Genomic DNA, 56,861 nt, shown 5'->3' on the forward strand with positions numbered 1-56,861 from the left:
TGGCCTTGATGGCCTCCGGGGGGAGGTCCGACGGGGCGGGCGACGCCCCGTCGGGAACCTTGTCGAGCTTGTCAGTCACAACGACTGCCCTTCAGTGGTGCGTGGGGTTCAGGAGCCGCCGTTGATCTTGGCCGCGGGAATGGCGCCGTCCCCGGCGTTCCACTTGTCCAGCGCCGCCTTGTAGGTGCCGTCCTTGATGATCGCGTCGAGGGCTTCCTTGATGGCGTCACGCAGCTGCGTGTCCTTCTTGTCGACCGCGATGCCGAAGAAGCCGGCGTCCGTCTTGTTGGCGATGGCCTCGAAGTCGTTGCCGCCGCCCGCGGTCTTCGCGATGTACGCGGCGACCGGCGAGTCGTTCAGGTCGGCGACGGCGCCGCCCGCCTTGACGCGGGTCTGGGCCTCGGCGTCGGTCGGGAAGGACTCGAAGGTGAGGGCCGGCTTGCCGTCCTTCTTGCACTTCTCGGCCTGGTCCTTGGCGGCCTGCTCGTACGTCGTGCCCCGCTGGACGGCGAGCTTCTTGCCGCACAGGTCGTCGAGGGACTTGATGTTCTCCGGGTTGCCCTTCTTCACCAGGATGCCGGTGGAGGCGGTGAAGTAGTCGACGAAGTCGACGCCCGTGCCGACCTTCTGGCCCTTGTCGTCCAGGCCCTCCTGGCGGGCCTTGGTGTCGGTCATCGAGGACATGACGACGTCCGTACGACCGGTCGGCAGCGCGGTGAGCAGGGTGTCGAACGTGCCGCTGGCGAACTCGAACTTCACACCGAGCTGCTTGGACAGGGCGGCGGCGATGTCGGGGTCGACACCGACGATCTTGTCGCCCTCCTTGAACTCCATCGGCGCGTACGTGGCGTCCGTACCCACCTTGATGACGCCGGCCTTCTGGATGTCGGCGGGCAGCTTGGAGAAGAGCGGGGCGGTGCTCACGGCACCGGAGGTCTTGTCGCCCTCGGGGGTCGAGCCGCCCTCGGTCTGGTCGCCACAGGCGGTCAGCAGCATGGAGCCGGCGACCGCGATGGCGGCGACCGCGGCAAGACGGGACGTGCGGGTCTTGGCGGTCGTACGGCGCGTGGAGCGTGCGGTCATGGTCGGGTTCCTCCGGCGTGTGAGGGAGTTGCCATAGGCCGCGCGCACGCACCTTCGGGTGTCGCGACCTCGTGTGATTACGCGCATCTTGCCATTCGGACGGCGTCAATCAGACGGCCACGCATGTCAAAATCGGATAACGGGTGACCCCCGAACCTCAGAGACCCGGTGAACATGGGCCGGACCTCTTCCGGGGAATGCTCCCCGAGACCGGAAAATCTCCGGTTGATCTCGCCATCCGGACGACACGAAGGCCACCATCCGGTCTACAGGACAACGTGTCCGGACATGGGGCGACGCGCCTGCTGTGCGCAAGGTGCCATTGCGTCCGTATGAGCCGCATCACCGCTACCTAATGGACTCGTCTACGGTGATGTACGTCCGGTAAGAAGGATCCTTACACCCCTCATCCGGGGCTCAGGGCGCGTTGTGCGGCGCGCCCGCGCGGTTGCCAGACACGGCGACCGCGGGACCCGCCCACCCCTCCTCAACAAGGAGTGGCCACCCTCAAATGAAGAAGACTTAAGGGGTCAACCCAATGGCAGCGGAGATCGTCAATCCTCGCAGCGAGAGCGGCACGGAAGGGGCTCAGGAGCCCTTCGATCCGGCCTTCGCGCTGCACCGCGGCGGCAAGATGGCCATCTCGGCCACGGTGCCGCTGCGCGACAAGGACGACCTGTCCCTCGCGTACACGCCCGGCGTCGCCAAGGTGTGCACCGCGATTGCCGAGCAGCCGGAGCTGGTCCACGACTACACCTGGAAGTCTCAGGTCGTCGCGGTCGTGACCGACGGTACGGCGGTGCTCGGACTCGGCGACATCGGCCCGGAGGCCTCGCTTCCGGTCATGGAGGGGAAAGCGATCCTCTTCAAGCAGTTCGGCGGCGTGGACGCGGTTCCGATCGCGCTCGCCACCACCGACACCGACGAGATCGTGGAGACCGTCGTCCGGCTCGCGCCGTCCTTCGGTGGGGTGAACCTGGAGGACATCTCGGCGCCCCGGTGTTTCGAGATCGAGCGCAAGCTCCAGGAGCGCCTGGACATCCCCGTCTTCCACGACGACCAGCACGGCACCGCCGTCGTCACCCTCGCCGCGCTCCGTAACGCGGCGAAGCTGACCGGCCGTGGCCTCGGCGACCTGCGCGCGGTCATCTCCGGCGCCGGCGCGGCCGGGGTCGCGATCGCCAAGTTCCTCCTGGAGGCGGGGCTCGGTGACGTCGCCGTCACGGACCGCAAGGGCATCGTCAGCCGCGACCGGGACGACCTGAACCCGGTCAAGCGCGAGCTCGCGGAGATCACCAACAAGGCCGGCCTCGTCGGCTCCCTCGAGACCGCCCTGGCCGGCGCGGACGTCTTCATCGGCGTCTCCGGCGGTACGGTCCCGGAGGCCGCGGTCGCGTCCATGGCGCCGAACGCGTTCGTGTTCGCCATGGCCAACCCGAACCCCGAGGTCCACCCCGACGTCGCGCACAAGTACGCGTCCGTCGTGGCGACCGGCCGCTCGGACTACCCGAACCAGATCAACAACGTGCTCGCCTTCCCCGGCATCTTCGCCGGCGCCCTCCAGGTCCGGGCCTCCCGGATCACCGAGGGCATGAAGATCGCCGCGGCGAACGCGATCGCGGACGTGGTGGGCGACCAGCTCGCCGCCGACTGCGTGATCCCGTCGCCGTTCGACGAGCGTGTCGCCCCGGCCGTCGCGGCCGCGGTCGCCGCCGCCGCCCGCGCCGAGGGCGTGGCGCGCCGCTGACGCGTCGCACACCCCGCGAAGGGCCCCGTCCTGATCTCAGGGCGGGGCCCTTTCGCATGCCTCTCGCGCCGGGGGCGTGGAGGGGCGCGGCGGGGGCGCGGAGGGGCGCGGCGGGGCTTCTGCGTGCCCCGCGCGGGCGGCGCCCCGGGGCCGATCCGTAGCCCCTCGCGGGCGGGGCGGCAGGGACGTGCGTCACAGCGATGGGCGGTTCCGCCGCGGGCCCGGCGACCCTACGCTCATGGCCATGTTCGCTGCCTACGCCGCCCGAATCGACCGTGACCAGCCGCTGAACGGCCTTGAGCTGGGCGAACGGCCCGAGCCAGAGGTGCGTCCCGGGTGGACCACCGTCACCGTCAAGGCCGCCTCGCTCAACCACCACGACCTCTGGTCGCTGCGCGGGGTCGGCCTGCCCGAGGAGAGGCTGCCGATGATTCTCGGCTGCGACGCCGCGGGCATCGACGAGAACGGCGACGAGGTCGTCCTCCACTCGGTCATCGGCCAGACCGGCCACGGGGTCGGCCCCGACGAGCCCCGCTCGATCCTGACCGAGCGGTACCAGGGCACCTTCGCCGAGCGCGTCACCGTGCCCTCCTGGAACGTGCTCCCCAAGCCCAAGGAGCTCTCCTTCGAGGAGGCCGCCTGCCTCCCGACCGCCTGGCTCACCGCGTACCGCATGCTCTTCACCAACGCGGGCGTGCGCCCCGGCGACTCGGTCCTGGTCCAGGGCGCCGGCGGCGGCGTCGCCACCGCCGCCATCGCCCTGGGCGCCGCCGCCGGTCTGCGGGTCTTCGCCACCAGCAGGGACGAGGCCAAGCGGAAGCGGGCCGTCGAGCTGGGTGCCGTCGAGGCGTACGAGCCGGGCGCACGGCTGCCCAAGCGCGTGGACGCCGTCATCGAGACCGTCGGCGCCGCCACCTGGTCGCACTCGGTCAAGTCGCTGCGCCCCGGCGGCACCCTGGTGATCTCGGGCGCCACGAGCGGCGACCGCCCCTCGCATGCCGAGCTCACCCGGATCTTCTTCCTGGAGCTGAAGGTCGTCGGCTCGACGATGGGAACGAAGGACGAGCTGGAGGACCTGCTCGCGTTCTGCGCCACCAAGGGCCTGCGGCCGGTGATCGACGACGTGCTGCCGCTGGACCGGGCGCGCGAGGGCTTCGAGAAGATGGCCTCGGGCGACCTCTTCGGGAAGATCGTCCTGACGACCTCTTGATGGATCGTCAGATCTGCTGATGGGATCTCCGGCACTGCGATCACACCGTCGTGCCGGAGGTTCTCTTGTTACGAACGACCCTTGCCGCGGGCGCCGTCGTCGCCGCGCTCCTCGCCCCGACCGGCGCCGCCCACGCCGAGAGCGCCGCCGGGACACCCGGCGGGATCTCCGGTGGGAAGCCCGGCGGGATCCCTGGGGGGAAGCCCGGTGAGATACCCGTCCTCACCGACGACCATGGCCGCGCCCTGACGCTGCGCGGCTGGAACGTCGAGGACAAGGCGAACCGCGGCGAGCAGGCCCTCTCCGCCATCACCGAACGGCACTTCCGGGACATGCGCGCCCAGGGCTTCAACTTCGCCCGGCTGCTCGTCTTCTGGGACGACCTGGAGCCGCGCCGGGGCCAGTACAGCCAGGGCTATCTGCGGAAGATCGAACGCATCCTGGACTGGGCGGAGAAGCACGACGTCCATGTCCTCATCGACGCCCACCAGGACGTCTTCGGACCGGCCTTCGGCCACCGGGGCGTGCCGGCCTGGGCGACCAGGACGGACGGGCTGCCCTTCACCCCGCACCCCGACGACTGGTTCGCCGAGTACTTCGAGCCGGCCGTGCAGCGCGCCTTCACCCATCTCTACGAGGACGAGGACCTGCGCCGCGCCCAGGCCGCGATGTGGCGCGTCCTCGCCGACCGCTTCGAGGACCACCCGGCGGTCCTCGGCTACGACCTGATCAACGAGCCCATGGGCGAGCTGCGCGAGGGCGAGGAGCTGCCGACGGCGGCCCGGCGGATCGAGCGCGAGCAGCTGACCCCGATGTACAACCGGCTCGCGGACGCGGTCCGTTCGGTGGACCGGGACACCTGGGTCTTCGTCGAGCCGACCCCGATCGTCGGCGAGGGCGTGCCGACGGGCCTCGGCAGGATCGGCGACCCGAAGGTCGTCTACGCCCCGCACTTCTACAACACCGCCATGGAGGCGGGCGCCGACTACGACCCGGCGGCCGGCTGGATCGAGACGTACGAACAGGCCGTGACCCAGTACCCCAAGGAGTACAAGGTCCCGGTCGTCGTGGGGGAGTGGGGGCCGCTCAACAACTCCCTGCCGAACATGAACCGCTTCTACCGCGAGGCGATGGCCTCCCTCGGCCGCTACGGCAGCGGATGGGCCGGCTACGTGTGGTGCTACGGCGGCGGGTACTGCGCGGTGGACGGCGCAGGGACCTTCCGTACGAACAAGGAGCTGACCGCCGAGCCCTACGCGGAGGCGGTCGCGGGCACGGTCACCTCCGCCGCGTACGACTCCGGGGCGGGCGTCTACCGGCTGGAGTACGTCTCGTCCCGGCGGGGCTCCCGGGTCACCGAGCTCTCCCTTCCCCCGGGCGCCTGGCAGGTGACGGCCCGGGGGAAGGCGATCGTGCTCCGCACGCGCAAGGGCGGCGGCTCCGCCTGGGTCCTGGCGGCCCCGGGCACCCGAGTGACGGTCACCGCCACCCGCGCCGCCCCCTAGGCCACCTGGGCCACCTGGGCACCCAGGGTCACCTGGGCACCCTGGGCCACCCGGGCGCGCCAGGCGTCCTCGGCCTCCTAGGCCTCCTTGCGCTCCGGGCGGAGGAGGGACGTGACGCGGTCCGCCGTCGACGACAGATGGCGGCGGGCCTCGGTCAGCTGGGCCGCCGTCACCCCGTGGTCCCGGGCGGCGTCGCGGATGTCGTCGCGGAACCGGTCCAGGAGCCGGTCCAGGTCGCGGGCCGGGTCGCCGGTGGAATCGACCGTCCGGGCCCAGTCCGAGGCGGCCCGCTCGGAGCCGGTCTCCTCCGAGGCGGCCTCCTCCGGGGCCGCGGTGGCCCGGCCCGACGCCTTGGGGTGCGTCGTGCCCGTGACCAGGCTGCCCAGCTGGGCGGTGATGTCCGAGATGCCCTCCCAGACACCCGTCGGCCAGTCGCCGCGCGCGAAGTGGTCCTGGACCTCGTCCTGGACCTGCTTGGCGATCCGCTGGAACTCCTTGGCCTGCCGGCGCGCCGACTGGGCCTCCTCGCGGGCCTGGCGGGTCTGCTCCTTCCACTCCTGCTTGGCGCGGCGCAGCTCGTCCTTGGCGTCGGCGAACGAGGAGCCCTTCTGCCGGGTCTCGCTCGCCGCCGCGCGCATTTCGCTGCGCAGCTTGCCCGCCGCCCCGCGCACGTCGTCGCGGATCTCGGCGGCGAGCTCGGAGACCGACTCGCGGATCTCCTGCTCCAGGTCGTCCAGTTCGCCGACGCGGCCGGCCAGCTCCGCGCGGCCCGCGTCGGTGATCGAGTACACCTTGCGGCCGCCCTCGGTGGCGTGCGTGACCAGCCCCTCGGCCTCCAGCTTGGCGAGCCGGGGGTAGACCGTGCCGGCCGAGGGCGCGTACAGGCCCTGGAACCGCTCCTCCAGGAGCCGGATCACTTCGTAGCCGTGGCGGGGCGCCTCGTCGAGGAGCTTGAGCAGATAGAGACGCAGGCGGCCGTGGGCGAAGACGGGCGGCATGTCACAGCACCTTTCCGGAGGGCGAGGACGAGGGCGTGGCGGAGGACGCGGAGGGGGCGGAGGACGCGGGGGAGGCGTCGAGGTCGTCGGCGCCGGCCGGTTCCGGGCGGCGCAGGAGGGCGATCGCGCCGGAGACCGTCGTGGCCTTGAGCTTGCCGCGGCCGTCGCCGAGCGTGCCGGTGATGCTCTTCGTGCCCCACTGCCCGCTGACCCGCAGGTCCTCGAAGGCGTTGGAGACGGAGCCGCTCGTGGTGCTGGCCTCGACCTCGGCGTCCGACGGGTGCGGGATCCGGAGCGCGATCTCGCCGGAGACGCTGGTCAGGCGGATGTCGGCGGGCGGTCCCGCCGGCTCGCCCGCGCCGAGGTCGATCACCATGTCCCCGCTGACCGTGTCGGCCTTCACGGAGGCCCCCGAGCCGTCGATGACGGTCAGGTCGCCGGTCACGGTGTTGACCCGCAGCGCGCCCGTGACGGTGTGGGCCTCGAAGGAGCCGGAGACGCTCTCCGCCTGGACCGGGCCGGAGAGACCGACGAGGGTGGTGTCACCCGTGACGCACTGGACGTCCGTACGCCCCTTGATGCCGGAGATCACCGCGCCGGCACCGACCACGCCCACCTCGACGTCCGTGCCGGCGGGGACGGCCACCGAGACCACGGCCCTGCGGCGGAAGCCGTGGCGGTCGAACCACTTGAGGAAGCCCTTCCAGTGCAGGTCGCCATAGGTGACGGTCAGGGTCGAGCCCTCCTGCGTGACGGTCAGTGGCGGGCCCTCGATCGAGGAGACCTCCAGGCGGGCGGCGCTCTCGTCGGTGCCCACCACGTTCACCGTGCCGTTGACGACGCGGACCCGGAGGCACGTCACGGGGTCGGACAGCGTGAGTTTCGTCGGCTCGGCCACGGACCACTCTGTCATCTGCTGACCTCCCGTTCGGCGACGCAACATATCGCGTCTCTCGTTAGACACGATATATCGCGGTACGGGGAAGTCAACCCCCGTTCGAGGGGGCGCGGGCGGGCATTCACTCTCGTACCGGGGCAAATTGGCCTAGCGTAAGGCCTCATGAACGCGACATCCGGATCGCGCCCCGCCGGGGCGCTGCTGCTCTGCCGCGCCGAGCCCGCGGCGGTACGCCCGCCGGCCCAGCTGCTGCGCGAACAACTCCTCCTCGCCCCGGCCGGTACCGAATGGAGCGTCGTCGTCCCGGAAGGGAAACCCTGGCTCCACGGCGGCGAGCCCGTCGAGCGGGTCGTCACGGGCTGGGCCACCGCGCTGGCCGTCTCCGCCGCCACCTGGCCCGTCCTCGCGCTCTGGTGGGACGAGGACCGTGCGGGCTTCACCCTCGCCGCCGGATTCCGCCGCACCGTCGGCTACACCTGGCTGGCGGACGGCACCCCGGTCGGCGAGGACGAGGCCATGCGCACCTTCGCGGCCAGGCTCGCCCTCGATCCCGTCCTCGACGTCCAGGCCCTCGAGTCGCTCATCCGGCCCGACGGCGACGCCGACGCGCAGGCCCGGCTCATCGGCCTGACCGCCGTCCTCGCCCGCGTCGGCCTCGCCCTGCCCACCGGCCTCATGCCCGGCGAGAGCGCCGACCGGCTCCGCTCGGTCGCCCTGGCGCAGGGGGCGGAACAGCTCGAATGGTCCGGCTGGCGCGACGCCGTGCGCGCCGAACTCGACGCGGTGGAGGGCGGCCCCTTCGGCCCGTATCTGCGCGGCCCCAGGGCCCGGCTGCTCGGCGCGGCCCAACTCGGGGCCGGGCTGCCCCTGCTCGCCTGGGGCGTCGGCCGCCGCAGCGGAGGCTGGACGGCGGCCGGGGCGCTGCTCGTCGTCCACGGCGCGCTGGGGCTCGTCTACGACCGCCTGCGCGGTCCGTGACCCCCGAAGGGGGTCACCCTCACCCGAGGAAAGACCCTCAGGGAGGCAACCTCAGGGAGGCAACCTCAGGGAGGCAACCTCAGGGAGGCAGCCTCAGGGAGGCAGCCTCAGGGAGGCAGCCTCGGGGAGGCCGCTCCTACTCGTCGTCCTCGTCCTCGTCGTCGAGGCGGGCCAGCCAGGTCGCGAGGCGCTCGACGGGCACCTCGAAGTCGGGGTTGAGGTCGACGAACGTACGCAGCTGCTCGGCGAGCCACTCGAAGGAGACCTCCTCCTCGCCGCGCCGCTTCTCCAGTTCTTCGATGCCACGGTCAGTGAAATACATGCGATCAGGATAGGCCGTGCTCCGCACGTCCTATCGCGCTCGTCAGCTGCAGGGACTAGCCTTCTTCATCATCGTTTCGGGGAGCGGGGGGCCGCTGTGACGCACGGGATCGCTCGGATTCGACTGGACGACGGGACACCCGTCTGGGCCCGCATCAGCGAGCCCGAGGAACTACGCAGGGGTGGCGGCTTCACGGACACCGGCATCGGCGACCGGGTCGGCGATCGGGTGGTCTCCATGGCGGAGGGGCTCACCGACGTCGTGCGCGGAGTCGTCGGTTCGCTGCGGGGCGGGCTCGACCCGCAGGCGCCGGTCGAGGTCTCCGTCAGCTTCGGCATCGAACTGTCCGCGCAGGCGGGCAAGGTGATCAGCGTCCTCGCGGAGGGCGGCGGCACGGCCTCGATCGCGGTCTCCCTCACCTGGACAGAACCGGGCCCCGCGCCCGACACGGCACCGGGCGCGGAGCCCGCCGCCGAACCGGCCGCCCCCGCACCCGGCCGTGAACCGGGCTCTGCACCCGCCCCCGCACCGGTACCCGGGCCCGCGCCGGCGCCCGACGCGGGGGCGCCGCACCGGCCGGCGGCCGATGGCGCCGTATGAGCGCCTTCGAATCCCTCGTGCGCCCCGCACTGGTACGCATCGCGGCTCCCGGTGACGGGTATGACCCGCACGGCGACCGGTACTGGGGCACCGGCTTCTTCATCGCCCCCGGCTGGGTGCTGACCTGCGCCCACGTCGTGGCAAAGGGGGGAAGCGCGGTGTGGAAAGGCGAGCGTGCCGTCGGCATCGTCTGGGACGGCGGAGTGACGACCGGCGAGGTCGTCCTCGCGCGACCGCGCCCCGCCGAGCCCGAACAGCAGCTGGACCGCTGGGACTTCCCCGACCTCGCGCTCGTCCGCGTCCCCGACGCCCGGGACGCGAGCTGCGTACGGCTCAGTGAGCGCCCGCCCGTCATCGCCGAGCCCATCCCCGTCGCGCTGTACGGCTGGTCACGGGTGACCGGCCGGCTCGCGATCCGTGACGCCGTCGGCCAGGTCCACGGCGTCGACGGCGAGGCCCTCCTGCTGAGCGGCACACAGCCCGTGGAGGGGCTCTCCGGCGGACCCGTCGTCGACCTGAACCGGGCGGTCGTCATCGGCCTCAACAAGGGGCGCGGCGCGGACGAGGGCGCCGCCGTCCCCGTCGCCTCCCTGCGCAGGCTCCGCCGCGAGCGGGGCGGCGAGGTGCTCTCCGAGGTCATGCGGGACCACGACCGCCACCACCTCGCCCGGTACCGCTCCCTCTCCGGCGCGGCCGACTGGACCAGGGCGCAGCTCCACCACCGGCCCCCCACCGCCCAGGGCCTCGACCCCGGGCGCCGCATCCATCTGTACGGGAGGCTCGCCGAACTCCCCCCGCCCACCGGCCCCGGGGAGGTGCTGCACCTCGTCGACGAGGCACGGCGACTGACGGTCGGCCACGACATGCGCCCCGTGCTCGAAGTCGCCCCGCAGACCTGGCGCGAGGGCGTCGGGCTCCTCCACGAACTCCACGAGCCGAACCAGGAAGCGGCCGCCGACCTCGGCCCGAACGCCGTGTTCGTGTACGCGGCGAAGGTCGCCCGGCACGTCAGGGAGCGGTACGGGGACGGCGTCGCGAGCCGCAGCCTGGCCGCCTGGGTCACCCATGCGGCGGCCGAGATGCCGCTCGGCACCCGTAAGGCGATCGCCGGCGTCCTCGCGAACGGCCGTGCCATCGGCGGCCGTTCGGGCCCGGACGGCCCGGCGCTCGGGGCGCGGGCCGACGTCCTGGTCGAGATCGACACCCCGCCCTACGGCCGGAAGTTCCCCTGGCGGGTCAAGCTCCTCTTCGACGGGCGCACCATCACCCCGCTGCACGGCGACGACGAGGGCGTCGAGCGCGAGCTGCTCCGGGACACCCTGCGGGAGCCGCTCGCGGACGCGCTGGCCCGGGGCGACCGGGGCGAGCATCTGGCCGCCGTCGAAGCGGTGCTGCCGCGCGAGCTCTTCGACGAACCCCTCGACACCTGGCGCCTCTCGCCCGAGGACGAGCTCTTCGACGAACGCTCGCTGCCCCTCGGCCACCGCCGGATCGTCGTCATCCGGGACGCCGGCCGCAACGCGCGCCCGCCCGCGCCCGAGTGGCACAGGCGGTGGCGGACGGCAGGGCTCGGCCCGCTCCGGGCGGTACCGCTGCGCGCCGAGACGCTCGCGGCCGCGCGGGACGTCCACGCGGCGCACCGGATCCGCAGGGAGTCGCCCCGCCAGGCCTGGGTACGGCTCTCGGAGGCCGAGGACGGCTCGGTGCCCGTCTACTGCGGACCCGTCGGCAGCGGCGACGGGCTGAAGGCCATGGCCGCCGCGCTCGCCGCCGGCCACCCCATCGCCCTGTGGCGCACCGGCGACCACGAACACGACCCCACCTACTGCGCCGAGTTCCACGAGCGCGCCGACCGGCTCCTCGCCGAGGCGGGCCGGGCCGAGGGGCTGCACGGGCCGGTCATCTCCCTGCGCAAGCGGGTCTCCGCCGACGCGGACATGGAGATGGACCTCGACCTGGATCTCGACCTGGATCTCGGTCCGGATCCGGATCCGGAACCTGGTCCTCACCTCGGCCCGGACCCGGATCCGCAGCTTGACCTGGATCCCACCTACGACGAGGACACGGACGACGCTCCGCCCGTCCGTTCCGAACACGCCTGGGCCGCGAACCTCGCCGTTCTCTTCGATCCCCCTGATCGCCCCCCGCACGAAGACCCCCTCCAGGGCCCGCCGATGCTCGCCGAGGAGGAGTGGTGACCGGCCGGACACGCGGACAATCGGTCCGGTTCGTGCATCGGCAGCGGGTGGGGTCGGGCGGTACGTTCGAAGGGCCGGGCCACGACACCACTGCAGCCAGGAGGAGTTCATCGTGAACGATTGGCGGATCTACCGTGGTGCCGGCCACCCGCACGACGAGATACGGCGGTTGCCCGCCCCGCCGCCGTGGCGGGACTTCTCGACCGGCGGAGCGGACGACACCCTGGCCGGCTCCGACCGACGGCTCGGCGTGCGCCGCCGCCTGGTCCAGAACCACCACCCCCGGCCCGCCGAGACCGACGCCGTCAACGCGGCGCTCTATCTGCGCCGGCCGCTCCTCGTCACCGGCAACCCCGGCACCGGGAAGTCCACGCTCGCCCACGCCGTCGCCCACGAACTGGGCCTGGGCCGGGTCCTGCGGTGGCCGATCGTCTCCCGGTCGACCCTCCAGGACGGGCTGTACCGCTACGACGCCATCGGCCGTCTCCAGGACGTCCAGCTGGAGCGCGCCCAGGCCGGGTCGACGGTGCCCGCCGCGACCCCGGCGGGCATCGGCTCGTACATCCGGCTCGGACCGCTCGGCACCGCGCTGCTCCCCTCCGAGCAGCCCCGGGTCCTGCTGATCGACGAGCTCGACAAGAGCGACCTGGACCTGCCGAACGACCTGCTGAACGCCTTGGAGGAGGGCGAGTTCGCCATCCCGGAGCTGGAGCGGCTCGCCGACCGGGAGCCGGTGGTCCAGGTGCTCACGGACGACGGCCGGAAGGTCCCCGTCCAGGGCGGGCGGATCCGCTGCTCCACGTTCCCGTTCATCGTGCTCACCTCCAACGGCGAACGGGACTTCCCCGCCGCCCTGTTGCGCCGCTGCATCCGCCTGGAGCTGGAGCCCCCGGGCGAGGAGCAGCTCGGCGCCATGATCGAGGCGCACCTCGGCCCCGACGCGGCGGCCGGTGAAGAGGGGCTGGTCAACCGCTTCCTCAACCGCGAACCCGGCGAGGTCATCGCCACCGACCAGCTCCTGAACGCGATCTATCTGACCCAGCACGCCCCGCGCACCGAGCGGGTGACCCGGGAACGCATCGCGGACATGCTCATGCAGCCGCTCGATCAGCCGAGGTGATGACCGGATGCACCGGATGCATCTGGAGGAGCTCACCCGCAGACTGCGGGCCGGTGGCCAGGAGCCCACGGCCGAGGAGGTCGCGGACGCCGTCTGGCTCGCCCAGTGGCTCCCGACGGCTGCCCCGGGCCCGGCCGACGGTCCCGAGGACGGCCCGGCGGAGAACCGGGGCGCGGCGCACCAGGAGGACCTGGACGGCCCCGAGTCCTCCGCGGAGGGGCGAGATCCGGCCATCGGCGAGGGCAGCGAGGGGGCGGACGGCGGCGATGCCCGTTCCTCCCGTACGGGTACGGGTACGGGAACCGACGGCGACCGCGCGCCGGGCGACGGCACCGGCTCCGGAAGCGGCACAGGCCCCGACGGTGACGCGGCCCGGCCCGCCCGCGCCACCGACACCGTCGACATCCGGCCGTTCATCGGCGTCACCCCCGGCACCGTCCGGACGGCGGGGGGCGGCAGGGCCCTTCCTGTCCGCGCGCCCGGCGCCAACGCCCTGCCCGGCCTCCTCGGCCTGCAGAAGGCGCTCCGTCCACTGCGCCACTACGCCCACTTCCCGCTCCGGCCCGGCGAAGGGCTCCTGGACGAGGAGGCGACCGCCGAACGCAGCGCGGCGGCGGGCATCCTCACCCCCGTCCTGCGCCCGGCGGCGGGCCGCCGCCCCGACATCCAGCTGCTCATGGACACAGGCCCCGCCATGGTCGTCTGGACCCGCATGGTCGAGGAACTCCGCCAGGCCTGCCAGCAGTCCGGCGCCTTCCGCGACGTCCAGGTGCACCGGCTCTACGACACGGGCGAGGGCGCGCCGCTGGTCACCACCACCTCCGGAGCCGACGGCCGGCCCCGGCTGCGCCCCGGCGACCAGCTCCACGACCCCACCGGCCGCCGCCTCACCCTGATCGTCAGCGACTGCGTCGGCCCGCTGTGGCAGCGCGGCGCGGCCCAGCGGCTGATCCACCAGTGGCCACGGCAGTCCCCGCTCGCCCTCGTCCAGCCGCTGCCGCCACGCCTCTGGCCCCGGACCGCGCTCGCCGTGGAGCCGGGGCTGTTACTGCGCCCCTCGTCCCCCGGCGGCCACACCGGGTTCCAGCCGGACGAGGAGCCCTGGGAGCCCACCGCCCCCGACGCGCGCGCGGTGCCCGTGCTCACGCCCACCCCCGAGGCGTTCGCCTCCTGGGCGCGGCTCCACGCGGGGCACGGCTCGGGCGCGGTGCGCGGCTGGGCGGCCATGATCGCCCCCGAGCCGCTCCGCACGGCCACGGTCGTCCCGACCGCCTCCCCCGCCCGGCCCCGCTCCCCGCGCAGCGACGAGGAGTTGCTGCGGGCCTTCACCGCGGGCGCCTCGCCCGGCGCCCTGCGGCTCGCCGTCCACCTCGCGGCCGCCCCGCTCGCCCTCCCCGTCATGCAGCTCGTCCAACGCGCGATGCTGCCCGACACCGGCCCCATGGAGCTGGCCGAGGTCCTGCTCAGCGGGCTCCTTCGACAACTGCCAGGCCCTTCCCCGTACCCGTGCTTCAGCTACTCCGCGCGCGTGCAGCAGCATCTGCTCGGCTCCCTGGACCGAGGCGCCGCCGCGCTCGTGCTCAAGCACTGCTCCGAGTACGTGGAGCGCAATTTCGGCCAGGGCATGCGCAACTTCCCCGCGCTCGCGGCCGCCCGGCTCGCGGGCCACGGCACCGAGGAGGACCGGACGGCCGCGCCCGGCACGGTCGAGGGCACCGACGAGCCCACCGGCCCGGTCGGCACGGAACCCGAACTCTTCGCCCGTATCCCCGCGCGCGTGCTCCGCTTCTACCACCCCGACCTGATCACCCCCGATCCGCTGGCCGCCGCCCGGCGGCTCTTCGACCAGTGGCTCGGCCAGTCCGACTCCTCGCTGCTCGTCCGGGCCCGCCGACAGGCCGAGGCCGCGCTGCCCGACCACCCCGTCGAGGCCGGGATCCTGCTCGGACGCGTGCTGTACGCGGAGTCCGGCACCGCCGCCGTCCAGGGCACCGACCGCCGCCGGGAGTTGCTCGACCGCGCGCTGAGCGAACTGGAGCGGGCCGGCGCCCTCGCCGAGCAGGGCGGCGCCGAGTGGGCCGAGGCGCGGCTCGAACAGGCCGTCGCGCACCACGGGTTGTGGCGCCACACCGCCGACCCCCGCCACCTGGACGACGCCCTCGACACGCTCTTCGGCGACGTGCCGGACTGGCCGGAGGCCCACCACCACACGCTGCACCTGCGCCGCGGGCGGCTGCTCCTCGCGCGCGGCGACGGCGCCGCCGCCGCGACCGAGCTCACCACCGCGCTCTCCCTCCGGGAGAGCGTCCCGGCCCTCCTCGACCTCGCCGACGCCCTGCACCTCTCGGGCGCCGACCCGGCCGAGGTCATGCCCGTGCTCGACCGGGCGGGGGAGCTGCTCGGCGACGGCGTCGCCCTGCGGCTGCGCTGGGCGTCGGCGCGCGCCCGGCTGTACGACACGGCGGGCGAGGGGCCGGCCGCCGACACCGCGTACGAGGAGGCCAGCCTGCTCGCCCCCGCCGACAGCGGACAGCGCGGCCGGATCCTGATGACCTGGGGCGAGTCCCTGATGCGCCGCGCCGCGACCAGCCCCGGCCAGGCCCCCGTGGACCGCGCCGAGGGCGTGCTGCGCGAGGCCCTCACCAACCTCCCGGCCGGCGCCCCTGAGCGCGCCCGGGCCGGGATCCTCATCGGCAGCGTGCTGGCCCTGCGCTTCCACCGCGCCGGCTTCCTGCCCGACCTCTTCGAGAGCCGCCACCTCCTGGAACAGGCCGCGCGCACGACCCGGGACATCGGGCTGCGCTCCGAGGTGTGGCTGCAACTGGGACGGGTGAGACTGGAGTTGAGCGAATCGGCCCGGGACGGCGTCCTGGGCGACGCGCTCACGGCGTACGAACGGGCCTGGGAGGACGCCCGCTCGGCCAACGGCGACACCCCGGGCACGATCACCGGCGCCCGCGCCCTGCACGCCCAGGGATCCGTCCTGCTCCTGATGGGCAGGAACGGACGCGCCCGCGCGGTCCTGGACGCGGCGGCCGAGCAGTGGCGGCGACTCGTGTCCGCGCTGGTGGAGGTGGACTGGGACGACGTCGGACGGACCAGGGCCCTGCTCGCGGAGGCGGGCGCGGAACAGAACCCGTACCGTCCCGCGCTCTCCGTGCAGGACCGCCGCCGGATCGCACCTCCGTGGTGGGAGTGGAGCGAGACGGCCGGGTAGGCGAGGGCCTGAGGGCCGATACGGAGAACGGCCGAATAACGGGGGCGCACATGGGCGCAGTTGAGTCGAACGGGTTTCCGTCTTCCTGGCGTCGGGAAGAACCGCTCCGCCGCTACGACCGTGGGGGACAGGCGTCGGTGAGGAGGAGCCGAGGGTGTTGGAGCACATGGAGTGGGTCGCCGGCGTCGACCGGGGGGCGGGCCGCCCACCGCACTTGCCCGATCTCACGGCCGTCGACCTGCGGACGCTGCGCTTCATGGACGATCCCGAGCTGGCGGTCGCCGTCGAGCGGGTCCTGTGGCACACGGGGGATCTCGCCGAGTCCTGGGACGAGGGCGCTCTCGTCGACAACTGCTCGTCCGGCGGCGGTCATTGACCGACCAGGTCCTCTCCGCCGCTGGTTTCCGGTCAGAATCGGACGAGCCAGCGCGGCCGGGCCGGGGAGGCGGGGATGACCCGCGCCCTGTTCCCCGCGGAGGCCTTCGCGGAGCTGGCCCGCACCCGCTCCGCCGCTCGTAGCGCCACCCTGCTGCGCTCGGCCCTGCACACGAGGCGCCTGCTGCTGCTCAAGTCCCTGTGGGTGCGGGTCCACCGGGACCGCGAGTCCATGGACCCGGCCGTGTTCCGTCGTTTCGCCGCGTCCTGGCAGCTCCTGGAGCAGGCCGAACGGAGCCACCCCGCCGTCGTACGCGACCTGCTCGACTACCCGACGACCGGCACCTGGCTGGCCGGCGCCCTGATGGAACCGGCCGGGCCGGGCCTCGGCCCGCACCTCTTCCGGCTCGACGTCCTCGCCGTGACGGCCGTCCTGCGCTCCGGCTCGCCCCTCGACGTCACCCTCGACGCCCCGGACGGTCTCCTCTCCCTGCCCGGCGTCGGACAGCTGCGGGCGACGGGGGGCGGCCGGGTACGGTTCCAGGCCCGGTCCCGAACCGTCCGGATCCATACCGAGGGCCACGCGCGCAGAGCCCCCGCCGCCCTGTTCCTCACCGATCGGCGGACCGGCGTGCTGACCGGACGGGGGCCGGGCTGGACCGGACTGCCGGTGCTGAGCGGTTCGGCCGCCCGCCTCGACGACCTGGACCCCTACCGGGTGCCGCCCGGCGGAATCGGCACCCCGCCCCGTGCGGGATCCGAGCACGCGGACACCGACCGGGCGGCCTGGGCCGCCTGCTGGCGCTCCGCCCAGGACCTCCTGACGCGCACCGACCCGGCCCGGGCCGCAGAGGTGCGCCGCGCGGTCCGCGCGCTCGTGCCGCTCGTCCCCCATGGCCCGGGCTCCTCGGGGGCCACGCTGAGCGTCGCCCCCGGAGCCGTGCTGACCTCCCTGCCCTCCGGGGCACAGGACATGGCCGAGACCCTCGTCCACGAGGTCCACCACAGCAAACTGGCCACGCTGCACGAGCTCGTACCGCTGTACCTGCCGGGACGGACGGCCGTGCACCGGGTCGGCTGGCGGTCCGATCCACGGCCCATCGCGGGCGTGCTCCACGGCGCCTACGCGCATCTGGCCCTGACCGACCTGTGGCGGCGCGCGGCCACGGCCGAGCGGGTGTCCGCGCGGTGGCGGACCAGCGCCGGGCAACAGTTCGACCGTATCCACGATGAGGTGGATGAGGCGCTCGCGATCCTGCTTGAATCAGATGAACTGACCAGTGAGGGCCGGGAGTTCGCCCATCAAATGAGGCTGCACCACGCGAGCCTGGGCGCAGCCCGTAGGGCGGCTGGGTAACACTGTGCCGAAGGCACATGACACTGCGTGGCGCGGGAGCGGGACGGGAGACGTACACATGGCGGAACAGCGGTCGGGTGGCGGCGCGGCGGCGGACCACGGGGGAAGAGCGGCGCCGGAGCATGTCCTCGTCGTCTTCCCCGGCTACCACCGCCCGTGGTCGGCCTGGATCAGCCAGCGCCTCGAAGCCCAGGGCGTGCGCACCACGCCGCTGCGCTGGGACCCCCCACGGGAATCGGCCCTCGAGGACTCCCTCGGGGACCTGTTGCTCGCCAGGGGGCAGGTGCTGCTCGTCCTCGACGACTGGTTCTTCCAGCTCGGCCCCCGCGCCGCGGGCGAATGGAACGACGTGCTGCGCGGCTTCGTCGCCGCCAACGCCGACCGGTTCGCCGCCGTCAACCTGACCAACCGCACCCTCCTCCCGGCCACCGCCGTCCTCGAACCGGTCAGCCTCTGGGGCGTCGGCGAGGAGGAGGCGGAGGCGCGGCTGCTCAGCAGGCTCGGCATCGAACCGCGCCGCACACCCGCCCGCCGGGTGCCGCCCGGCTCGATCGTGCGCTACCCGGAGACGCCGCCCGACGTGTGGGGGGACGTTCCGCGCCGCAACCCCCGCTTCACCGGCCGCGACGACCTGCTCACCGAGCTCCAGGAACGGCTCATGGACGCCGAGCGCGGCAGCGCCGCCTGCACCCTGCTCGGCATGTCCGGCATCGGCAAGACCCAGATCGCCGCCGAGTACGCCCACCGCTTCAGCCCCGACTACGACGTCATCTGGTGGGTCAACTCCGACGACCGCAACATCCAGCGCGACCGCTTCGGCGAACTCGCCACCGAACTGCGCCTGCCCACCGGCAACGACCCCGGCGAGCGCATCCGCGCCGTCCGCGAGGCCCTGCGCCGCGGCGACCCGCACACCCGCTGGCTGATCATCTTCGACGGCTGGGACGACACCGACGGCGCCGGCGTGCTGCTGCCCCAAGGCCCCGGCCATGTGCTCATCACCTCCCGCAACCGCGGCTGGGGCGACCACACCGACATCCTCGAAGTCCCCAGCTTCGACCGCGCCGAGTCCACCGCCTACCTCATGCGCCGGGCCCCGCACATCTCGGCGCCCGAGGCCGACGAGGTCGCCGCCGAGTTCGGCGACGTGCCCCTGCCGCTCGTCCAGGCAGCCGCCTGGCTGGGCGAGTCCGGCATGGAGGTTCCCGAGTACCTGCGCATGGTCCGCGACGGGCGGCTCTCCACCGTGGACGAGCCCGCCGGCGACGGCTTCCCCAACGCCTCGCTCACCTCCTGGTCGATACTGATCAACCGGCTCCGACGCGCCCAGCCGCAGGCCATCGACGTCCTCAGCCTGTGCGCCTCCTTCGCCCCCGGCCGCATCCCCCTCGGCATCGTGCGCGCCTATCCACAGGCCGACCTGCCGGAGGACCTCCGCTGGATGGTCACCGACCTCCCGGCCTGGACCAGAGCCCTCGACACCCTCGTCAACTACTCGGTGCTCAGCCGCGAATCACGCGGACCCGTCACCAACGTCGAGGTGGGGCCGCACCAGGAGTCCGTGCACATGCACCGGCTCGTCCACGACATCGTCGCCCGGCTGACCGACGGCGAACACCGCGAGGCCCACCGCAAGGCCGTCCGCACCCTCCTCGCCGAGGCGGACCCCGGCAACCCCATGGACAGCCGGCACTGGCCCCGGTACGCCGAACTCCTTCCGCACCTGGAGCCCTCCGGCGCCCTCTCCAGCCGCAACCCCCGCGTCCAGACCGCCGTGCTCAACTGCCTGCGCTACTGCTTCCGCAGCTCCGAGCACCGAGCCGGGATCCGCCTGGCGGAGAAGATCAGGGAACACTGGTCCACGTTCATGGACCCGGTCAGCCCCGAGATGCTGGAGCTCACCACGCAGGAGAGCTACATCCTGCGCGCCTTCGGCCGGTTCAGGGACGCGTACGAACTCGACATCGCCGTCCGTGACCGGCTGGACGCCGCCGGGACCAGGGACGAGCTCGGCTCCCTCCGCTCCGCCGTCTCCATCGCCAGCGACCTGCGCTTCCTCGGCCAGTACCAGGAATCGGAACGGATCCAGCGCGAGGCGTACCTGGAGGCCCAACGGCTCCTCGGCGAGAACGAGTTCCTCACTCTCGTCGCCGGCCACAACCTCGGCGTCGTGCTGCGCATGCTCGGCCGCTACCGGGAGGCGTACGACCAGGACGTGGCCTCGCTCGCCCGCAGCGAGAGCGTGCTCCGCCCCCGCCACGCACACACCCTCAACACCAGCAACGCCGTCGCCCAGGACCTGCGCCTGCTCGGCAACTACCGCGAGGCGCTCGCCCGCCAGGAGGCCAACGTCCGGGTGCACGTCCAGGTCCTCGGGCCGCAGCACCTGCAGACCCTCTACGCCCGCGCCCAGCTCGCGCTCTGCCGCCGCCGCGAGGGCGGCTTCCAGCAGGACCTCGGCGCCACCATGGCCAGCCTGCTCGAACAGCAGGAGCAGGTGCACGGCCGCTCCCACTACTCCACCCTCTCCTCCATCAACAACTACGCCAACTACCTGCGCGAACACGGCGACCTGGACCACGCCAGGGAGCTCAGCAGCGAGGCCGAGGCCGGCTACCGCGCGCTCCTCGGCCCCGCCCACCCGGTCGCCACCGGCGTCCTCGCCAACACGGCGCTCGTCATGCAGGCCTCCGGCGAACGCGCCGACGCCCTCGCCATGCTGGAGGCCGCGCTCGCCGGCCTGACCGCCTCCCTCGGACCCGACCACCCCTGGGCCCTCGGCTGCGCCCTCAACGCCACCGCGGCCCGCAACTTCAACGGGCGGGTCGCGGACGCCGCCGAACTCAGCCGGGAGACCCTGCGCCGCGCCCGCCACACCCTCGGCAGCGAGCACCCGCTCACCCTGTCCTGCCAGGTCGCCCTCGCCACCGACCTGCGCGGCCTGCGCGAGGTCGAGGAGGCCGGAAAGCTGGAGGAGGACGCCCTGCTCACCCTCACCAGGACCCTCGGCGCCCAACACCCGCACACCCTCTCGGCGCGCCAGCGCAACCGCCCCTACTGGGACTTCGAGGCCAACCTCGGATAGCCCCGGAGAACGCCGGAGGCCCGGCCCCCCTCTCGGGGTGCCGGGCCTCTCGACGTACGCGTACCGGTACGGCAGCGGGTCAGGCGTCGAAGACCTCGTTGACCAGCTGCTGCTGCTCGGCCTGGTGGCGCTTGGCCGAGCCGACCGCCGGGGACGAGGAGTGCGGACGCGAGATCCGGCGCAGGCGCTCGCCGTGCGGGATGTCGGCGCCGACCGCCAGGTCCAGGTGGTCGATCAGGTTCAGTGCGATGAACGGCCACGCACCCTGGTTCGCCGGCTCCTCCTGCGCCCACAGGTACTTCTCGGCGTTCGGGTACTTGGCGATCTCGGCCTGCAGCTCGGCACCCGGCAGCGGGTACAGGCGCTCCAGACGGATGATCGCCGTGTCCGTGACACCGCGCTTCTGCCGCTCGGCCTCCAGGTCGTAGTAGACCTTGCCGGCGCAGAAGACGACCTTGCGGACGTCGGCCGGGTTGACCGTCGCATCGCCGATCACCGGGCGGAAGCCGCCGGTGGTGAACTCCTCCACCTTCGACGCCGCGGCCTTCAGACGCAGCATCGACTTCGGGGTGAAGACGATGAGCGGCTTGTGGTGCGGGTTGTGGACCTGCCAGCGCAGCAGGTGGAAGTAGTTCGACGGCAGGGTCGGCATGGCGATCGTCATGTTGTCCTGCGCGCACATCTGGAGGAAGCGCTCCGGGCGCGCGGACGAGTGGTCCGGGCCCTGGCCCTCGTAGCCGTGCGGCAGGAGCAGCGTGACGCCGGAGGTCTGGCCCCACTTCTGCTCGGCCGAGGAGATGAACTCGTCGACGACGGTCTGCGCGCCGTTGACGAAGTCACCGAACTGGGCCTCCCAGATGACCAGGGAGTCCGGGCGGGCCAGCGAGTAGCCGTACTCGAAGCCCATCGCCGCGTACTCGCTGAGCAGCGAGTCGTAGACGTTGTAGTGGGCCTGGTCCTCGGCCAGGTAGAGCAGCGGGGTGTAGTCCTCGCCGGTCTCCTGGTCCACCAGGACCGCGTGCCGCTGGCCGAAGGTGCCGCGGCGGGAGTCCTGGCCGGACAGCCGGACCGGGGTGCCCTCCATCAGCAGCGAGCCGATGGCGAGGGTCTCGCCGAAGCCCCAGTCGATGGTGCCGTCGTCGATGGAGGCCGCGCGGCGCTGCATCTGCGGCATCAGACGCGGGTGGACCGTGATCCGCTCCGGGATGCTGACCTGAGACTCGGCGATCCGCTTCACGACCTCCTGGGAGACCGCGGTGGTGACGGCGACCGGGAACTCCGGCTGGGGGTCCGGGACGTGCGCAGGGGCCGGCGCCGAGGTGGCCTCGCGGACCTCCGCGAAGACCTTCTCCAGCTGGCCCTGGAAGTCCTGGAGCGCCTGCTCCGCCTCTTCCAGCGTGATGTCGCCGCGACCGATCAGCGACTCGGTGTACAGCTTGCGCACCGAACGCTTCTTGTCGATCAGGTTGTACATCTGCGGGTTGGTGAACTGCGGGTTGTCGCCCTCGTTGTGACCGCGGCGGCGGTAGCAGATGAGGTCGATCACGACGTCCTTGTTGAACGTCTGGCGGAACTCGAAGGCGAGCCGCGCGACGCGGACCACGGCCTCCGGGTCGTCACCGTTCACGTGGAAGATCGGCGCCTCGATCATGCGGGCCACGTCCGTGGCGTACATGGAGGAGCGGGACGACTCGGGAGCCGCCGTGAAGCCGACCTGGTTGTTGATGACGATGTGGACCGTGCCGCCGGTGCGGTAGCCGCGCAGCTGCGACATGTTCAGCGTCTCGGCGACGACACCCTGGCCGGCGAAGGCCGCGTCCCCGTGCAGGGCGACGGGCAGGACGGTGAAGTCCGTGCCGCCCTTGTTGATGACGTCCTGCTTGGCGCGGACGACACCCTCCAGGACCGGGTCGACCGCCTCCAGGTGCGAGGGGTTGGCGGCGAGCGAGACCTTGATCTGCTCGCCGTCCAGGCCGGTGAAGGTGCCCTGGGCGCCCAGGTGGTACTTCACGTCGCCGGAGCCGTGCATCGACTTCGGGTCGAGGTTGCCCTCGAACTCGCGGAAGATCTGCGCGTACGACTTGCCCACGATGTTCGCGAGGACGTTCAGACGGCCGCGGTGGGCCATGCCGATGACGACCTCGTCCAGGCGGGACTCGGCGGCGGAGTCGATGACCGCGTCGAGCAGCGGGATGACGGACTCGCCGCCCTCCAGGGAGAACCGCTTCTGACCGACGTACTTGGTCTGCAGGAAGGTCTCGAACGCCTCGGCCGCGTTCAGGCGGCGCAGGATCCGCAGCTGCTCCTCGCGCTCCGGCTTGGAGTGCGAGCGCTCGACGCGGTCCTGGATCCACTTGCGCTGCTTCGGGTCCTGGATGTGCATGAACTCGACGCCGGTGGTGCGGCAGTACGAGTCGCGCAGCACGCCGAGGATGTCGCGGAGCTTCATCATGGACTTGCCCGCGAAGCCACCGACCGCGAACTCGCGCTCCAGGTCCCAGAGCGTCAGTCCGTGTTCGGTGATGTCCAGGTCGGGGTGCTTGCGCTGGCGGTACTCCAGCGGGTCGGTGTCGGCCATGACGTGGCCGCGGACCCGGTAGGAGTGGATCAGCTCGAAGACGCGCGCGGCCTTGGTGACGTCGTCGTCGTGCGAGGCGTCGATGTCCTTGAGCCAGCGGACCGGCTCGTAGGGGATGCGCAGGGCCTTGAAGATGTCGTCGTAGAAGCCCTCCTCGCCGAGGAGGTAGTTCGCGACGACGCGCAGGAACTCGCCGGAGGCGGCGCCCTGGATGACGCGGTGGTCGTACGTCGAGGTCAGCGTCATGACCTTGGAGATGCCCAGCTTGTTCAGGGTGTCCTGGGAGGTGCCCTGGAACTCGGCCGGGTAGTCCATCGAGCCGACGCCCATGATCACGGACTGTCCGGGCATCAGGCGCGGCACGGAGTGGACGGTGCCGAGGCCGCCGGGGTTGGTCAGCGAGACCGTGACGCCGGTGAAGTCCTCCATCGTCAGCTTGCCGACGCGGGCGCGCTTGACGATGTCCTCGTAGGCCTGCCAGAACTCGAAGAAGTTCAGCGTCTCGGCCTTCTTGATGCCGGCGACGACGAGCTGGCGGTCACCGTTCGGCTTCACCAGGTCGATGGCGAGGCCGAAGTTCACGTGCTCCGGCTTGACCAGCGTCGGCTTGCCGTCCTTCTCCGCGAAGGAGTAGTTCATCGACGGCATGGCCTTGATCGCCTGCACCATCGCGTAGCCGATGAGGTGCGTGAAGGAGATCTTCCCGCCCCGGGCGCGCTTCAGGTGGTTGTTGATCACGATCCGGTTGTCGAAGAGCAGCTTCACCGGGACGGCGCGGACGGACGTGGCCGTCGGCACCTCCAGCGAGGCGTTCATGTTCTTCGCGACGGCGGCGGCGGGGCCGCGCAGCGTGATCAGCTCGGGCCCTGCGGGCGCCTCGGCCGCCGGGGCGGCGGGCGCGGGCTTCGCGGCGGCCGGGGCGGCCTTCGCCGGGGCCGGAGCCGCGGCGGCAGGAGCCGGGGCGGCGGCGGGCTTGGCGGGGGCCGGAGCAGCGGCGGCCGGGGCCGGAGCGGCCGCGGCGGGGGCGGCCTTGACCGGTGCCGGAGCGGCGGGCGCGGCAGGTGCGGCCTGTGCGGGGCTCACCTGCGGCGCGGCGGCCGGGGTCTCCGTGGCGCCGGGCTTGTAGTCGGCGAAGAAGTCCCACCAGGCACGATCGACCGAATTCGGGTCCTGGAGGTACTGCTGGTAGATCTCGTCGACGAGCCACTCATTGGCGCCGAAGGCGGTCGCAGGGTTCTGACCCTGCCCGTCTTGGCCGGTGGAGGTACTCGGGGAACTGGGGGACTGAGACGACACGGCGGTAACCGCCCTCTTCCGCTTCACAAGGTGATGGACAGCGGAAATAAAGGCTACGCCTCCCTGGCCGACAGGTGCAGGCCGGGCACTCCCAACGTCGCGCAAGTCACACTTGACGCGGCGTTTCAGGGCAGGGAATGGCGGGAAACAAGCGTGGTTCTGCCCTCTCGCGGGTACGAGAGAACGGGGTTGCCGCCCCTGAGGCATGCATCCCTGACCACGTCCTGATCGTGTCCTGTTCATGTACACGCAGAACATGTGCTTCCAGTTCGACCCTACGTCAATCGCGCGCCGGAAGACTTCCCGGAAGAGTGACCTGGATTCGGCAGCCACGTGACGATTCGGCCACACCGATCTCGCCGCCGTGCAGATCGACGGCCCAGCGGGCGATCGCGAGGCCCAGACCCGTACCGCCGTCGCTGCCGGGACCGGCCTGGGCCGGCACCTGTCCCCGGTTGAAACGCTCGAAGACCGTGTGCCGCAGCGCCTCAGGGATGCCGGGACCCTCGTCCTCGACCTCCAGGGCCAGCGAGTCCGGCCAGTCCCCGCGCCGCGCCCGTACGGTCACGCGGCCGTGCGGCGGCGAGTGCTTCACCGCGTTGTCGATCAGGTTCGCCATCACCTGGTGCAGCCGCTCCGCGTCCGCGTGGGCGGTCAGCTCGGGCGGTGAGACGTCGAGGTGCAGATGGACGTCCGTGCGGTTGTGCAGGCCGGACGTGGAGGACAGGCCGCGCTGGGACGCGGCCAGATTGGCCTCGCGGAGCACGCCCGAGAGGTACGGCCAGACCTCGAAGCGCCGTGCCTTGAGCGTGACGACACCGTTGTCAAGACGTGACAGGTCGAGCAGGGTCTCCACCAGCCGGCCGAGCCGCTCGGTCTGCTTCAGGGCCGTCCGCATCGTCTCCGGGTCGGCCTCCGAGACCCCGTCGACGACGTTCTCCAGGACCGCGCGGAGCGCCGCGATGGGGGTGCGCAGCTCGTGCGAGACGTTCGCGACCAGCTCCTTGCGGTGCCGGTCGACGGACTCCAGGTCGTCCGCCATGCGGTTGATCGTCGAGGCCAGGTCGCCCAGCTCGTCGCGGCGGTCCGCGCCGCGCACCCGGCGGCTGAAGTCCCCGCGCGAGATCGACCCGGCCACCGTGTTCATCTCGTCGAGCGGCGCCGTGAGGGACTGCGCCACGAACTGGGTGATCAGCAGCGTCGCGATCATCGCGAAGATCGTGATGTACCGGAACTCGGTGGAGGTCCGGATCGCCACCAGCGCGAGCCCCGAGGTCAGCAGGACCGCCCCGACGACCAGCGTGCCCAGCTTGGTCTTGATCGAGATCACGATCCGGCGCCTCCTCCGGGGCTCGGGGCGCTGCCCCCGGCGGCTCATGACGCCGGCGTCTCCAGCGCGTACCCGACACCGTGGACCGTACGGATCCGCTCCGCCCCGATCTTCCGGCGCAGCGCCTTGATGTGGCTGTCCACCGTCCGAGTGCCGGAGGCGTCTGCCCAGTCCCAGACCTCGGCGAGCAGCTGCTCGCGCGAGAGGACCGCGCGGGGGGTGTTCGCCAGGCAGACCAGCAGGTCGAACTCGGTCGGCGTCAGATGGACGTCGTCGTTCCTGACCCGGACCCGGCGCTGCGCGTGGTCGATCTCCAGCTCGCCGAGGCGCAGGATCCCGCTCCGCGGCGTGACGGCCGCCAGCGCGGCCCGCTCCACCCGGCGCAGCAGGACGTGCACGCGCGCGGCCAGCTCACGCATGGAGAACGGCTTGGTCATGTAGTCGTCGGCGCCGACGCCGAGCCCGACCAGCATGTCCGTCTCGTCGTCCCGCGCGGTCAGCATCAGGACCGGCACCGGGCGCTGCGCCTGGACGCGGCGGCAGACCTCCAGGCCGTCGAAACCGGGCAGCATCACGTCGAGGACCATCAGGTCGGGCTGCCAGGCCTCGGCCGCGTCGACGGCCGCGGGGCCGTCGGTCGCCGTCTGGACGAGGAATCCTTCCGCCCGCAGCCTCGCGGAGATCGCATCCACGATCGTCGTGTCGTCCTCGACGACCAGCACCCGCCGCTGCGCACCCGGAGTGGCCGCCGCACCGTGGTGAGTGGTGTGTGTCTGCTCCATTGCCCCGCCTCGCATCGCTGGTGTCGGCCAGCAGCCTAGAGGCACCGGCGGCATCCCGGCTACGCAGGCCGGACGGCGAGGTGCACCACGTCAGGGACGCCCCGGGCAACGGGGACCTCTTCCGTCCGTACCCCGCTGAATCCGGCATTCCGCAAGGACTCTTCGAAATCGGCGGACGGTCGGGCCGACCAGACGGCGAGGATTCCGCCCGGATTCAGGCGCCTGGCGCAGGCCGCCAACCCCCCGGCGGAGTAAAGGTTTTGGTTGTCCTCGGTGACGGTCCAGTCGGGCCCGTTGTCGATGTCCAGGCAGAGCGCGTCGTACGTGTCGGGGGACTCGTGGACGTACGCCACCAGGTCCGTGTGAAGGATCACGTTGCGCGGATCGGCCAGAGCGGTGCCCGAGATCGCGGCGAGGGGGCCTTCGCGGTGCCAGTCGATGATCGCCTGCTCGCGCTCGACCACCGCGATCCGGCCCCAGCGGGGGTCCGCGGAGGCGTGCGCCAGGGAGAAGCCGACGCCGAGGCCGCCGATGAGGACGGAGGCTCCGGGGCGCCCGCCGAGGGCGTCCATCGCGGCGTCGATCAGCAGCCGCTCCGAGCGTCCGTCGGAGGTGTCCATCAGGAAGGTGCCGTTGGCGATGATCTCCAAGTGCTCGTCGCGCCGCCGCAGTACGACTTCTCCGTACGGTCCCTCGCGGCGGTCGATCGTGACGGGGCTGGACATGTTCGCGCACTCCCGGTCTCGGCGGACTGCTGTCCCGGCCATCCTTGCGGCGCGGGGAGGGCCGGGACAAACGCGATACGGATGCGGGGGCGAGATTCGGTCCGGGGCCGGGGCCCCCCACGGGCCGGCCCCGGACCGGGGTGCGGGGCCGGTCAGGAACCCCGCGGTCAGGGAGATCGGATCCGATGGATCGGATGTTGGATCCAAGATCCGATCTGTTGGATCCGATCTGTCGGATCCAATGTGTCGGGCCGATGGGTTGGATCCGATGGCTGGGATCCGGCGCGTTGGATCCCAGCCACCGGATCCCGGCTCAGATGGCCAGGCCGTGGCCGTGGGGGAAGACCGGGTCCTTCGTGTCGTTCGGGACGTCCGGGCGGGCCGCCTCCACCGCCGCCATCGAGCGCGGCAGCTCGAAGGGCAGCCGGCCCTCCGCCTTCGCCCGGCCGAAGGCGACGTCGAGGAGGGCCTCGTCGCTCGCGCCGTAGTCGGCGATCAGGGCCGCCGCCCGCTCGGCGATCTCCGGCAGGACGGCGGGGCGCTCCAGGTTGACGCAGACGACCGTCGGGACGGTCGCGAGCAGCGCGAGGATCCCGGTCAGCTCGGGCTCCGCGAAGGCGAGGGAGCCGGAGTGGAAGAAGGACTCGAAGCGGTTCGGCCGCTCCTCGTACGGGGTGCGCAGCCGCAGCACCGCCAGGTCCGCCTCCGCCGGGGTGGCCACGACGTCCCCGTACACCGCCGCGACCGCCGGGTCGACGTTCTCGACGTACAGCTTCGGGCGCCCGGTGAGCGGCAGCGGTCCGTCGGTGAGGACGGTCAGCGAGCGGCGCTGGGCCGCCGCGCCCGCCGCCGTGAAGTCGGCGCGGCCGACGGTCTCGGCGGCCTCGTCCGGGTCGACGTACCGGCGTTCGTCGAAGAGCCCGAGCACGAACTTCTCGCGCAGCAGTCGCCGTACGGAGGCGTCGACGCGCGCCTCGGAGATCCGGCCGGACTCGACCAGCTCCACGATCACCTCGGGGCACTGCTCGCCGCCGAACTGGTCCGAGCCCGCGTCCAGCGACTTCGCCGCCCGCTCCGCCACGCTCAGGTGCTCCACACCCCAGGCCCGCGCCACGTGCGTCTCGCCGAAGATCGAGGCGTCCGTGAGCAGCCCCCAGTCGGTGCAGACGATGCCGGTGAAGCCGAGCTCCTCCCGCAGCAGCCCGGTGACCACGCCCTTGTTGAAGCCGAAGCCGACCTCTTCCCAGTCGGTGCCGATGGGCTGGCCGTAGTACGGCATCATCTGCGAGCAGCCGGCGGCGATGGCCGCCTTGAAGGGCTCCAGGTGGTGCTCCCGCATCCCGCCCGGGTAGATCTGCTCCTTGCCGTGCGGGAAGTGCGGGTCCTCGCCGTCCTTCTGCGGTCCGCCGCCGGGGAAGTGCTTGACCATGGCCGCCACCGAGTCGCGTCCCAGCTCCTCGCCCTGGAGGCCGCGGACGTACGCCTGGACGAGTTCGCCGGTCAGCTTCGCGTCCGAGCCGAAGGTGCCGGACTGGCGGGCCCAGCGCGGCTCGGTGGCGAGGTCGATCTGCGGGTGGAGGGCTGTACGGAAGCCGACGGAGAGGTACTCGCGACGGACGGTGTCGGCGAAGCGGAACACGAGCTCCGGGTCGGCGATCGCGGCGAGCCCCAGCGCCTCGGGCCAGGCGGAGAACGCGCCGGCGTTGAACGAGGCGCCGATGTTGTCGGTGAAGGCGTGGCGCGGGTCGGTGGAGAGCGAGACCGGGATGCCGAGCCGGGTGTGCGCGGCCATCTCCTGGATCGCGTTGTGCCAGAGGGCCATCTCGCGGGCGCCGTAGGTGCCGAGCAGGTTGAAGTGCGTGAGGTGGCGGCCCTCGATCAGCTCCGGAGTGGTGAACGGCAGCATCGAGCCGTCGGTCTCGGTGACCGGGGTGCCGTCCGCGTTCATCATCAGCATCGAGTGGAAGAGCTGGCCCGCCTTCTCCTCCAGTGTCATCCGGGAGAGCAGGTCCTCGACGCGGTCGGCGACGGGCTGGCTGGCGTCCTGGTAGGGGTGCATGTCGGAGCTCCTGAGGGCTCTCCGTCGTACGGGCCGAGCGCGTCGCCGGCCTTGGCGCCCTCAGGCTAAGCGCGAAAACCGAGTGGGTACTAGGTTTTGTGCTTGTGTCCTGGATCACGGGACGGAAGTCTCATTCCGGGCACCACCTAAGCTGGGCCCCATGCCGGAGAACCAGGGCCCGACGAACCGTAGAAGCGCAGGCAGGGGCAGCTACGCGGTGGGGGACGAGCGCCGTCGGAAGATCCTCGACACCGCCGTCGAGCACTTCGGGCAGTGGGGCTTCCACGCCTCCTCGCTCGCCCGGATCGCCAACGACTGCGGCATCACCCAGGGCGGACTGCTGCACCACTTCCGCAGCAAGGAGGACCTCCTGCTCTCGGTCCTCGCACAGAGCGAGCAGCACGACGTCGAGCGCCTCTTCGCCCGCGAACCGGAGTCGTACGCCGCCTACCTGGAGACCGTCGGCGCCCTCGTCGAGGAGAACACCCGGCGCCCCGGCATCGTGCGCATGTTCAACGTCCTGGCCGGGGAGTCGGGCAACGTCGGCCACCCCGCGCACGGCTACTTCAAGGAGCGGTACGCGCGCGTGCTGCGCCACACCGTCGACCTGATGGAGGCGGCGGTACGGCGCGGGGAGCTGCGCGAGGGCATCGACTGCCGGGCCGCCGGGCAGGAGCAGCTGGCCGTGATGGACGGCCTGCAGCTCCAGTGGGCGCTCGACCCGGGATCGATGGACATGCCCGCGCGCGTACGGGCCTTCCTGGGCCGCCAGTACAGGGAGCTCTCGACGGCCGGCTAGGGCTGCTGCCGGGTCACCCGTTCCGTACGGGAGGGCGGGCGCCGCGCCACGCGTAGAGCGCCGCGCCCCCGGCGAACGCCCCCGCCGCCATCGCCCACGCGCCCGGCTGCGGGCCCGGCTGCATCGGCCAGCCCCACAGCGCCGCGGCGCCGCCCGGCGCGGCGGGCGCCGCGATATAGACCGTTCCGATGTACGCCGTCATCGGCAGCCAGCTCTGCCGGGCGCCGATCAGCGCCGCCGCCGCGGCCGTCACGCCCACCGAGCCCAGGGTGTTGCGGACGATCGCCTGCCCTCCGAACAGCTCCGGGCGGCCCGGCACCGCGAGCGCGAGGGCGGCCACGGCCAGGGCGGTCAGGGCGAGCAGGTGCGCGGTACGGCGCCCGGGCCACGGCCGGGTCGCCGTACGGTCCAGCTCCTCGCTCGCCGCGTACAGGCTCGTGCCGATCACCGAAGCGGCGAGCAGCGGGGCGAGGGCGACGACCGGCACGCGGGCGGCGTGGTCGAGGCCCGGCTGGGACTGCAGCCAGGACGCGGACCAGGCGGCCGCCGCGGCCGTGCCGAGCAGGGCCGCGACCGTGCCGGGGAGCGCCCGCGAACGGACGTACAGGGAGAGACCGGCGCCGCGGCCCGGGAGGAGGGCGCTCACGGGATCGGCACCTCCTCGGGGCGGCAGCCGTCCGCCGCCATGTAGCGGGCGAGGTAGTCCCGTTGGGCGGCGGGCGACTTGGCGTGCAGGGCGTCGAGGTACCGCTGCCCGGCCGGGCCGAGGGGGATGCCGTAGTTCTCCGGCGTCGGCGCCAGCCACTCGGACACGGCGAGATGGACCTCGCCGAGCCGCTCCACGCCCGGTCCGGAGAAGTCCTCGGAGAGACAGGTCTCCGAGAACAGGTGCTGGACCGCCGAGTTGAGGTACAGGTCGGGGCGGGACAGCTCGCCCCTGACCGCGTCCAGGTCCGGGTTCGGGAGCGTCGTGTCACCGGGCCCCAGGGCGCCAGGACCGCCGACCCAGCGGGCCGGCGCGCCCGGCAGCCCGCGCAGCCGCTCGTTGAACGGCGCGAGAGCCCGGGAGATGTCCGGCAGGAGGGCGCGGTCGACGTCGGGCATGCAGACCTGCGGCGTGCCCTCGTCGCAGACCAGCCGCGCGGCCGCCGGATCGGGGCGCCACGGGCCGTCGATCGGTAGACGGACGATCGGCACGGCGGCGGCCACCGCGGCGGCGAGCGGAAGGAGCGCGAGCAGCCGGAGCCGGGCGGTGCCCGCCGCGTACGCGAGCAGAGCGGCGAGGGCGAGACCGGCGGACCAGAGGGTCCAGGCCGGCGCGAACCACCACACCGGCCTGTCCCAGACGTAGAAGTGCTCGACGGCCGGATTGAGCCAGAAACCGATCGTGTAGGTGCGGGAGGCCGCCCCGAACACCACGTAGCCGCAGACCGCGAGCAGCGGCGCCGTCAGACGCCACCGCACCAGACGTCCGACGAGATGGCCGAGCGTGCCGAGCGCGGCCAGGGTGACGGCGTCGGCGGCGACGAGTTCGAGGAACGGACGCGGGCCACCACCGACGTACGGCCAGGTGGCGAGCAGGCACACGGCGGCGGCGGACAGGTACCCGGCGACCGGCCACAGCGCCGTCGGCGCGACGGCGAGGAAGGCACGGCGCAGGGGGCTCCGCGGCACGGAGGACAGGAGTTCCAGCGTGCCGCTCCGCCGGTCCCGCCCGCCCTGCCAGCAGCCGAGGGCGAGCACGAGGGGGCCCACGAGCAGTCCGGTGACGATGTGCAGCATGTCGGTCGTGTCGGTCCAGCGCGACTGCCAGCCGGGTGCCTTGGCGTACATCGTCACGAGGGTCGTGACCGCGACGGCGGCGCCCGACCAGGGCCCGATCCCGCGTCGCAGCTCGGTCCGGAGGACGGACGTACGGGGTGGGGCGGCGGCCTCTCGGCGCGGTGCGGCGGTGGCCCGTGTGTCGGTGGCGGTCATCGGAGGCCCTCCGAGACGGCGTCCGACGGTCGGCGGTGGGCGCGGAGCGCCTGCGTGTAGCCGCGCTCGATCGCGTTGGCCGAGTCCCCGGCGAGTCCCGGGTCGGGCGACTCCCCACCCAGGGCGGTGAGTTCGGCGGTCGTACCCCGGAAGGCGACGCGGCCCGACTCGATCAGCGTGACCTCCGTGCAGGCCGCCGCCACGTCCTCCACCAGGTGGGTGGAGACGATCACCGTGGACGAGGCGCCGATCTCCTTGAGGAGCGTCCGGAACTCGACCCGCTGCTCGGGGTCGAGGCCCGCCGTCGGCTCGTCGAGGAGGAGCAACTCCGGTTCGTTCACGATCGCCTGGGCGATCCCGGCCCGCCGGACCATGCCCCCGGACAGGGTCTTCAGCCGGGCGTCGATGCGGTCGGCCAGCCCCACCCGCTCCACGGCGCGCTCCACGGCGTCGGCGGCGCGGTCCGCGGGCATCTCCTTGAGCCAGGCCACGTACGCCACGAACTCACGGACCGTGAAGCCCGGGTAGAACCCGAACTCCTGCGGCAGGTAGCCCAGTCGGCGACGGATCTCCGACCGCTCGCGGTGCGCCCCGGCGTCCCGGCCCAGGAGCTCCACCCGACCGTCCGACGGGGCGGCCACGGTCGCGAGGACCCGGATCAGGGAGGTCTTCCCGGCACCGTTCGGGCCGAGGAGGCCGTGGACACCGGGGGCGAGGGTCAGGTCGAGGCGGTCGAGCGCGACGGTCCTGCGGTGCCGGACGGTCAGGCCCGTCACCGCGACGGTGGTGGTCGGCGCGCCAGGCGCGCGGTGGGTGGGGTGCGTGGTCCGGGTGGTCACCGGGTCTCCAAGTGGTCGAAGGAACGGCGCCGCAGGGCCAACAGACCCGCACACGCGACGGCGGCGGCGGCCCAACCGCCCTGAGCGGCCGGGCCCGAGAGGAGGCGGGCCAGCTCGGCCGCGGCCCCCGGCTGCCCGAGCACAGGACCGGTCACCGCGAGCAGCCAGCCGCCCATGAGCGTCAGCGCGGCCGCCCGGCACCCCACGAACGAACCGAGGGCCAGGGCCGCAAGGGTCAGCGCGAGCCCGGGCAGCAGCCAGGCGGCGGCGCCCGGCACACCGGTGACCGGCGGCAGCAGGGCCCCGGCCGAGGTCAGTACCGGCACACACACGCCGAGTACCGCCGCGGCCCGGGTGAGCAGCAGACGCAGCCCGCCGGAGGGCGTCGCCACCCCGATCTCGTACATCGGGTCGGCGTGACGTCCGTACGAGACGGCCACCCCGGCGAGCGGCAGCACCGGGGCGAGGGCGAGCAGCATCGGGCGCGCCTCCTGGAATCCCGCGCCGTACGCGAGCCCCACCGCGGCGGCGACCACGACGAGCACCGCCACCAGCCACGCCCCCCGCAGCGCGGGTCCCGCGGCCCAGAGGATCCGCGCCCAGCGGGACGCGGGCGAGAGCGCGGGACGGGGCCGCAGGCCCACCCGTCGGGGCGGGGCTGCCGCCGTCTCCGCGCGCACGGTGTCCAGGAGCGCCGCCCGGACGTCCGCGAGGACCGGGCCCGAGCCCCCCGCGCGGACCGCCGCCGAGACGCGGGCGGCGCAGCCGCCGCACACCTCGACGTGCTTCTCCACGGACCAGGCGTCCGGCTCGGGCGCCGAACCCGACGCATAGCGGGCGGCCAGCGCATCGCTCACGTGCCACGGCGCGGTCATGCGGTGCCTCCCAGGGGGTGCGGGCCGAGGGCGGCGCGCAGCTCGCGCCGGGCCCGTAGCGCTCGGGTCTTCACGGTGCCCTCCGGTATCCCGAGCAGCCGGGCCGTCTCGCGGGTGGTCAGACCGTCGACGACGGTGGCCCGCAGCACCTCGCGCAGCTCGGGCGAGATCCGGTCGAGGGCGGCGCCGACGTCTCCGTATTCCAGACCCGCGAGGACCCGGTCCTCCGCCGAGGGGGCGGGGGTGATCGGTTCCGGTGCGGCGCGCTCGGCACGGGCCCGGACGCGCTGGGCGTCGACCAGGCGGCGCGCGGCCACGACCCAGAGCCAGCCGCCCGCCTCGCCCCGGCCCCGGTGGGACCCGGCGGAGCGCCAGACCGTGACGAAGGTGTCCTGGAGGACCTCCCGTACGGTCTCCTCGTCCGGGCACCGCCGGGCCAGCCGGGCGTGCAGCCACCCCGCGTGCCGGTCGTACAGCACGGCCAGCGCCTCGGCGTCACCCCGGGCGACCGCGCGCAACAGCGCGGAGTCGTCCCGCTCTTCTCCCCGTTCGGGGCGCAACAGTCTCACGCCCCTCTATCGCTCGGCGGACGGCCGACGGTTCACGCGGCGTCAGGGACGTGGCCAAGAGCCCTGGTCAGGAGCTTAGGGGCCCGGGGCGGAGCCCCGAGTCAGGGGGCCGGGTCAGGGGCTGGTCGGCGGGCCGCCGTCGGGCAGGGCCTCGAAGACGCGCTGGAGTGCCGGCGGGCGCTCGCCGTCCCCGGCGACCACGACGCGGTACCGGTGGGTGAAGACGTACTGGAAGCCGTCCGGCACCGGCTGACCGGTCGGACGCGCGGGTACCTTCGCGTACGCCGGGTCCTCCAACGCCGCGCGCAGTTCGGCCACTTCGGCGGGAGTCATCTTGCCGCTGCGCGGGGACTCCGTGCCGGAGCGGGTGGTGTAGCTGCCGTCGTAGTGGACGATCAGCTGGTTGCGGACGCCGGCCAGGCCGCCGTTGACGTTCACCTCGACGAGGACCTCGTGGGGGCCGGGCTCGTGGTCGTTCTTCACGGTTCCGTCCGACCCGGTGGGGACCGGCGGCGCGGGGACGGTACCGGGGGCGGTCGGTGCCGTTCCGGTCGGGGCCGGCTTCGAGCTCCCGTCCTGGGTCACGACGGGCGCCGACGGGGTGTCCTGGTCGCCGCATCCGGCCACGGTCAGCAAGGTGACCAGTGCGGCCGACGCGGCCCATGTCGTTCTCCTGCGCACCATGGTCCCGAGCATGCCCTCACCCGATCCGATTGACCAGGGCGGCGTGCAGGGCGTCGAGGCGGGGGCCGTGCGGCCCGCCGCGTACGGCCAGGTCGACGGCGTCGACGCAGGCCCGGCACCGTTCGAGATGGGCCTCGGCGTGGCCGAGGAGCTCGGGGGAGAGCTCCCCACGGGCGTACGCCTCCACCCAGTGCGCCGGGAGGTGCCGGGTGGGGACGGGCGTCATGGGGGGAGAGAGCTCGGCCATGCGGGGGCTGCTTTCGCTGCTGGGGGTGGGGGTGGGGGTGGGGGTGGGTGTGGGTGTGGCGCCGGCTGTGGTGGGGGAGTGGGGGTTACGGGCGGGGGCGGGGGACCCGGTCGCGGTCATGGGCACCTCCTTCGCCGGGGGCGCGCGGTACGCCGTCCGGGCGCCGCGCCTCGTCCTGGGCCACGATCCATTCGCGCAGCCGGGCGCAGCCCCGGGCGGCGCGGGCCTTGACCGTGCCCTCGGGGACGGCGAGGCGCTCGGCGGTCTCGCGGACGCTGTAGTGCTGGAGGTAGCGCAGCTCGATGACCTCGCGCTGCGGGGCGGGGAGCCCGGCGAGCGCGAAGGCTATGGCCGCGTAGCGGGGCGAGGAGGCGAGCAGGCAGTCTTCGGCGGAGGGTGCCGTTCCCGCGGAGGCGGGGGTGTGCTCGCGGGCCCGGTCGGCGAGGGCGCGCTGACGTCCCGCGGCCCGTTCGAGGTCGACGGCCCTGCAGTGCGCTATCCGCCGCAGCCAGGCGGTGACGCTGCCCTCGTGGAATCCGGACGCGCTCTTCCACACCGTCAGGAACGTCTCCTGGACGGCGTCCTCGACGGTCTGGGCGGGGAAGCCGCGGTTGAGGAGATGGGCGAAGAGGGGGCCCGCGTGCCGGGCGAACAGCCGGGACAGCGCGTCCTTGTCGCCGTCGGCGACGGCGTGGACGAGGTGCCCGTCGCACGCGTCGCCCTCGCCGACCGGCCGCGCGGGCCTGCCACCGGCCGGCCTGGCACCGGCAGGCCTGGCACCGGCAGGTCCGCCGTCGGCCGGTCCGGCGCCTGACGGTCCGTCCTCGGCCCCGCCCCCGGCGGCCCCGTCATCGGTGCACTGCCCGCACCCGGGAAAGCTCGTCGTCACGACCTCTGAACGCGGGGGAGGGGTGCGGAGGTTGCAATTCCGCGCCCTCGTTTTCCGGGCGGGCTCCGGCGGGCCCCGGCGGGCTCCGGCGGGCCCCGGCGGGGGGCGCGGTCCGGACCGCGGCCTTACCCGGCGTCCCGCACGATCCCCGTCAGCGGGCACTCGTAGCGCCAGTCCAGGCTGTCGTAGAGGGCCAGGCCGTCGCGGGTGGCCGAGAGGACGCCCGTGGTCGCGCCCGTCTGGGCGGCGGCCGCCTCCAGGGTGCGCATCACGTTCGCGCCGAGGCCGCGGCGGCGGTGCTCGGGGTGGGTCTCGATCTGGTCGGCGACGGCCGTGACCCCCGCCGGGGCCATCTGGCCGCGCGCGGCGAGCGTGCCGTCCGGGGCCACGATCCGGACCCGGATCACCCCGTCCCGCGTCTCCGTCGTCCGCGCGTACCCCTCCGGCGCCGGCGGGCGGGCCCCCGGGTCCAGGGTCTTGGTCATCATGTAGCCGGGGTCGTCGGGGACGGTCCACCCCGGGGTGATCCACCCGGCCGCCTCCTCGGGACCGGCCATGATCTTCAGCCACGCGCCCGGTACGTCGATCTCCTCGCAGAGCTTCCCCACGGACACCGCGTCCGGCGCGGGCAGGACGTGCCGGAAGACGTGCGTCGGCAGGCCGACGTCGATCCGCCAGCCCCAGGGCTCGACGACGGCGGGCGGAGTGCCCCGCGAGACGGTCCAGCCCGCCACCCAGGCGGAAGTAAGAGGCGTAGTGTCCATGGAGGCATTACACCGTCGCCACTCCGCCCCGCACCAGAGTGATCGCTCAGAGCGAACGTCCCCCGGGGAACATCCACGGGCTCACGTGCATTGAGTCCACATAGCTCAACTTGACTGCCGAAGGGGAGATCATGGCTTCGACGTCCTCACCGCTCACTCTGCCTGTGCTGCCGCTCGACGACGAGGTCGTGCTGCCCGGAATGGTGGTGCCGCTGGACCTGTCCGACACCGACGTACGCGCCGCGGTCGAGGCCGCCCAGGCCGCCGCCCGCTCCGGAAGCGGCACCGGCAAGCCCAAGGTGCTGCTGGTGCCCCGCGTCGACGGTACGTACGCCGGGACCGGCGTCCTCGGCACCGTCGAGCAGGTCGGCAGGCTGTCCGACGGCGACCCCGGCGCCCTCATCCGCGGCCTCGGCCGCGTCAAGATCGGCGCGGGTACGACCGGCCCCGGCGCCGCCCTCTGGGTCGAGGGCAGCGTCGTCGAGGAGACCGTGCCCGAGCCGCTGCCCGGCTCCGTGGCCGAGCTGGTCAAGGAGTACAAGGCGCTGGCCACCAGCTGGCTGAAGAAGCGCGGCGCCTGGCAGGTCGTGGACCGCGTCCAGCAGATCGACGGCGTCTCCGCGCTCGCCGACAACTCCGGCTACTCGCCCTTCCTCACCGTCGAGCAGAAGGTCGAACTCCTGGAGACCGCCGACCCGGTCGCCCGCCTCAAGCTCGCCACCGCCCAGCTCCGCGAGCACCTCGCCGAGCAGGACGTGGCCGAGTCCATCGCGAAGGACGTCCAGGAGGGCGTCGACAAGCAGCAGCGCGAGTTCCTGCTCCGGCGCCAGCTGGACGCCGTACGCAAGGAGCTGCGCGACCTCAACGGCGAGACGGACGGCGACGAGTCCGACGACTACCGGACCCGCGTCGAGGCCGCCGACCTGCCCGAGAACGTGCGCGAGGCGGCCCTCAAGGAGGTCGAGAAGCTGGAGCGGTCCAGCGACCAGTCCCCCGAGGGCTCCTGGATCCGCACCTGGCTCGACACCGTCCTCGAACTGCCGTGGAACGAACGAACCGATGACGACGCGACCCAGTACGACATCCAGGGCGCCAAGGCGATCCTCGACGCCGAGCACGCGGGCCTGGAGGACGTGAAGGAGCGCATCACCGAGTACCTGGCGGTACGCAAGCGGCGCGCCGAGCGCGGTCTCGGCGTGGTCGGCGGCCGGCGCGGCGGCGCCGTCCTCGCCCTCGTCGGCCCGCCCGGCGTCGGCAAGACCTCCCTCGGCGAGTCGGTCGCGCACGCGATGGGGCGGAAGTTCGTCCGGGTCGCGCTCGGCGGCGTACGGGACGAGGCGGAGATCCGCGGCCACCGGCGTACGTACGTCGGCGCGCTCCCCGGCCGGATCGTCCGCGCCATCAAGGAGGCCGGGTCGATGAACCCGGTGGTCCTGCTCGACGAGATCGACAAGGTCGGCTCGGACTACCGGGGCGACCCGGCGGCCGCGCTCCTGGAAGTTCTGGACCCGGCGCAGAACCACACCTTCCGCGACCACTACCTGGAGGTCGAACTCGACCTCTCCGACGTCGTGTTCCTCGCGACGGCGAACGTCCTGGAGGCGATCCCGGAGGCGCTGCTCGACCGGATGGAGCTGGTCAGGCTCGACGGGTACACGGAGGACGAGAAGGTCGTCATCGCCCGCGACCACCTGCTGCCCCGGCAGCTGGAGCGCGCGGGCCTTGAGCCGGGCGAGGTGGTCCTGGAGGACGCGTCGCTGCGGAAGCTGGCGGGCGAGTACACCCGGGAGGCGGGCGTACGGAACCTGGAGCGGTCCATCGCGCGGCTGCTGCGGAAGGTCGCGGCCCAGCACGAACTGGGCGACCGCGAGCTGCCGTTCGCGGTCGGAGTGGACGATCTGCGCGGGCTGATCGGACGGCCGCACCACATCCCGGAGTCCGCGCAGGACCCGGCCGAGCGCCGTACGTCCGTACCGGGCGTGGCGACCGGACTCGCCGTCACGGGCGCGGGCGGTGACGTCCTCTTCGTGGAGGCCTCGCTCGCCGACCCCGAGACGGGCGCGGCGGGGCTGACCCTGACGGGTCAGCTGGGCGACGTGATGAAGGAGTCCGCGCAGATCGCGCTCTCCTTCCTGCGGTCGCACGGCGCGGAACTGGAGCTGTCCGTGAGCGGTCTGAAGGACCGGGGCGTGCACATCCACTTCCCGGCGGGCGCGGTCCCGAAGGACGGCCCGAGCGCGGGCATCACGATGACGACGGCGCTCGCGTCGCTGCTCTCCGGCCGGCTGGTCAGGACGGACGTGGCGATGACCGGTGAGGTGTCGCTGACCGGGCGCGTCCTGCCGATCGGCGGCCTGAAGCAGAAGCTGCTCGCGGCCCACCGGGCGGGCATCACGACGGTCGTGATCCCGAAGCGGAACGAGGCGGACCTGGACGACGTCCCGGCCGAGATCCTGGAGAAGCTGGAGGTCCACCCGGTGACGGACGTCCGCCAGGTCCTGGAGATCGCCCTCGCCCCGGCGGCGGTGAGGGTCGGCGCGGCGGCGTGAGCCGGTAGGTCCCCCTGTGGAGCGGGGCGCCCCTTTCGTGGGGGCGCCCCGCTCCGCGTCATGGCGTCCGTTCGGGCGGCCCGGCGTACACGGCGAGTGCCCTCGCTGTCCTGGAACGCGGCAGGCCGGACTCGCGGCATGCCTCTACCGTCGACGCCCCCGACCTGGTGGCCCAGGAGATCTACCTGGGAGAGATCACCGGCGCGAGCGCCGACGAGATCACTCCGCTCTGAAAAAGGGGGACCGCCCGGGAACCGGCGTCCCTATTCTGATCATGGAACAAGGGGGGAGCGGGGGAAGAGGAAGCCGCCCAAGGCCCCTAGGGCCTGTCCGGCGGATCGTGGCCGGAGCCCGCACCCGCTCCACACACCGTTGACCCGAGGAGAACCCGCCATGCCCCCACTGCCGCCCCTCGCCGCCCAGGCGGAGCACCTCGTCGAGCTCGGGGTGCACGAGCTCGCGGGGATGTCCGCCGACGAGCTGCGTGACTTCGCGCGAGAGGCCGGGGGCGAGCGCACCGACGTGCTGCTCGCCGTCCACCCGGACCGCGCACCCGCCTCCGCGCTCGCGCCGCTGCTCCGCCGGGCGGACAAGCCCGGGTTCGTCGTCGTCGACATGCCCGACGTCGACGACTTCGTCCCGTACGACATCGAGCTGCCCGACGCGCCGCTCTACCTCGTCGCCGGGATCGACCGCGGCGACCGCATGTCCAACTGGAGCCCGGAGGAGGCGCTGCCCGCGCTCACCAAGGAGGAGCGGACCCCGCTGGTGCTCAGCGAGGGCATCCACTGGGTGCTCCAGGAGCCCGAGGCCCTGGAGCGGAACCGCTGCTTCATGACCATCGGCTCCCGGCTCCGCAAGGCCAACGGCGCCCTGGACGCCCGTACTCCGGCGATCTGGATCAGCAACGGCACCGGGCGCGACGGCCGCGAGCGGCGCGACGCGCCCAAGGTCGGCTGGTGCTGGTGGGGCAACCGCCACACCTGGCTCGGCTTCGGCTCCACCACGGGCCGGAGCGCTTAACCCCCTGCTGTAACGGCGTGGGGGGGGGGGGGGGGGGGGCGGGGGGGGGGGGGCGCCCCCCCCCCCCCCCCCCCCCCCCCCCCCCCGCCACCAGGCCGCTACGACGCGTTCCGCCGCCGCGTCAGGAGCAGGCTGCCCGCGCCGAAGGCCGCGAGGGCGCCGGCGCCCGCGAGGGCCAGGGGGAGCGGGGAGGACTCGGTTCGCGCCGCGTCCGAGGAGAGGGCCGGGGCGTGCTCGTCGCCGCCGTGGCCCGCGTGGCTCACCGTGGACCGGTCGGCGCCCGCGGCGATCTTCGCCTCGCTCGGCGCCGAGGCCGCCGAGGCCACCGTGGTCGTCCCCCCGAAGGTGACGTCCGAGCAGCTGTAGAAGGCCTCCGGGCTGTCGCTGCGCTGCCAGACCTTGTAGACGATGTGACGGCCGGTCCGCGCGGGCAGGTTGCCGGTGAAGTTGTAGTAACCCTCCGCCGAGGTACGCGGGGTGGCGTAGGTGGCCACCGGGGTCGCGTCCAGGTCCGACCACTTCAGCGGCTGGGTCGGGTCGAAGCCCGGCTTGGTGATGTAGACCGTCATCGTGCCCTGGTGCGGCGCGGTGACCCGGACCTTGAAGTCGAAGGAGCCCGCGGAGACCGCCGTCGCGGGCCAGTCCGTCCGGGCCCAGTCGAGCGCCCGGTACTTCTCGCGGTTGGCCGAACAGAGCTTGCCGTCCGGGATGACCACCTGGTGCCGGCCGTCCGCGTTGGCGATGTTCACCTCGTTCCAGTCGTAGAGCGGCTGGGTGCCGGAGTCGGCGACCAGGTCCTTGCACACCTGCGACTTCGGCGTCTCCGGGCCCTCCGCGTAACAGGCCGCCACCCGGCTGACCGGGTTGAACACCGCGCCGTGCGCACCGGCGACGGACGGGGTCAGGGGGATCAGGGCGGCGGCGGACAGGGTGACGGCTGCGGCGGTGCGGCGGATCGGCGGCATGCGGGGCTCTCTCTCGTGCGTGGGGGAGGACGGGACGAGCAACGAGCGGAACGCGTACGGGAGTTGGGGAGGGGCCGTACGCGCCCGTCCGAGCCTCGCATTGGTCCATACCAATCGGCAAGAGGGTGGAGCGAGAAAGGCGAAGGCGGCCCTCCGAACGCGCCGCCGCGCGCCGGAGGGCCGCCGCCGTGCGGGTGCTCGGACGGCACCCGTACGAGGCCGGCTCAGCCGTTGGCCAGTGCCTGCACCCGCGAGAGGTCGCCGTTGAAGCGGTTGTGGTCGCCGACCGTCGGTCCGGTCGAGGTGTACTGCCACATCGTGTAGTAGGGCCAGCCGGCCGGGAGCGTGCCGACCGTCGACGCGTACCGCGCGACCCAGAGCGGGTTGGTCGCGCCGAACCCCGCGTAGTTGCCGGTGCACTGCGTCCACCAGCTCGTCGCCGTGTAGATCACCGCGTCCCGGCCCGTCCGCGCCTTGTAGCGGTTCAGGAAGTCGCGGATCCACGCGACCATCCCGGACTGCGTCTTGCCGTAGCAGGTCGCCCCGTACGGGTTCCACTCGATGTCGAGGGCGCCCGGCAGCGTCCTGCCGTCCTTGGACCAGCCGCCTCCGTTGTTGACGAAGTAGTCGGCCTGGGCCGCGCCCGTCGTCGTGTCCGGGGTCGCGAAGTGGTACGCGCCGCGGATCATGCCCACGTTGTAGGAGCCGTTGTACTGCTGCGCGAAGTAGGGGTTCTTGTAGTACGTGCCTTCCGTCGCCTTGACGTAGGCCCACTTCACCCCGCTGTTCCACAGGGTCGACCAGGCCACGTTCCCCTGGTGGCTGGAGACGTCCACGCCCTCCGTCTGTGCGGCGCGGGGCGAGCCGGGCGTGCCGGCCTGTCCGTCGTGCGCGAGGACGCCCATCCCCATGTGGGCGGAGCCGCGCGGGGGAGCGGCCTCGGCGTCGGTGGCGGCGCCGGCCGGGCCGGCGAGGGTGAGGGGCAGGAGCAGGGCCAGGGCCGCGAACGCGGCGCCGGCGAGGGTCTTTCCGGATCTGTGCACGGGCATTGCGTGCCTCCGAAAGGCTCGGTGGGGGGAGCGGGTCGACGGTCCTGGTGTGGACATGTCACCGACGACGCTACGCACGTAGACCCGTCGGGCGGAAGAGGGCCCGGGTGCCGCCGTTGGTCTACGCCTACGAAATACTGAGAGAGCTGCGGCGATGGCCGCGGCCGAAAGAAACTTTCAGCGACCGGAAAGCGCGCGAGGGGTGCTGACGTGCACGGAAGCGGTACGGGGAGTGAAGGCCAACCGACCGGCGGGTCGACCGACGGGAGTGGTGTGGACCAGGAATTCCTGGCCCTGGAAAGGGAACTGGCGGTCTTTCTGCGCCGCGCCCGAGCCCAGTCCGGCGAGATGGCCCGCGAGGTCCACCCCGAGCTGGAATCCTCCGCGTACGGACTCTTCGTACGGCTCGACGACACCGGCCCGCAGCGCGCCACCGAACTCGCCGGCTACTTCGGCGTCGGCAAGGCGACCATGAGCCGCCAGCTGCGCACCCTGGAGGACCTCGGGCTCGTCGCCCGCGACCCCGACCCGGCCGACGGGCGCGCCTCGCTCGTCCGGCTGACGGAGGAGGGGCGGCTCCGCTTCCGGCGGGTACGGGACGCACGGCGCGGGCGGTACGTCCGCAAGCTCGCCGACTGGGACCGTACGGAGGTCGCCGAACTGGCCCGCCTGCTCCACCAGCTGAACGCGCGGGCGGAGAGCTGACGAGCTCCCGGGAGCCGCGCGGGCGGGACCTCAGAGGATCGCGTACACCGCCGTCGCGTCGTCGTGGACCTTCCAGCGGTGCGCGACGGCGCCCGACTCCTCCAGCGCCCGGACCCGCGCGAGCAGCCCGTGCGCGCCCTCCTTCCGGAGCACCCCGAAGCAGTCCGCCCAGTCGCCCTCGCGGAACAACTCCACCCAGCGCGACGCCCCGTCCGTGAGCGCCGCGAGCGCCCGGACCTCCGACCGGGGCGTCGTCCCGGTCACCGCCCGCCGCGCCACCTCCGGGTCGGCGGCCGCCGTGAAGAAGCCGCCCTCCTGGTTCCGCAGCCGGTCCGTCGCCGCGAGCGAGCGGCGGACCTCGTCCGGAATCCGGTCGAGGCGGTCGTCGAGGACCGCCGTCACCGACCCGTTCGGCGCCTCCAGGAGCAGCACCGAGTCGGACAGCACGAGGTGTTCGACGCGCGCCGCGTCCCAACGCGCCATGGCGACAGTCGCCTGCGGCGTACGTACGTGAGAAAGGTCACAGGTGTCCCGGTGGGCGTCCGCGGTGCGGCGGATGGACTCCGCCAGGATCGCGGCCAGCGTCATGTCACCTCGCGAAGCGGACAGTTCGGTCAGCGCGCCGCCGAGGCGGGCGGTGAACCAGGGCACGTCGTGCACACAACCGTCATCACCGGCCGGCGGCGTCACCCCGTCGAGCACCACGACCGTCCCACCCCCGCCGGACGCGGGTAGAGCCGTGGCCGCCCAGTCCTCGTCAGGGCGTTCGGGACTTCCGGGAAGGGTGACCACCTCGGTGCGCATGACCCCCAGTCTGCCCCCGTGGTGAGCGGAGGCCTCGGTGCCCCTTCACAGCCTCTCCAAACGGCCGAATATGGCCTGTACCAAGCCTTCGGGAGGCGCCCGAGAGGCGGAAGCGGAGCCTCCGGCGAGCTGCGGGCGGGCATCCTGCCAAAGCCCGCACGGAAGATCCAACCGGCGCTCCGTGCGGCCGCCCGGAAAGCCCAGCGTGGAGTTGTTCGCCAACTCAGGAGTGTTGTTCACTCGTTCGGGTGGCGGAGCGGCCGATGCGCGTCCCCTTCCCAGAAGCGCTGGAATGGTCGGAAGCCGTACCAGGGGTGGGGGCGCTCTATACACATGACCGGTCGTCACCTCTGCTTCATGGGCGGACGAGTCGAGAATGCGAGCACCGGTGCAGAAGAAGCGGCCTCGGAGCAACAACGGCACGCGGAGCCAGGCCCCCGGTGACCCGCTGAGCACGGGCGACGCCACGGGCCCCGGCGCCGTACCCGGGAGTGCCGTACCCGCCGCACCCGGCAGTGCCGCACCCGGGAGCGCCACGCCCACCGGCCCCGTACCCGCACCCGCGCGCACCGGCCGGCCCAAGCGCGTCCGCAACCGCCTCGTCGCCGGTGTCGCCCTCGTCGGCGTCACCGTCCTCGCCGCCGGCGCGCCCGCGATCCTCACCGCCTCCGGCGAACTGAACGACTCCCAGCGCCTGGTCACCCTCGCCGAGCTGGACCGGCAGGCCGTCACGCTCGCCCACTCCCTCGCCGACGAGCGCGACGAGGTCGTCGCGTACATCGCCGCCGGACGGGACGAGCAGCAGGCCGACGCCGACGACAAGCGGCAGGTCACCAGCACCCGTTCCACCCGCGTCGACCGCCAGATAGACGAGATCCGGCCCGCCGCCCCCGCCGAGCTGCGCCGCGACCTCGCGGGCCTGCCGTCCATCCGCCATACCGCGCTCACCGGCACGGGCACCGCCCTCGAAGCCCACAAGGCGTACACGGACGTCATCGCCAAGCTCCAGGTCCTGGCCGACGAGCTCGCCGAGCAGACCCCCGCCCGCGCCGCCGACGCCACCAGGGCCCCCGCCGCCCTCGGCCGCGCCGTCGAACAGGCCTCGGCCGCCCGAGGCCTGCTCCTCGCCGCCCTCGCCGTACCCCAGCCCCGGTCCAGCCGCGTCGAGTACGACCCCGTCACCGGCACCTACGTACCCGTCAAGGCGGAGGGCGCCGACGAGGCCGACCGCACCCGCGACGCCCTGACGGCCGCCGCCCAGCAGGCCCGGGTCCGCGAGCTGGCCGCCCTCGCCGACTTCGACCGGTCCGCCGCCACCACCGGGCGGAGCTCCCTCGCCGCCACGGTCACAGGACCCGACGTCAAGAACGCCGAGCGCCTGCTCGACCGCCTCACCGACCAGCCGCAGCTCACCAAGACCGAGCGGAAGACCGACCCCGAGCAGCTGGATGCCGCGCTCTCGGCGCGCATCGAGCAGATGCGCGGCGTCGAGTCCTCCCTCTCCGCCACCCGGGTGGAGCGCCTCGCCCAGCTCCGCGACGACGACGTCACCGCACTCGAAGTGCGCATCGCCTTCCTCGGCGGCTGCCTGCTGGTCGCCATCGGCATCTCCACCTTCGTCGCCCGCAGCCTCACCCGGCCCCTCGCCGTCGTGCGCATCGGCGCCGCGCGGCTCGCCGCCGCCCCGGAGCCCGACACCGAGGAGCCGGTCCGCTTCACGGGCCGCAACGACGAGTTCGCGCAGGTCGTACGGTCCCTCAACACCCTCCACGGCAAGCTGGCCGACCTCGGCCGGCGCACCGCGCGGCTCGACAGCGAGCGCGCCGACCTGCTCGGGGCCCGCGAGGCGTTCGGCGCGGAGCTGGCCGCCCAGCGCGCCGAACTCCAGGGCCACACCGCCCTCCTCACCGCCGAGCTCGAACGGCTCCGGCACAGCGTCCACCACACCTTCGTCAACCTCTCGCTGCGCAGCCTCGGGCTCGTGGAGCGGCAGCTCGGCGTCATCGAGAAGCTGGAGGAGCGCGAGCAGGACCCCGACCGGCTCGCCACCCTCTTCAAGCTCGACCACATGGCGACCGTCATGCGCCGCCACAGCGAGAACCTCCTCGTCCTCGCCGGTCACGAGCACGTCCACGGCCACCCCGGGCCCGTCCCGCTGGTGGACGTCCTGCGCGCCGCCGTCAGCGAGATCGAGCGGTACGAGCGGGTCACCCTGCAGTCCCTGCCGCCGCACGCCCAGATCGCCGGCTTCGCCGCGGACGACCTCAGCCACCTCATCGCCGAACTCCTGGAGAACGCGACCTCCTTCTCGCCGCCCGACGCGCAGGTCCAGCTCTCCGGCTGGCTCCTGGAGACCGGCGAGGTCATGCTCTCCGTCCAGGACGAGGGCATCGGCATGACCGAGTCCCGGCTCGCCGAGATCAACGCGCGGCTCGCCGAGGCCGACCCGGCCGACACCGAGGGAGAGGGGCTCGGCATCCGCGTCACCGCGCTGCTCGCCGCCCGCCACGGGGTCAGGGTGCAGCTGCGTGAGCAGAAGCAGGGCGGCATAGCGGCGGTCGTCGTCCTGCCGTCGACGCTGCTCCCGACGGCCCCGCCCACGGCGGGCCCGCCGGCCGTCCCGGTCGGGGGCGGAGCGCCCACCCTGAACCTCCCCGGCTCGGTCGCCGAGGCCAACTCCAACACCCTGCCGTCCCGCACCCGCGACCCCCTCGTGGAGGCGGCTGAGCGCGCCATCGAGGCGGCGGAGGCGGAGGAGGCCACGGCGGAGGAGCCCTCCGAGGCCCACGAGGCCTCGGAGCCCCGGGAGCCCCGGGAGCCCCGGGAGCCCCTGGAGACCCACGAGTCCCCGGTGGAACCCGAGCCCGAGCGCGAGCCGGAGCCCGAGACCCCCGAGCGCCAGGCCTCCGAGCCCGAGCCCGACCCCTCGGAAGCCACCGCCCCGGCGGCCGCCGCCGAGCCCTCCGTACCGTCCGTCGCCGAGACCACGCTCCAGGTCCGGCTGCCCGCACCGCCCCCCGAGCCCGACACGCACGAGCGCGCCCCGGAGGAGGCCGAGTCGCCTGCCGCCCCGCGCGTCACCGACAAGGGCCTTCCCAAGCGCACGCCGAAGGTCGTCCCGCAGGCCGGGTCCGTGCCCGCCCCGCGCGCCGGCGGCGTGGACCCGGAGGCCCTGCGCCGCAGGCTCGGCGGTTTCCACCGAGGGGCCGAGGAGGGCCGTAGGGACGTAGAGGCCGAGATCGAAGCACGTACCGAGGAGAAGACGGGGGACACAGTCGAGGAGGCACGCGGTTGACTGCGACCGGAACATCTGAGACCGGCACACCTGCGACCGGGACGTTCGGACTGAGCAGGGAGGCCCGCAACCTGCACTGGCTGCTGGGCAACCTCGTCGAGGAGGTGCCCGGGGTCCGCTCGGTCGCCGTCGTCTCCTCCGACGGACTGCTCCTGCTCTCGTCCGACCCGGCGACGCAGGAGGCCGCGCCCGTACCGGCGGACCGTCCGAGCGGGCCGCGGGGCTCCAGCGCCGACCTCGCCACGATCGTCTCGGGCATCGGCAGCCTCACCGTCGGCGCCGCCCGGCTGATGGACGGCGGCGGGGTCAAGCAGACGATGGTGGCCATGGAGGAGGGCAGCGTCTTCGTCATGTCCATCAGCGACGGCTCGCTGCTCGGCGTGCACGCGGAGCCGGACTGCGACATGAGCGTCGTCGCGTACCACATGGCCCTCTTCGTCGGCCGCGCCGGACACGTCCTCACCCCCGAACTCCGCAGCGAGCTGCGCAAATCGATGGAGGGCGCCCAGTGACCGCGACACACCGCCTGCCGGTACGAGGGGAGGGCCGCCGCCCCGCGCGCGTGCGCCCGTACTCGCTCACCGGCGGCCGCACCCGGTTCGGCCACATCCTGCTCGTCGAGACCTTCGTCGCGGCCCTCGAAGCGGCGCCCGGCAGGAAGGTCCTGACGGACGGCGGGCCCGCCCGCGGCCTGATGCCCGAGATGCGGGCCATCGTCGAGATCTGCCGCCGGATGCGTACCGTCGCGGAGATCTCGGCGCTCCTGAAGATGCCGTTGGGTGTCGTCCGGGTGCTGCTCAGCGACCTGGCCGACCAGGGAAAGATCCGTGTGTACGGGACCGGTCACGGCACCGGGCAGCCCGACCGCGCGCTCCTCGAAAGGGTGCTGAGTGGACTCCGCCGTCTCTGAAGCCGCGGCCCCGGCCCTCGCCGGAATCCCCGCCCAGCCGGAAGCCCAGCCCGAACCGCAGCCCGAACCGCACGACGCGGGCACGGAAGAGGGCGCGCAGGACTGGCAGCTCGACCACACCCGGGCCCCCATAGCCACCAAGGTCGTCGTCGCGGGCGGCTTCGGCGTCGGCAAGACGACCTTCGTCCGGGCCGTCTCGGAGATCACGCCGCTCCAGACCGAGGCCCTGATGACCCGGGCCAGCCAGGAGACGGACGACCTCTCCGCGACGCCCGACAAGCTGACGACGACCGTCGCGATGGACTTCGGCCGGATCACCCTGGACGACGACCTCGTCCTCTACGTCTTCGGCACCCCCGGCCAGCAGCGCTTCTGGTTCATGTGGGACGACCTGGTGCGCGGCGCGATCGGCGCGATCGTGCTCGCCGACACCCGCCGGCTGACCGACTGTTTCCCCGCCCTCGACTACTTCGAGAGCTGCGGGCTGCCGTACATCGTCGCCGTCAACCACTTCGAGGGCACCGAGCGGTTCGAGCCCGAGGACGTCCGTGACGCGCTCACCGTGTCGGCGGACGTACCCGTCGTGATCATGGACGCACGCAAGCGGTACAGCGTGGTGGAGACCCTGCTCGCGATGGTCGCGCACGCGCTCGAAGCCGCCCCCGAATAGCCGGATCGATCCGTAAGCCGCCGTAAGTCGTTAGGAACACCCGCCATGCGGAAGATACTCATCGTCGGAGCCGGCCAGTCCGGTCTCCAGCTCGCCCTCGGACTGCAGTCGCAGGGGTACGAAGTCACCCTGATGTCCAACCGCACGGCGGACGAGATCCGGTCCGGCCGGGTCATGTCCACCCAGTGCATGTTCGACACCGCGCTCCAGCACGAGCGGGACCTCGGCATCAACTTCTGGGAGTCCCAGGCCCCGCGGATCGAGGGCCTCGGCGTCTCCGTCGCGGGTCCGCTCGCGGTTGGAACAAACACAGCCCAGCGCGTGATCGACTGGGTCGGCAAGCTCGACGGGCACGCGCAGTCCGTCGACCAGCGCGTGAAGATGGCCGGCTGGATGGAGACCTTCGCCCAGCGCGGCGGCCAGCTCGTCATCCACGGCGCTGCCGTCTCCGACCTGGACTACTTCTCCCGTACGTACGACCTGGTGCTCGTCTCCGCGGGCAAGGGCGAGCTGGTCTCCATGTTCGGCCGCGACGCCGCCCGTTCCCCGTACGGCGAGCCGCAGCGCGCCCTGGCCGTCGCGTACGTCCACGGCCTCGGCCCCCGCCCTGAGCACCCCGAATTCGACGCGGTCCGCTGCAACCTGGTCCCGGGCGTCGGCGAGCTCTTCGTCATGCCGACCCTGACCACCTCCGGCCGCGCCGACATCCTCTTCTGGGAGGGCATACCCGGCGGCCCGCTCGACGTCTTCCAGGGCATCAAGGACCCGGCGGAGCACCTCTCGCTCACGCTGGAGCTGATGGAGAAGTTCACGCCCTGGGAGTACGCGCGGGCCACGAAGGTCGAACTGACCGACGCGGGCGGCACCCTGGCGGGCCGGTACGCCCCGACCGTCCGCAACCCGATCGGCCGCCTCCCCGGCGGAGGCCTGGCGCTCGGTGTCGCCGACGTCGTCGTCGCCAACGACCCGATCACCGGCCAGGGCTCGAACTCGGCCTCCAAGTGCGCGGCCGCCTACCTCGCCGCGATCGTCGAGCACGGCGACAAGCCCTTCGACGAGGACTGGATGCGGTCCACGTTCGACCGGTACTGGAACACGGCGCAGCACGTCACCAAGTGGACGAACGCGATGCTGGGCGTCCCGCCGGAGCACGTCCTGAACCTGATCGGCGCGGCCGGCCAGCTCCAGCCGGTCGCCGACCGCTTCGCGAACGGCTTCAACGACCCGGCCGACTTCGAGAACTTCTTCTACGAGCCGGAGAAGACCGAGGCCTACCTGGCGTCGGTCGCCGGGGCCTGACGGTCACGGGAGAGGGGGGGGGGGGGGGGGGGGGGGGGGGGGGGGGGGGGCGGGGGGGGCGCGCGCGGGGGGGGGGGGGCCCCCCCCCCCCCCCCCCCCCCCCCCCCCCCCCCCAGGGGTTTACCAGTCCACGGCCTTGATGCTGAAGGTCTGGTTGGGCTGGTAGGTGCACGACCACAGCCGCGCGGGGGCGCCCGGCTGCGTGCTCCAGTCGGCTATCTCCAGGCACTTGCCATAGACGTACGCGGAGTCCATGTACAGGCTGTACTGGCCGCGGAAGACCTGGTTGAGGCCCCAGTGGCAGTCCCACTGGTTGGCGGTCGCACCGTTGTTGCGCCCCCAGCCGCCGATCTCCAGGCACTTACCACTGTTCGCGTTCACGTAGTAGAACGCCCCGGTGTCATTCTGCTGGGAGTAGCGGTGCCACTTCTGGTTGTCGCCACCGGTACAGGGCCACTGACGGACGGCCGCGCCGTTCGCCTTGCTCCAGTCCGCCACCTCAAGACACTGGCCGGAGTGCTCCGCCTTGATCTCGACGGTGCCCAGGTAGACGATGGACGGCGCGGCCTGGGCCGGAATGGCCGAGACGCCGAAGACGAGGCCGAGGGACGCGGCGAGCACGAGCAGTCCGCGCCGGGCGCGGACGATCGGGTTGAACTTCATGGTCCTCTGCAATCAAGAAGGTCCCGGCCCGTGGCCGGAAATCATTGTCATGATCGCATAATTATCAGCATCAGTTGAGCTTTCCTCAACGACAGTTGATGCCGCGAATCGGAATACCTTCCTCCGTTCTGTCTGCTTCGGTGCGTCGTCGTCTCCGGGTGAAGGGTGCTCAGGCCCCGCCCTGATCGAACCCCTCGTCCGAGCCGTCCGTGGCCCCGGCAGGGAGCTCGGGCGGCGTGTACGACGGGAGAGCCGCCGCGCTCGGGTCGGGGCGGACGGCGCCGAGCAGTGGGTTGGCGGCGATCGGGGAGACCTTCACCTTGGCGCCCGGGCGGGGGGCCTGGACGACCAGGCCGTGGCCGAGATAGATCGCCACGTGGGTCGCCTCGGGGAAGTAGACCACCAGGTCACCGGGGCGCAGCTCGCGCAGCTCCACCCTCGGGAGGGTGCGCCACTGCTCCTGGCTGGTGCGCGGGATCTCCCGTCCGGCGCTCGCCCAGGCCTGGGAGGTCAGCCCCGAGCAGTCGTACGACTCGGGGCCCTCGGCGCCCCACACGTACGGCTTGCCGATCTGGCGTACCGCGTACGTCAGCGCGTCGCCGCCCTGCCGTGACGGGGTCCGGTCGCCGTCGAGGGCGCCGGTGTCGAGCAGCTCGCGCTGCGCGCCGGCGGTCTGGGTCCGCTCCAGTTCGGTCAGCTGGGCCAGCTGGTCGGGCGGGAGCGAGGCCAGCAGCTTCTGGACCTCCTGAAGCCGTTTCCGGACGTCGTCGCGTTGTTTCTTCTGCCGGTCGGCGAGGGTCTGCTTGCGGTCCAGGGCCTTGCGGGAGGCGCTCGCCAGCTGGTCGGCCTTCTTCTCGTCCGCCGTGAGCCGGGAGACGATGCCGGCCCGTTCGCGGGCCGCACGGTCCATCAGACGGCTCTGGTCCAGGGCCTGCTGGGGGTCGTCGGCGAGCAGCAGCCGCAGGTACGGGGAGAAGGCGGAGGTCGTGGCCCGCCCCTGGTACTGCTCCCGGGCGAGCCGCCCGGCCGCGTTCCGCCCCTGGGTGAGGCGCTCGCGGGCGCGGGTGAGGGCGTCGGTGACCTTCTTGGTGTCGGCGGTCTGCAGGCGCAGGGCCTCGTCGGTGGCGTTGAAGGCCTCGGTGGACTGCTCGGCCTGGCGGTAGAGGGTCTGGAGTCGGCCGAGGAGCGCGGCGATCGAGTTCCCGCCGGGGGGCGGGAGTTCGGCGGCGTCGTCGACGGGGGTGCCGTCGGCGGGGTCGAGCGGGCCGGGCGCCTCCGTGGGCCCTGGGGGATCGGCGGTCGCCGGTGTCTCCACCTGGGGGTCCACCGGGTCGTCCGCCGTCGCCGTCGGGACCCCCGCCAGTGCCGTCGACGCGGCGAGCACCCCCGTGCAGACCGTGCGCAGCAGCCTTCCTGACACGTCATCACCTCCACGGAGATGATGGCGGGAGCGCGCGGTCGGATGAGCTCACAAAGGGGCGAATCGGCCCAACGGCCTCACCCGTTCGGCTTGGTCCAGGGCCACTTCGGCCGGAACGGCTCGCGGCCCTCGGGAACGTACGCGTAGACCCAGCCGCGCTGGATGCCGAGCCGCTTGGTGTGCCCGGCCGGCTCGCGGCGGTAGGCGTGGACCGTCGGCGGGCCGCCGTCCGCGTCCGGTACGGGCACTTCGTACCACTTCGGTGGATGCCCCGTCGGTCCGAGCATGACGGACAGGACCTCGCCGTCCAGGGGCCCGCCTCGGAAGGGGGTGTTCTCGCTTCTCACGGGACCAGTCTCGTACACACCGGTCTCATAGGAGGTGCGCCGCCTCGCTCACGACGGGCGTCACCCGCCGCGCCAGCGTCCCCACCGGACCCGCCGGGGTCTCCTGCGCGAGGAGCCGCGTGACGACCGACGCCGTCTCCTCGTCGGTCGCGGCCGTGGCCGCGAGCAGCGCGATCAGGTGGTCGACCAGCCAGTCCCGCAGCTCCGCCGCCGACGGCTGCTTCTCCTCGTCGAGCCAGATCAGGGAGGCCGCCTCCACCGCCGCGATCCAGGTGCGGACCATCATCCGCAGCCGGGGGCCCGGCTCGTCCACCCCCAGGTGGACCTGGATCTGCTCCGCCGCCGCCCGCCGGACCTCGTCGACGATGGCGCTCGTCCGGGAGGTCTCGGCGACGCTGCCGCCCCGCAGGAGGGCGCTGAAACCGGCGTCGTGCTCGTCCACGAAGGCCAGGTACCGGTCGAGGACCCGGCCGAGCCGCTCGGTCGGCGGCCCGACCGGCGGCTCGGCGAAGCAGCGCTCCAGCGCGTCGGCGGAGGAGCGCAGGGCCGCCTCGTACAGCTGCTGCTTGCCGCCGGGGAAGTAGCGGTAGACCAGCGGCCGCGAGACGCCCGCCGCCTCGGCGACGTCGTCGAGGGAGACCTCGTCGGGCGCCCGGTGCGCGAAGAGCGTCAGGGCGGCGGCGAGGAGCTGCACGCGACGCTCCTCGACGCTGAGCCGGCGGTACGCGGGCGTGGCGGCGGCACTGGTCATGCCTCGCAGGGTAGCTCCGCCCGGTGACACCGAGGTGAGCGGTCTCAGGCCAACAGCCCGGAGGACTTCCAGAGCCGCCGCCCAGGACCCCGGAGCACGCCGATGTCGTCGAGGAAGTCCGTCAGCCGCCTGGCGCCGGACTGCATGACCTCCCGGCGGTGGCCGCTGGCCCTGACCTGGGCGACCGCCTGGCGGCGGTCGAGGCCCACGTTCTCGTACACCCGCGGGTTGACGAAGCAGGTGGAGAAGACCCGGGCGGCCTCGCCGCAGCTGATGCGGGTGAACTCCTGCTCCCAGCGGGGCGCGGTCACCATCTGCCGCCGCAGCTCCTCGCGGGCGTAGCGGACGTGCCGCGCCTCCTCGACGACATGGATGCGGGTGACGCCGCGTACGAGCGTCTGGACCCGCTCGTCCGGGAAGGTCAGCCGCTGCATCCAGTCGAGGATCTCCTCGCCGAGGAGGGTGGCGGCGAAGGAGCCGGGGGTGGTGGAGACGGTCTTCAGGACGCGGGCCAGGTTGTGGTAGATCCGGGGCACGGGGTAGGCGGGCGCGCCGCCCTTCTGGATCATGCGGGCGAACATCATCGAGTGCCGGCACTCGTCGGCGATCTCGGTGAGGGCGTACCGCACGTGGTCGCTGGTGAGGGACTTGTCGTAGATGTGCCGGACGAGCAGCTGCATCAGGATGATCTCGAACCAGATGCCGAGCGAGGCGAGCGAGGCGGCCTCGTGCCGGGCGAGGTCCATCCGCTGCTCCTCGGACATCCGCCGCCACATCGGGGTGTCGTAGAGGGAGACCAGCTCCGGCGGCCAGAACCACTTGCCGTCCTCCAGAGGCGCGGCCCAGTCGAGTTCGGTCTCGGGGTCGAAGGAGTGCTTGAGGGAGGACTCGAGGAGGCGCGCGGCGACCTGTTCGCGGTCGCGGAGCGGGCCGAGGGCGTCCCGGAGGAGGGTGAAGTCGTGCTCGGTCCCAGTGGTCATGACGGAGAGACACCTCGCTGTGCACGCAGTCGGGTTACCTGGAGTCGCCTCTTATGAGACTGCCCGTCAGTAACCCCGTCAATCCCTTGCGCACGACTTGTTGACCCGATGTCTACCAAGGTGTCAGCCTGCCCGGAGGACCACGTCCGGCGAGCAGTCGAGTCGAGAGCAAGGAGTCGTCAGTGTCGACGCACGACCTCTACACGAAAGCCCCGGGAGACCCCATCTGGCAGGTCCCCGCGACCGGTTCGGCCCGCTTCAGCTGGGAGTACGACCACGGCCGTGAACGCCTCCTCGCCCTCTACCAGAAGGGCAAGGACAAGCAGTGGGACGGCTCCAAGCGCATCGACTGGGAGCTGGAGGTCGACCCGTACGACCCGCTCGGCACCCCGGACGACGTCCTGACCCTCTACGGCACACGCCACTGGGCGAAGATGACGGAGAAGGACAAGGGCGAGCTGCGCAGGCACTACGCCTCCTGGCAGTTCAGCCAGTTCCTCCACGGCGAGCAGGGCGCGATGGTCTGCGCCGCGCGGATCGTCGAGTCCGCCCCCGACCTCGACGCCAAGTTCTACTCCGCGACGCAGACGATGGACGAGGCCCGGCACGCGGAGGTCTACGGCCGCTTCCTGCACGAGAAGATCGGGATGCTCTACCCGATCAACGACAACCTCCAGGACCTCCTCGGCGACACCCTGCGCGACTCCCGCTGGGACATGCCGTACCTCGGCATGCAGGTCCTGATCGAGGGCCTGGCGCTCGCCGCCTTCGGCATGATCCGCGACACCACCGACAAGCCCCTGCCGAAGCAGATCCTCGCGTACGTGATGCAGGACGAGGCCCGGCACGTCGCCTTCGGCCGGATGGCGCTGCGCGACTACTACAAGCAGCTGTCCGACGCCGAACTGCGCGAGCGCGAGGAGTTCGTGATCGAGGGCTGCTACCTGATGCGGGACCGGCTGCGCGGGGTGGAGGTCCTGGAGAACTTCGGCATCGGGAGGAAGGAGGCGGAGGAGTACAGCGAACAGAGCGAGTTCCTGCACCTCTTCCGCAAGCTGCTCTTCAGCCGGATCGTCCCGTGCGTGAAGGACATCGGCCTCTGGGGCGAACGCCTCCAGAAGGCCTACCTGGACATGGGCGTCTTCGACCTCGGCGACTCGAACCTGGACCTGCTGATGACCCAGGACGAGGAGGTCGCGGAGGCGCTGGACCGCGAGCGGTTCGCCGTCGAGGAGCGGGAGCGGGTGGCGGAGGTGGCCGAGGCGATCGAACAGGGTGGGACGGAGGGGTAGGCGGAGGGATTCGGCGCGGCGGTTCGTGGGGGATTCGTCGGGGCGGAGGGGCGGGGCCGAGGGGGAGGCCCGGGATTCCCGTGTTCACACCGGTGACGTACCGTGCCCGCCATGAGCATGCCGCCACCGCCGAACCAGCCGCCGCACAACCCCTACGGCGCTCCCGTGCCGCCCCCGCAGCAGCCGGGGCCCTACGGGCCGCCGCAGGGCGGGCCCCAGCCCGGCCCCTACGGCCCGCCGCCGCAGGGCTACCCGCAGCAGCCCGGCGTCCCCCAGCAGTACCCGGGGCCCGGCGGCGTCGGCGGCTGGGGGCAGCCGCCCATGGGGCCGCCGCCGAAGAAGAAGCGGACCGGGCTGATCGTCGGGATCGTCGTCGGCGCCCTGGCCGTCGTCGCGGGCCTCGGCTACGCCGGCAAGCTCGTCCTCGACGGGGCCGGTGTCACCGGCGAGTTCCCGGAGGCGACGCACAAGCTCGTCGTGCCCAAGACGCTGCTCGACGGCAGCTTCACGCTGACCAACGACGCCTCCAAGACCGAGGGCAAGGAGGTCGAGGACACCTACGACCCCACGGTCAAGGACGTCAAGGCGGCCATCGCGCAGTACACCGGCAAGGACAGCGCCGTCCTCGTCGTCTCCGGCTTCCACGGCCGGCTCAAGGACCCGGCGGGTACCCGCGCGTCCATCCTCTCCGGCGCGGCGAAGGACAAGGGCACCACGCTCGCCGTCCCGCCGAAGGACTTCAAGCCGGCCGGTCACGACGTGACCATCAGCTGCCAGGTCACCACCACGAAGGACGCCACCGGGACCGCGACCCTCCCCATGTGCGCCTGGGGCGACGGCAACACGGCCTCCTTCGTCGCCGTCGTCACCACCGAGTCGGCCACCGCCGACCCGCAGGACGTCGACCTCGCCGAACTCGCCGAGACCACCGCCAAGGTCCGCGCGGAGATGCGGAAGCCGATCAGCCAGGGGTGATCGGTCGGGGCCCGGTCGGCCGGGGACTCGGGACCGTCGGCCCCGGCGCGCGCCGGGG

The 56,861-nt window shown here is 72.8% G+C and carries 48 protein-coding genes; 22 read left to right on the forward strand and 26 right to left on the reverse strand.

The annotated features are described in order from the left end of the window. Positions 1-108 precede the first annotated feature (108 nt). Positions 109-1,083: an ABC transporter substrate-binding protein gene (locus ACGFYP_RS20235; protein WP_361968521.1), complete on the reverse strand. Its 975-nt coding sequence runs from the start codon at positions 1,081-1,083 to the stop codon at positions 109-111. A 538-nt stretch (positions 1,084-1,621) separates the two neighbouring features. On the opposite strand from ACGFYP_RS20235, the gene ACGFYP_RS20240 reads away from it, so the two are divergent. The 3 genes from ACGFYP_RS20240 (at position 1,622) to ACGFYP_RS20250 (ending at position 5,545) form a co-directional block, all read left to right on the forward strand. Further along, positions 1,622-2,830 (forward strand): NADP-dependent malic enzyme, encoded by a 1,209-nt coding sequence (locus ACGFYP_RS20240; RefSeq protein ID WP_393495112.1) that lies wholly within the window; start codon positions 1,622-1,624, stop codon positions 2,828-2,830. 244 nt (positions 2,831-3,074) lie between these two features. Next, positions 3,075-4,040 carry a zinc-binding dehydrogenase gene (locus ACGFYP_RS20245; RefSeq protein ID WP_361968517.1) on the forward strand — a complete coding sequence of 322 codons (966 nt, stop codon included), beginning with the start codon at positions 3,075-3,077 and terminating at the stop codon, positions 4,038-4,040. A 65-nt stretch (positions 4,041-4,105) separates the two neighbouring features. Beyond that, entirely contained in the window at positions 4,106-5,545 is a 1,440-nt protein-coding gene (locus tag ACGFYP_RS20250) for a cellulase family glycosylhydrolase (protein WP_393495116.1), read from the forward strand. Positions 5,546-5,622: 77 nt separating this feature from the next. Here the strand turns inward: ACGFYP_RS20250 and ACGFYP_RS20255 are convergent, their stop codons facing one another. Both ACGFYP_RS20255 and ACGFYP_RS20260 read right to left on the reverse strand, forming a co-directional pair. Further along, positions 5,623-6,543, reverse strand: a complete 921-nt coding sequence (locus ACGFYP_RS20255; RefSeq protein WP_393495119.1) for a helix-turn-helix transcriptional regulator — start codon at positions 6,541-6,543, stop codon at positions 5,623-5,625. A gap of 1 nt (position 6,544) precedes the next feature. Next, the gene (locus ACGFYP_RS20260) at positions 6,545-7,456 is read right to left on the reverse strand and encodes a DUF4097 domain-containing protein (RefSeq protein WP_393495122.1); all 912 of its coding nucleotides are present in this window, start codon (positions 7,454-7,456) and stop codon (positions 6,545-6,547) included. A 147-nt stretch (positions 7,457-7,603) separates the two neighbouring features. Between ACGFYP_RS20260 and ACGFYP_RS20265 the strand changes: the two genes are divergently transcribed. After that, positions 7,604-8,419 carry a hypothetical protein gene (locus tag ACGFYP_RS20265; protein ID WP_393495125.1) on the forward strand — a complete coding sequence of 272 codons (816 nt, stop codon included), beginning with the start codon at positions 7,604-7,606 and terminating at the stop codon, positions 8,417-8,419. A gap of 136 nt (positions 8,420-8,555) precedes the next feature. Here the strand turns inward: ACGFYP_RS20265 and ACGFYP_RS20270 are convergent, their stop codons facing one another. Continuing rightward, positions 8,556-8,741: a DUF6104 family protein gene (locus ACGFYP_RS20270; protein WP_356102743.1), complete on the reverse strand. Its 186-nt coding sequence runs from the start codon at positions 8,739-8,741 to the stop codon at positions 8,556-8,558. A gap of 96 nt (positions 8,742-8,837) precedes the next feature. Between ACGFYP_RS20270 and ACGFYP_RS20275 the strand changes: the two genes are divergently transcribed. From ACGFYP_RS20275 to fxsT, 7 genes are all read left to right on the forward strand, one after another. After that, entirely contained in the window at positions 8,838-9,341 is a 504-nt protein-coding gene (locus ACGFYP_RS20275) for a CU044_2847 family protein (protein ID WP_393495129.1), read from the forward strand. After that, positions 9,338-11,539: a trypsin-like peptidase domain-containing protein gene (locus ACGFYP_RS20280; RefSeq protein WP_393495132.1), complete on the forward strand. Its 2,202-nt coding sequence runs from the start codon at positions 9,338-9,340 to the stop codon at positions 11,537-11,539. The genes ACGFYP_RS20275 and ACGFYP_RS20280 overlap by 4 nt, the downstream gene beginning before the upstream one ends. Before the next feature lie 112 nt (positions 11,540-11,651). Beyond that, positions 11,652-12,659 (forward strand): MoxR family ATPase, encoded by a 1,008-nt coding sequence (locus tag ACGFYP_RS20285; protein WP_361968505.1) that lies wholly within the window; start codon positions 11,652-11,654, stop codon positions 12,657-12,659. A 7-nt stretch (positions 12,660-12,666) separates the two neighbouring features. Further along, positions 12,667-15,876: an SAV_2336 N-terminal domain-related protein gene (locus ACGFYP_RS20290; RefSeq protein ID WP_393495136.1), complete on the forward strand. Its 3,210-nt coding sequence runs from the start codon at positions 12,667-12,669 to the stop codon at positions 15,874-15,876. 154 nt (positions 15,877-16,030) lie between these two features. After that, the gene (locus tag ACGFYP_RS20295; protein WP_393495139.1) at positions 16,031-16,252 is read left to right on the forward strand and encodes a hypothetical protein; all 222 of its coding nucleotides are present in this window, start codon (positions 16,031-16,033) and stop codon (positions 16,250-16,252) included. A 75-nt stretch (positions 16,253-16,327) separates the two neighbouring features. Then, positions 16,328-17,608 (forward strand): HEXXH motif domain-containing protein, encoded by a 1,281-nt coding sequence (locus ACGFYP_RS20300; RefSeq protein WP_393495142.1) that lies wholly within the window; start codon positions 16,328-16,330, stop codon positions 17,606-17,608. Between the two features lie 58 nt (positions 17,609-17,666). Then, on the forward strand, positions 17,667-20,693 hold the full coding sequence (fxsT, locus tag ACGFYP_RS20305) for an FxSxx-COOH system tetratricopeptide repeat protein (protein ID WP_393495145.1): 3,027 nt from the start codon (positions 17,667-17,669) through the stop codon (positions 20,691-20,693). 79 nt (positions 20,694-20,772) lie between these two features. Here the strand turns inward: fxsT and ACGFYP_RS20310 are convergent, their stop codons facing one another. From ACGFYP_RS20310 to ACGFYP_RS20330, 5 genes are all read right to left on the reverse strand, one after another. Next, positions 20,773-24,567, reverse strand: coding sequence for a multifunctional oxoglutarate decarboxylase/oxoglutarate dehydrogenase thiamine pyrophosphate-binding subunit/dihydrolipoyllysine-residue succinyltransferase subunit (locus ACGFYP_RS20310; RefSeq protein ID WP_393495148.1), 3,795 nt, complete (start codon positions 24,565-24,567; stop codon positions 20,773-20,775). 280 nt (positions 24,568-24,847) lie between these two features. Then, positions 24,848-25,945: an ATP-binding protein gene (locus tag ACGFYP_RS20315; protein WP_393495152.1), complete on the reverse strand. Its 1,098-nt coding sequence runs from the start codon at positions 25,943-25,945 to the stop codon at positions 24,848-24,850. Next, positions 25,942-26,679, reverse strand: a complete 738-nt coding sequence (locus tag ACGFYP_RS20320) for a response regulator transcription factor (protein WP_315891128.1) — start codon at positions 26,677-26,679, stop codon at positions 25,942-25,944. Before ACGFYP_RS20320 ends, ACGFYP_RS20315 begins: the two co-directional genes overlap by 4 nt. A 59-nt stretch (positions 26,680-26,738) precedes the next feature. Then, the gene (locus ACGFYP_RS20325) at positions 26,739-27,404 is read right to left on the reverse strand and encodes a spermidine synthase (RefSeq protein WP_393495156.1); all 666 of its coding nucleotides are present in this window, start codon (positions 27,402-27,404) and stop codon (positions 26,739-26,741) included. Positions 27,405-27,717: 313 nt separating this feature from the next. Then, on the reverse strand, positions 27,718-29,463 hold the full coding sequence (locus ACGFYP_RS20330) for a glycoside hydrolase family 3 protein (RefSeq protein WP_393495159.1): 1,746 nt from the start codon (positions 29,461-29,463) through the stop codon (positions 27,718-27,720). A 160-nt stretch (positions 29,464-29,623) separates the two neighbouring features. Between ACGFYP_RS20330 and ACGFYP_RS20335 the strand changes: the two genes are divergently transcribed. Further along, positions 29,624-30,262, forward strand: a complete 639-nt coding sequence (locus ACGFYP_RS20335; protein WP_393495163.1) for a TetR/AcrR family transcriptional regulator — start codon at positions 29,624-29,626, stop codon at positions 30,260-30,262. A gap of 13 nt (positions 30,263-30,275) precedes the next feature. Here the strand turns inward: ACGFYP_RS20335 and ACGFYP_RS20340 are convergent, their stop codons facing one another. The 9 genes from ACGFYP_RS20340 to ACGFYP_RS20380 form a co-directional block, all read right to left on the reverse strand. Further along, positions 30,276-30,908, reverse strand: a complete 633-nt coding sequence (locus tag ACGFYP_RS20340; RefSeq protein ID WP_393495166.1) for a hypothetical protein — start codon at positions 30,906-30,908, stop codon at positions 30,276-30,278. Next, positions 30,905-32,239 (reverse strand): hypothetical protein, encoded by a 1,335-nt coding sequence (locus ACGFYP_RS20345; protein WP_393495169.1) that lies wholly within the window; start codon positions 32,237-32,239, stop codon positions 30,905-30,907. The genes ACGFYP_RS20340 and ACGFYP_RS20345 overlap by 4 nt, the downstream gene beginning before the upstream one ends. After that, positions 32,236-33,015 carry an ABC transporter ATP-binding protein gene (locus ACGFYP_RS20350; protein ID WP_393495757.1) on the reverse strand — a complete coding sequence of 260 codons (780 nt, stop codon included), beginning with the start codon at positions 33,013-33,015 and terminating at the stop codon, positions 32,236-32,238. Before ACGFYP_RS20350 ends, ACGFYP_RS20345 begins: the two co-directional genes overlap by 4 nt. Positions 33,016-33,074: 59 nt before the next feature. Then, complete coding sequence (locus ACGFYP_RS20355; RefSeq protein WP_393495172.1) at positions 33,075-33,953, reverse strand: zf-HC2 domain-containing protein; 879 nt, start codon at positions 33,951-33,953, stop codon at positions 33,075-33,077. Continuing rightward, positions 33,950-34,522 carry an RNA polymerase sigma factor gene (locus ACGFYP_RS20360; protein ID WP_393495175.1) on the reverse strand — a complete coding sequence of 191 codons (573 nt, stop codon included), beginning with the start codon at positions 34,520-34,522 and terminating at the stop codon, positions 33,950-33,952. Before ACGFYP_RS20360 ends, ACGFYP_RS20355 begins: the two co-directional genes overlap by 4 nt. A gap of 114 nt (positions 34,523-34,636) precedes the next feature. Then, entirely contained in the window at positions 34,637-35,206 is a 570-nt protein-coding gene (locus tag ACGFYP_RS20365; RefSeq protein ID WP_393495178.1) for a hypothetical protein, read from the reverse strand. 16 nt (positions 35,207-35,222) lie between these two features. Continuing rightward, positions 35,223-35,573: a hypothetical protein gene (locus ACGFYP_RS20370; protein WP_393495181.1), complete on the reverse strand. Its 351-nt coding sequence runs from the start codon at positions 35,571-35,573 to the stop codon at positions 35,223-35,225. Next, positions 35,539-36,342 carry an RNA polymerase sigma factor gene (locus ACGFYP_RS20375; protein WP_393495184.1) on the reverse strand — a complete coding sequence of 268 codons (804 nt, stop codon included), beginning with the start codon at positions 36,340-36,342 and terminating at the stop codon, positions 35,539-35,541. Before ACGFYP_RS20375 ends, ACGFYP_RS20370 begins: the two co-directional genes overlap by 35 nt. Before the next feature lie 125 nt (positions 36,343-36,467). Next, a complete protein-coding gene (locus ACGFYP_RS20380) occupies positions 36,468-37,106 on the reverse strand; it encodes a GNAT family N-acetyltransferase (protein ID WP_393495187.1) in 639 nt (212 codons plus the stop codon). 131 nt (positions 37,107-37,237) lie between these two features. On the opposite strand from ACGFYP_RS20380, the gene lon reads away from it, so the two are divergent. Continuing rightward, positions 37,238-39,655 (forward strand): endopeptidase La, encoded by a 2,418-nt coding sequence (gene lon, locus ACGFYP_RS20385; RefSeq protein ID WP_393495190.1) that lies wholly within the window; start codon positions 37,238-37,240, stop codon positions 39,653-39,655. Between the two features lie 393 nt (positions 39,656-40,048). Beyond that, complete coding sequence (locus ACGFYP_RS20390) at positions 40,049-40,678, forward strand: DUF5701 family protein (protein ID WP_393495193.1); 630 nt, start codon at positions 40,049-40,051, stop codon at positions 40,676-40,678. 98 nt (positions 40,679-40,776) lie between these two features. Here the strand turns inward: ACGFYP_RS20390 and ACGFYP_RS20395 are convergent, their stop codons facing one another. After that, on the reverse strand, positions 40,777-41,643 hold the full coding sequence (locus ACGFYP_RS20395; RefSeq protein ID WP_393495196.1) for a lytic polysaccharide monooxygenase: 867 nt from the start codon (positions 41,641-41,643) through the stop codon (positions 40,777-40,779). A 224-nt stretch (positions 41,644-41,867) separates the two neighbouring features. Then, entirely contained in the window at positions 41,868-42,692 is an 825-nt protein-coding gene (locus ACGFYP_RS20400) for a lysozyme (protein WP_393495199.1), read from the reverse strand. A 210-nt stretch (positions 42,693-42,902) separates the two neighbouring features. Here ACGFYP_RS20400 and ACGFYP_RS20405 point away from each other — a divergent pair, with 210 nt between their 5' ends. Beyond that, positions 42,903-43,397, forward strand: coding sequence for a MarR family transcriptional regulator (locus ACGFYP_RS20405; protein WP_361970163.1), 495 nt, complete (start codon positions 42,903-42,905; stop codon positions 43,395-43,397). Between the two features lie 30 nt (positions 43,398-43,427). On the opposite strand, the gene ACGFYP_RS20410 is transcribed toward ACGFYP_RS20405, so the two are convergent. Next, positions 43,428-44,201, reverse strand: coding sequence for a hypothetical protein (locus ACGFYP_RS20410; protein ID WP_393495204.1), 774 nt, complete (start codon positions 44,199-44,201; stop codon positions 43,428-43,430). 376 nt (positions 44,202-44,577) lie between these two features. Here ACGFYP_RS20410 and ACGFYP_RS20415 point away from each other — a divergent pair, with 376 nt between their 5' ends. From ACGFYP_RS20415 to ACGFYP_RS20435, 5 genes are read left to right on the forward strand one after another with little or no spacing between them, the layout of a single operon-like run. After that, complete coding sequence (locus ACGFYP_RS20415) at positions 44,578-47,496, forward strand: nitrate- and nitrite sensing domain-containing protein (RefSeq protein WP_393495207.1); 2,919 nt, start codon at positions 44,578-44,580, stop codon at positions 47,494-47,496. Continuing rightward, the gene (locus ACGFYP_RS20420) at positions 47,493-48,008 is read left to right on the forward strand and encodes a roadblock/LC7 domain-containing protein (protein WP_361970171.1); all 516 of its coding nucleotides are present in this window, start codon (positions 47,493-47,495) and stop codon (positions 48,006-48,008) included. Before ACGFYP_RS20415 ends, ACGFYP_RS20420 begins: the two co-directional genes overlap by 4 nt. Continuing rightward, a complete protein-coding gene (locus ACGFYP_RS20425) occupies positions 48,005-48,406 on the forward strand; it encodes a DUF742 domain-containing protein (protein WP_361970174.1) in 402 nt (133 codons plus the stop codon). The genes ACGFYP_RS20420 and ACGFYP_RS20425 overlap by 4 nt, the downstream gene beginning before the upstream one ends. Continuing rightward, the gene (locus ACGFYP_RS20430; RefSeq protein ID WP_393495212.1) at positions 48,387-49,076 is read left to right on the forward strand and encodes an ATP/GTP-binding protein; all 690 of its coding nucleotides are present in this window, start codon (positions 48,387-48,389) and stop codon (positions 49,074-49,076) included. Before ACGFYP_RS20425 ends, ACGFYP_RS20430 begins: the two co-directional genes overlap by 20 nt. 45 nt (positions 49,077-49,121) lie before the next feature. Further along, a complete protein-coding gene (locus ACGFYP_RS20435) occupies positions 49,122-50,375 on the forward strand; it encodes a styrene monooxygenase/indole monooxygenase family protein (RefSeq protein ID WP_393495215.1) in 1,254 nt (417 codons plus the stop codon). Between the two features lie 120 nt (positions 50,376-50,495). On the opposite strand, the gene ACGFYP_RS20440 is transcribed toward ACGFYP_RS20435, so the two are convergent. The 5 genes from ACGFYP_RS20440 to ACGFYP_RS20460 form a co-directional block, all read right to left on the reverse strand. Beyond that, the gene (locus tag ACGFYP_RS20440) at positions 50,496-51,038 is read right to left on the reverse strand and encodes an RICIN domain-containing protein (protein WP_393495218.1); all 543 of its coding nucleotides are present in this window, start codon (positions 51,036-51,038) and stop codon (positions 50,496-50,498) included. A gap of 169 nt (positions 51,039-51,207) precedes the next feature. After that, entirely contained in the window at positions 51,208-52,458 is a 1,251-nt protein-coding gene (locus ACGFYP_RS20445) for an NlpC/P60 family protein (protein WP_393495221.1), read from the reverse strand. Positions 52,459-52,535: 77 nt separating this feature from the next. Further along, entirely contained in the window at positions 52,536-52,805 is a 270-nt protein-coding gene (locus ACGFYP_RS20450) for a hypothetical protein (RefSeq protein ID WP_361970189.1), read from the reverse strand. Between the two features lie 25 nt (positions 52,806-52,830). Then, on the reverse strand, positions 52,831-53,556 hold the full coding sequence (locus ACGFYP_RS20455; protein WP_393495224.1) for a TetR/AcrR family transcriptional regulator: 726 nt from the start codon (positions 53,554-53,556) through the stop codon (positions 52,831-52,833). 44 nt (positions 53,557-53,600) lie between these two features. Further along, positions 53,601-54,536, reverse strand: coding sequence for a diiron oxygenase (locus ACGFYP_RS20460; RefSeq protein WP_393495228.1), 936 nt, complete (start codon positions 54,534-54,536; stop codon positions 53,601-53,603). Positions 54,537-54,718: 182 nt separating this feature from the next. Between ACGFYP_RS20460 and ACGFYP_RS20465 the strand changes: the two genes are divergently transcribed. Together ACGFYP_RS20465 and ACGFYP_RS20470 are read left to right on the forward strand one after the other, a co-directional pair. Then, positions 54,719-55,828 carry a ferritin-like domain-containing protein gene (locus tag ACGFYP_RS20465; RefSeq protein ID WP_393495231.1) on the forward strand — a complete coding sequence of 370 codons (1,110 nt, stop codon included), beginning with the start codon at positions 54,719-54,721 and terminating at the stop codon, positions 55,826-55,828. A gap of 111 nt (positions 55,829-55,939) precedes the next feature. Further along, positions 55,940-56,803 carry a hypothetical protein gene (locus ACGFYP_RS20470; RefSeq protein WP_393495234.1) on the forward strand — a complete coding sequence of 288 codons (864 nt, stop codon included), beginning with the start codon at positions 55,940-55,942 and terminating at the stop codon, positions 56,801-56,803. The last annotated feature ends 58 nt before the right edge of the window (positions 56,804-56,861 follow it).

The sequence above is a fragment of the Streptomyces sp. NPDC048370 genome (assembly GCF_043200825.1).
In the GTDB taxonomy this organism is placed as follows: domain Bacteria; phylum Actinomycetota; class Actinomycetes; order Streptomycetales; family Streptomycetaceae; genus Streptomyces.

What these genes read in the sequence shown, in the direction of transcription:
- ACGFYP_RS20235 (WP_361968521.1), bottom strand. Translation starts at nt 1,083, where the DNA reads ATGACCGCACGCTCCACGCGCCGTACGACCGCCAAGACCCGCACGTCC.
- ACGFYP_RS20325 (WP_393495156.1), bottom strand. Translation starts at nt 27,404, where the DNA reads ATGTCCAGCCCCGTCACGATCGACCGCCGCGAGGGACCGTACGGAGAA.
- ACGFYP_RS20455 (WP_393495224.1), bottom strand. Translation starts at nt 53,556, where the DNA reads ATGACCAGTGCCGCCGCCACGCCCGCGTACCGCCGGCTCAGCGTCGAG.
- ACGFYP_RS20440 (WP_393495218.1), bottom strand. Translation starts at nt 51,038, where the DNA reads ATGAAGTTCAACCCGATCGTCCGCGCCCGGCGCGGACTGCTCGTGCTC.
- ACGFYP_RS20345 (WP_393495169.1), bottom strand. Translation starts at nt 32,239, where the DNA reads ATGACCGCCACCGACACACGGGCCACCGCCGCACCGCGCCGAGAGGCC.
- lon (WP_393495190.1), top strand. Translation starts at nt 37,238, where the DNA reads ATGGCTTCGACGTCCTCACCGCTCACTCTGCCTGTGCTGCCGCTCGAC.
- ACGFYP_RS20330 (WP_393495159.1), bottom strand. Translation starts at nt 29,463, where the DNA reads ATGCACCCCTACCAGGACGCCAGCCAGCCCGTCGCCGACCGCGTCGAG.
- ACGFYP_RS20315 (WP_393495152.1), bottom strand. Translation starts at nt 25,945, where the DNA reads ATGAGCCGCCGGGGGCAGCGCCCCGAGCCCCGGAGGAGGCGCCGGATC.
- ACGFYP_RS20355 (WP_393495172.1), bottom strand. Translation starts at nt 33,953, where the DNA reads ATGACCGCGCCGTGGCACGTGAGCGATGCGCTGGCCGCCCGCTATGCG.
- ACGFYP_RS20390 (WP_393495193.1), top strand. Translation starts at nt 40,049, where the DNA reads ATGCCCCCACTGCCGCCCCTCGCCGCCCAGGCGGAGCACCTCGTCGAG.
- fxsT (WP_393495145.1), top strand. Translation starts at nt 17,667, where the DNA reads ATGGCGGAACAGCGGTCGGGTGGCGGCGCGGCGGCGGACCACGGGGGA.
- ACGFYP_RS20460 (WP_393495228.1), bottom strand. Translation starts at nt 54,536, where the DNA reads ATGACCACTGGGACCGAGCACGACTTCACCCTCCTCCGGGACGCCCTC.
- ACGFYP_RS20265 (WP_393495125.1), top strand. Translation starts at nt 7,604, where the DNA reads ATGAACGCGACATCCGGATCGCGCCCCGCCGGGGCGCTGCTGCTCTGC.
- ACGFYP_RS20270 (WP_356102743.1), bottom strand. Translation starts at nt 8,741, where the DNA reads ATGTATTTCACTGACCGTGGCATCGAAGAACTGGAGAAGCGGCGCGGC.
- ACGFYP_RS20410 (WP_393495204.1), bottom strand. Translation starts at nt 44,201, where the DNA reads ATGCGCACCGAGGTGGTCACCCTTCCCGGAAGTCCCGAACGCCCTGAC.
- ACGFYP_RS20240 (WP_393495112.1), top strand. Translation starts at nt 1,622, where the DNA reads ATGGCAGCGGAGATCGTCAATCCTCGCAGCGAGAGCGGCACGGAAGGG.
- ACGFYP_RS20400 (WP_393495199.1), bottom strand. Translation starts at nt 42,692, where the DNA reads ATGCCCGTGCACAGATCCGGAAAGACCCTCGCCGGCGCCGCGTTCGCG.
- ACGFYP_RS20435 (WP_393495215.1), top strand. Translation starts at nt 49,122, where the DNA reads ATGCGGAAGATACTCATCGTCGGAGCCGGCCAGTCCGGTCTCCAGCTC.
- ACGFYP_RS20260 (WP_393495122.1), bottom strand. Translation starts at nt 7,456, where the DNA reads ATGACAGAGTGGTCCGTGGCCGAGCCGACGAAACTCACGCTGTCCGAC.
- ACGFYP_RS20335 (WP_393495163.1), top strand. Translation starts at nt 29,624, where the DNA reads ATGCCGGAGAACCAGGGCCCGACGAACCGTAGAAGCGCAGGCAGGGGC.
- ACGFYP_RS20280 (WP_393495132.1), top strand. Translation starts at nt 9,338, where the DNA reads ATGAGCGCCTTCGAATCCCTCGTGCGCCCCGCACTGGTACGCATCGCG.
- ACGFYP_RS20470 (WP_393495234.1), top strand. Translation starts at nt 55,940, where the DNA reads ATGAGCATGCCGCCACCGCCGAACCAGCCGCCGCACAACCCCTACGGC.
- ACGFYP_RS20365 (WP_393495178.1), bottom strand. Translation starts at nt 35,206, where the DNA reads ATGGTGCGCAGGAGAACGACATGGGCCGCGTCGGCCGCACTGGTCACC.
- ACGFYP_RS20380 (WP_393495187.1), bottom strand. Translation starts at nt 37,106, where the DNA reads ATGGACACTACGCCTCTTACTTCCGCCTGGGTGGCGGGCTGGACCGTC.
- ACGFYP_RS20320 (WP_315891128.1), bottom strand. Translation starts at nt 26,679, where the DNA reads ATGGAGCAGACACACACCACTCACCACGGTGCGGCGGCCACTCCGGGT.
- ACGFYP_RS20245 (WP_361968517.1), top strand. Translation starts at nt 3,075, where the DNA reads ATGTTCGCTGCCTACGCCGCCCGAATCGACCGTGACCAGCCGCTGAAC.
- ACGFYP_RS20255 (WP_393495119.1), bottom strand. Translation starts at nt 6,543, where the DNA reads ATGCCGCCCGTCTTCGCCCACGGCCGCCTGCGTCTCTATCTGCTCAAG.
- ACGFYP_RS20395 (WP_393495196.1), bottom strand. Translation starts at nt 41,643, where the DNA reads ATGCCGCCGATCCGCCGCACCGCCGCAGCCGTCACCCTGTCCGCCGCC.
- ACGFYP_RS20370 (WP_393495181.1), bottom strand. Translation starts at nt 35,573, where the DNA reads ATGACCGCGACCGGGTCCCCCGCCCCCGCCCGTAACCCCCACTCCCCC.
- ACGFYP_RS20300 (WP_393495142.1), top strand. Translation starts at nt 16,328, where the DNA reads ATGACCCGCGCCCTGTTCCCCGCGGAGGCCTTCGCGGAGCTGGCCCGC.
- ACGFYP_RS20290 (WP_393495136.1), top strand. Translation starts at nt 12,667, where the DNA reads ATGCACCGGATGCATCTGGAGGAGCTCACCCGCAGACTGCGGGCCGGT.
- ACGFYP_RS20415 (WP_393495207.1), top strand. Translation starts at nt 44,578, where the DNA reads ATGCGAGCACCGGTGCAGAAGAAGCGGCCTCGGAGCAACAACGGCACG.